The organism is Roseateles sp. (genome assembly GCF_044373315.1).
Taxonomy (GTDB): domain Bacteria; phylum Pseudomonadota; class Gammaproteobacteria; order Burkholderiales; family Burkholderiaceae_C; genus JACDQM01.
Genome location: NZ_JBILQK010000025.1, coordinates 1 through 46753, shown reverse-complemented (window position 1 = coordinate 46753; position 46753 = coordinate 1). Strand labels below are relative to the sequence as shown.

The 46753-nt window shown below is 62.8% G+C and carries 36 protein-coding genes, 1 tRNA gene and 1 pseudogene; 19 read left to right on the top strand and 19 right to left on the bottom strand.

What is annotated here, in order from left to right:
- Positions 1-31: 31 nt before the first annotated feature.
- The 9 genes from ACIQ67_RS08330 to radC form a co-directional block, all read right to left on the bottom strand.
- On the bottom strand, positions 32-781 hold the full coding sequence (locus ACIQ67_RS08330) for a tyrosine-type recombinase/integrase (protein WP_397533896.1): 750 nt from the start codon (positions 779-781) through the stop codon (positions 32-34).
- Positions 782-1145: 364 nt separating this feature from the next.
- Positions 1146-1868 carry a M48 family metallopeptidase gene (locus tag ACIQ67_RS08325; RefSeq protein ID WP_397533895.1) on the bottom strand — a complete coding sequence of 241 codons (723 nt, stop codon included), beginning with the start codon at positions 1866-1868 and terminating at the stop codon, positions 1146-1148.
- Complete coding sequence (locus tag ACIQ67_RS08320; protein ID WP_397533894.1) at positions 1858-5037, bottom strand: type I restriction endonuclease subunit R; 3180 nt, start codon at positions 5035-5037, stop codon at positions 1858-1860. The genes ACIQ67_RS08325 and ACIQ67_RS08320 overlap by 11 nt, the downstream gene beginning before the upstream one ends.
- A gap of 227 nt (positions 5038-5264) precedes the next feature.
- Positions 5265-5762, bottom strand: coding sequence for a hypothetical protein (locus tag ACIQ67_RS08315; RefSeq protein WP_397533893.1), 498 nt, complete (start codon positions 5760-5762; stop codon positions 5265-5267).
- Positions 5759-6874, bottom strand: coding sequence for an AAA family ATPase (locus tag ACIQ67_RS08310; protein WP_397533892.1), 1116 nt, complete (start codon positions 6872-6874; stop codon positions 5759-5761). Before ACIQ67_RS08310 ends, ACIQ67_RS08315 begins: the two co-directional genes overlap by 4 nt.
- A 17-nt stretch (positions 6875-6891) precedes the next feature.
- On the bottom strand, positions 6892-8067 hold the full coding sequence (locus tag ACIQ67_RS08305; protein ID WP_397533891.1) for a restriction endonuclease subunit S: 1176 nt from the start codon (positions 8065-8067) through the stop codon (positions 6892-6894).
- The gene (locus tag ACIQ67_RS08300; protein ID WP_397533890.1) at positions 8064-10475 is read right to left on the bottom strand and encodes a type I restriction-modification system subunit M; all 2412 of its coding nucleotides are present in this window, start codon (positions 10473-10475) and stop codon (positions 8064-8066) included. The genes ACIQ67_RS08305 and ACIQ67_RS08300 overlap by 4 nt, the downstream gene beginning before the upstream one ends.
- Positions 10476-10639: 164 nt before the next feature.
- Positions 10640-10972, bottom strand: coding sequence for a hypothetical protein (locus tag ACIQ67_RS08295; protein ID WP_397533889.1), 333 nt, complete (start codon positions 10970-10972; stop codon positions 10640-10642).
- Between the two features lie 114 nt (positions 10973-11086).
- Positions 11087-11623: a DNA repair protein RadC gene (radC, locus tag ACIQ67_RS08290; protein ID WP_397533888.1), complete on the bottom strand. Its 537-nt coding sequence runs from the start codon at positions 11621-11623 to the stop codon at positions 11087-11089.
- 629 nt (positions 11624-12252) lie between these two features.
- Between radC and ACIQ67_RS08285 the strand changes: the two genes are divergently transcribed.
- The 3 genes from ACIQ67_RS08285 to ACIQ67_RS08275 are packed head-to-tail and all read left to right on the top strand — an operon-like array spanning position 12253 to position 14986.
- The gene (locus ACIQ67_RS08285; RefSeq protein ID WP_397533887.1) at positions 12253-12885 is read left to right on the top strand and encodes a hypothetical protein; all 633 of its coding nucleotides are present in this window, start codon (positions 12253-12255) and stop codon (positions 12883-12885) included.
- Complete coding sequence (locus ACIQ67_RS08280; RefSeq protein ID WP_397533886.1) at positions 12885-14627, top strand: DNA polymerase; 1743 nt, start codon at positions 12885-12887, stop codon at positions 14625-14627. Before ACIQ67_RS08285 ends, ACIQ67_RS08280 begins: the two co-directional genes overlap by 1 nt.
- On the top strand, positions 14624-14986 hold the full coding sequence (locus ACIQ67_RS08275) for a hypothetical protein (RefSeq protein ID WP_397533885.1): 363 nt from the start codon (positions 14624-14626) through the stop codon (positions 14984-14986). The genes ACIQ67_RS08280 and ACIQ67_RS08275 overlap by 4 nt, the downstream gene beginning before the upstream one ends.
- A gap of 55 nt (positions 14987-15041) precedes the next feature.
- On the opposite strand, the gene ACIQ67_RS08270 is transcribed toward ACIQ67_RS08275, so the two are convergent.
- On the bottom strand, positions 15042-15254 hold the full coding sequence (locus ACIQ67_RS08270) for a hypothetical protein (protein WP_397533884.1): 213 nt from the start codon (positions 15252-15254) through the stop codon (positions 15042-15044).
- A gap of 33 nt (positions 15255-15287) precedes the next feature.
- The gene (locus ACIQ67_RS08265; protein ID WP_397533883.1) at positions 15288-15677 is read right to left on the bottom strand and encodes a DUF6573 family protein; all 390 of its coding nucleotides are present in this window, start codon (positions 15675-15677) and stop codon (positions 15288-15290) included.
- A gap of 895 nt (positions 15678-16572) precedes the next feature.
- Between ACIQ67_RS08265 and ACIQ67_RS08260 the strand changes: the two genes are divergently transcribed.
- Positions 16573-17358 (top strand): hypothetical protein, encoded by a 786-nt coding sequence (locus ACIQ67_RS08260; RefSeq protein ID WP_397533882.1) that lies wholly within the window; start codon positions 16573-16575, stop codon positions 17356-17358.
- Between the two features lie 99 nt (positions 17359-17457).
- Here the strand turns inward: ACIQ67_RS08260 and ACIQ67_RS08255 are convergent, their stop codons facing one another.
- From ACIQ67_RS08255 to ACIQ67_RS08240, 4 genes are all read right to left on the bottom strand, one after another.
- Complete coding sequence (locus tag ACIQ67_RS08255; protein ID WP_397533881.1) at positions 17458-19074, bottom strand: DUF6538 domain-containing protein; 1617 nt, start codon at positions 19072-19074, stop codon at positions 17458-17460.
- Positions 19075-19178: 104 nt separating this feature from the next.
- Positions 19179-19269, bottom strand: a tRNA-Ser gene (locus ACIQ67_RS08250).
- 89 nt (positions 19270-19358) lie between these two features.
- Positions 19359-20270, bottom strand: a complete 912-nt coding sequence (locus ACIQ67_RS08245; RefSeq protein WP_397533880.1) for an SPFH domain-containing protein — start codon at positions 20268-20270, stop codon at positions 19359-19361.
- Positions 20271-20302: 32 nt separating this feature from the next.
- The gene (locus tag ACIQ67_RS08240) at positions 20303-20716 is read right to left on the bottom strand and encodes an NfeD family protein (protein WP_397533879.1); all 414 of its coding nucleotides are present in this window, start codon (positions 20714-20716) and stop codon (positions 20303-20305) included.
- A 168-nt stretch (positions 20717-20884) separates the two neighbouring features.
- Between ACIQ67_RS08240 and ACIQ67_RS08235 the strand changes: the two genes are divergently transcribed.
- Positions 20885-23143: an Orn/Lys/Arg decarboxylase N-terminal domain-containing protein gene (locus ACIQ67_RS08235; protein WP_397533878.1), complete on the top strand. Its 2259-nt coding sequence runs from the start codon at positions 20885-20887 to the stop codon at positions 23141-23143.
- Positions 23144-23215: 72 nt separating this feature from the next.
- On the opposite strand, the gene fabI is transcribed toward ACIQ67_RS08235, so the two are convergent.
- Positions 23216-24001, bottom strand: coding sequence for an enoyl-ACP reductase FabI (fabI, locus tag ACIQ67_RS08230; RefSeq protein ID WP_397533877.1), 786 nt, complete (start codon positions 23999-24001; stop codon positions 23216-23218).
- Positions 24002-24242: 241 nt separating this feature from the next.
- Between fabI and rimP the strand changes: the two are divergent.
- The 14 genes and pseudogenes from rimP to ACIQ67_RS08160 form a co-directional block, all read left to right on the top strand.
- A pseudogene (gene rimP, locus ACIQ67_RS08225) lies at positions 24243-24713 on the top strand (ribosome maturation factor RimP); the annotation flags it as partial.
- Between the two features lie 143 nt (positions 24714-24856).
- A complete protein-coding gene (nusA, locus tag ACIQ67_RS08220) occupies positions 24857-26335 on the top strand; it encodes a transcription termination factor NusA (protein ID WP_397533876.1) in 1479 nt (492 codons plus the stop codon).
- Positions 26336-26389: 54 nt separating this feature from the next.
- On the top strand, positions 26390-29392 hold the full coding sequence (gene infB / locus ACIQ67_RS08215; RefSeq protein WP_397533875.1) for a translation initiation factor IF-2: 3003 nt from the start codon (positions 26390-26392) through the stop codon (positions 29390-29392).
- Between the two features lie 70 nt (positions 29393-29462).
- Positions 29463-29846: a 30S ribosome-binding factor RbfA gene (gene rbfA / locus ACIQ67_RS08210; protein WP_397533874.1), complete on the top strand. Its 384-nt coding sequence runs from the start codon at positions 29463-29465 to the stop codon at positions 29844-29846.
- Positions 29847-29857: 11 nt separating this feature from the next.
- On the top strand, positions 29858-30793 hold the full coding sequence (gene truB / locus ACIQ67_RS08205) for a tRNA pseudouridine(55) synthase TruB (protein WP_397533899.1): 936 nt from the start codon (positions 29858-29860) through the stop codon (positions 30791-30793).
- Positions 30794-30815: 22 nt separating this feature from the next.
- Entirely contained in the window at positions 30816-32642 is a 1827-nt protein-coding gene (gene typA, locus ACIQ67_RS08200) for a translational GTPase TypA (protein WP_397533873.1), read from the top strand.
- Positions 32643-32757: 115 nt separating this feature from the next.
- On the top strand, positions 32758-33672 hold the full coding sequence (locus tag ACIQ67_RS08195; protein ID WP_397533872.1) for a DMT family transporter: 915 nt from the start codon (positions 32758-32760) through the stop codon (positions 33670-33672).
- Between the two features lie 30 nt (positions 33673-33702).
- Positions 33703-34821 (top strand): enoyl-CoA hydratase/isomerase family protein, encoded by a 1119-nt coding sequence (locus tag ACIQ67_RS08190; RefSeq protein WP_397533871.1) that lies wholly within the window; start codon positions 33703-33705, stop codon positions 34819-34821.
- A 95-nt stretch (positions 34822-34916) separates the two neighbouring features.
- On the top strand, positions 34917-36593 hold the full coding sequence (locus ACIQ67_RS08185; RefSeq protein ID WP_397533870.1) for a formate--tetrahydrofolate ligase: 1677 nt from the start codon (positions 34917-34919) through the stop codon (positions 36591-36593).
- A 494-nt stretch (positions 36594-37087) separates the two neighbouring features.
- Positions 37088-39826: a putative bifunctional diguanylate cyclase/phosphodiesterase gene (locus tag ACIQ67_RS08180; protein WP_397533898.1), complete on the top strand. Its 2739-nt coding sequence runs from the start codon at positions 37088-37090 to the stop codon at positions 39824-39826.
- Between the two features lie 217 nt (positions 39827-40043).
- A complete protein-coding gene (locus ACIQ67_RS08175; RefSeq protein ID WP_397533869.1) occupies positions 40044-41714 on the top strand; it encodes a methyl-accepting chemotaxis protein in 1671 nt (556 codons plus the stop codon).
- Positions 41715-41841: 127 nt separating this feature from the next.
- Positions 41842-42846 (top strand): tRNA dihydrouridine(20/20a) synthase DusA, encoded by a 1005-nt coding sequence (dusA, locus tag ACIQ67_RS08170; RefSeq protein WP_397533897.1) that lies wholly within the window; start codon positions 41842-41844, stop codon positions 42844-42846.
- A 15-nt stretch (positions 42847-42861) separates the two neighbouring features.
- On the top strand, positions 42862-43446 hold the full coding sequence (locus ACIQ67_RS08165; protein WP_397533868.1) for a methylated-DNA--[protein]-cysteine S-methyltransferase: 585 nt from the start codon (positions 42862-42864) through the stop codon (positions 43444-43446).
- Positions 43447-43497: 51 nt separating this feature from the next.
- On the top strand, positions 43498-44631 hold the full coding sequence (locus tag ACIQ67_RS08160) for an aminotransferase class V-fold PLP-dependent enzyme (protein WP_397533867.1): 1134 nt from the start codon (positions 43498-43500) through the stop codon (positions 44629-44631).
- A gap of 27 nt (positions 44632-44658) precedes the next feature.
- Here the strand turns inward: ACIQ67_RS08160 and ACIQ67_RS08155 are convergent, their stop codons facing one another.
- The 3 genes from ACIQ67_RS08155 to ACIQ67_RS08145 form a co-directional block, all read right to left on the bottom strand.
- On the bottom strand, positions 44659-45657 hold the full coding sequence (locus tag ACIQ67_RS08155) for a recombination-associated protein RdgC (protein ID WP_397533866.1): 999 nt from the start codon (positions 45655-45657) through the stop codon (positions 44659-44661).
- Between the two features lie 78 nt (positions 45658-45735).
- Entirely contained in the window at positions 45736-46377 is a 642-nt protein-coding gene (locus ACIQ67_RS08150) for a DsbA family oxidoreductase (protein WP_397533865.1), read from the bottom strand.
- 49 nt (positions 46378-46426) lie between these two features.
- Positions 46427-46594 (bottom strand): hypothetical protein, encoded by a 168-nt coding sequence (locus ACIQ67_RS08145; RefSeq protein ID WP_397533864.1) that lies wholly within the window; start codon positions 46592-46594, stop codon positions 46427-46429.
- Between the last annotated feature and the right edge of the window lie 159 nt (positions 46595-46753).

Genomic DNA, 46753 nt, shown 5'->3' with positions numbered 1-46753 from the left:
CGACTGAAGGAGGCCGCCAACCGCCTGGCCCTCAACACCGAGCCTTCATAATCCGGTCGTCCTTGCCTGGTCCAGTTTGGGGTGGCCACAGGTGGGGGAGTTTGCACTGGCCATCGGGGTCTTGGACCTTGTCCGGCGATGAAAGCAGGTGCTGGAGGTTCGTCTTCCAGACCGCTGGGTTGTCGCCTCTGCAGTAGTTCTTCACCTTGGCCCAGCCCCAAACGGCTTCCATGCGAGAACGCACCCGAGTGGCGGTCTCGTTGATCTCGAGCCAGATCGGCTTCAGGACGGCGAGAACGTCATGCAGCGTGATCTCGTCCACCCATTTATTGCCGAGCAAGGGGTAGGTGTAGGTGGCGAGTGTGGTGCCCCATTGCGCTGCATGCTTTGCGTTGGTCAGCTCAGGGATCTTGACGTCCGCGACGTAGGTCTCGCAGCACCATTTCCAGGTTTTGCGCTCGGTCCGTGTGCCCTCCTGGGCGAGTAGGACGCTTCTCGTCGCGTTCCTGCTTTCGATCGGATCGACTCGCGCGTGTAGAAGTGCGCGACGTTCTGTCGCCAGCTTGCGCGCCGTGTCTAGATCGACCGAGTGCACCGGGCCTAGCCCCATTTCTCGGGAGCGGCCGTCAAGGCGGTAGCGAAACAGCCAACTCTTGGCGCCCCCTGTGGAGACCTGCAGGTACAGGTTGCCTCCATCGGCGTAGCGGCCTGGCCTTCTGGTGTTCTTGACGACCAGAGGACTCAGCCGATGCAGAACATGTGGTCCCTGCTTTCTGGCCATGGCGACTTCTCCAAAAAGTCTACCCACAAAACTTCGAGGATCTCGAAAAGTCTACCCACAAAGCTTACCCACAATTTGACCCACAAAAAAGTGCAGGTAGCAATGGGATTTCGCGAGACGCCCTGGGAGCTCCTCATGAGGCGGCGGTGGCCTCTTTCCCTATGAAACGGACGAAAAAAAGCCGTCTCTTGGACGGCTTTGGACTTCCGGGGAAGTTTGTATTGGCGGAGAGGGCGGGAGACTGTGGTTGAAGAAAAATGTCTATAAAAATCAACCGCCTACAAAAACGGCATAGAGTGGCAGTGTACCACTCGGGTGTCCCGATAGGAACGCCTGTTTGGCATTCGAAACGCCCCCCGACGCGTCACCACTCCTCGTGCGCAAGATGCTGCAGGTTCAGCATCTCGCGGTACTGCCGCCAGCTGGGCAAGTGCTGATCCAGCAGCCTGGTGAAGCGCTCGGTGTGGTTGCGTTCCAGCAGGTGGGCCAACTCGTGGGCCACGATGTACTCCACGCACTGCACCGGCTTCTTGGCCAGTTCCAGGTTGAACCATAGGCGCTTTGAGGCGGGGTTGCAGCTGCCCCACTTGGTCTTCATCTTCTTGATGCCCCAAGCGCTGGCCTGAACCCCCAGCGTGCACTGCCATTGGTCCACCATAGGGAAGACCAGCTCCTGGAGCTGCTGGCGGTACCAGCGCAGCAAGACTGCCTCTCGTTGCTCGGTCGTGCGGCCCGGGTTGACGAACAGATCCAGGCTGGCGATCCCGCGCAGGGCCACGCACTGTTTGCCCGGCTGCTCATGCACCCGCAGGCGGCAGCGCCGTCCAAACACGTAATGGCTCTCGCCGTTGACCATCTCCCGGGCTGACTGTCTTGGCTGCTCGGCAAACTTGGCGCGCTGGCGGCGTATCCAGCCCAGCTTGTCGATGACGGCCAGGCGTATGGCGTCATTGCTGACCACCAGGGGCGCAGCCACGCGGACCCTGCCATTGGGCGGGTAGACCCCCAGGTGCAGGTTCTTGATGTCCTTGCGCTCGATCTGAACCCGGATGCCGCTGACCGTCAGGTGGCTGGCTTCAGTAGTCATGCTGATGCTTGGCCAGGTCGAGAATGCGCGTGGCCTCGGCTTCCAGCGTGTAGCCCACGCCGGGGTCTTGGATGCCGGTGAAGCCCTGTGCCGCCTTGGCCGCCAAAGCGGGCTCCAACACCGCCTTGATGGCGTTGCGCACCCGTTTGGTCTTCATGGCGTTGTCCCGCCAGCCGTCCATACGGCTGCCCATGATGGCGCCGTCCACGGTCAGCGCCAGGCTCTCGTCCTGCCACAGGTTGTTGAACAGGGTCCGCTGGGCGCCTGTCTTCAGCGATGCGGGGTACGCCCCCTTAGCGCCGCCCGGCTGCGTGGCGGCCTTGGTCAGTTCGGCGATCTGCTCCAGGTACTCCTTGTAGTTCAGCACGCCCTTGCGCCGCTGCTCAATCAACGCGTCCAGCAGCTTGGACATCTTGTCGTAGTAGGCCGGGTCCACCGGCGACTCATTGATGATGAGCTTGCGGACGTTGTTCTCGATGGTCTCGGCTACCGCCTCTTCGTTTTTCTTGATGCGGTCGGGCAAGGCGTCCACGGCGTCGGGGCCGCGCTCGACGATGAGCTGGATTAGGCTCAGGTCGTCAAAGGTCGAAATCTTCTCGCTCTCGTCGGCCCGGATGTAGGTGTCAATCAGGTGCCGCATCGCAGGCTCGTAGGCCTTGAGGTCGATGTAGTCGCCGCTGGAGAGCTTGATTTCGTCCCGTACCTTGGTGAAGTGGTCCACATCGGCCTTGATGCGCGCGATCTCGGCCGCTGTGTAGCCAGCCTCGTCCAGTTCGCTGGCGATGGCAGCAAACGCCCGGATCAGGGTGGCCACATGCTTGTACAGCTGCAGTCGCTTGGCTTCGTTCGCCTTGAGCTGCTCCGCGTTGCCAGCGTCCTGGCAGCAGAAGTAGTGCCGGTAGGCGGCCGAGTCGCGAGGTGCGGCCACTGGCTCGCGCAGCGCACGCACCCGCTCCAGGGCGTCTTCCAGGTCTTCGCGGGCCTTCTCCAGCCGGTTCTCCAGCAGGCCGGCCACATCTTCCTTGTCAAAGCCGTCCAGGGCGCCGCTGGTGTAGTCCTCCACCGCGCCTTCCAGGCTCTTGAACAGGTCCTTGTAGTCGATGATGTAGCCGTATTCCTTGTCGTCGCCATCCAGCCGGTTCACCCGGCAGATGGCCTGGAAAAGGCCGTGGTCCCGCATCTGCTTGTCGATGTAGAGGTAGGTGGCCGAAGGTGCGTCGAACCCCGTCAGCAGCTTGTCCACCACGATCAGCAGCTTCACCTGCCCGGGCTCGTCGATGAACTTCTTCTTCACCTCCTGCTCGAACTTCTCCGCCTTGCCGATGGCCTTGTCCAGCGGCTCGTTGAACCAGTCCGCCAGCATCTGGCCGTAAATCTGGTATTTGGTGAGGTTGTCGGTGTCGCCGCTGCCTGTGGTCTCGCCCTTGCTGTCGGCCACGTTGGGCGCGTAGCTGGTCACGATCGCGCACTTGCCCTTGAGTTCGGTCTTGGCAAACAGCTCGTAGAACTTGCAGGCCTCGTAGATGCTGCCTGCCACCAGCATGGCGTTGCCGTGCCCGTCCATCAGGCGCGGCTTGGTGTTCATGTCCAGCAGCACGTCTGCCACGATCTGCTCCAGCCGCGACTGGCTGGACAGCACCCGCTGCATGGTGCCCCACTTCTGTTTGAGCTGGGCCTTGGCGATGTCGTTCAGGCCCTTGGTCTTGGCGTCGAACCAGTGGTCAATCTTGGCCTGCGAGGTGATGGACTGGTCGATGTCGCGCGCTTCGTAGCGCAGGTCCAACACCACGCCTTCGCGCACCGCCTGGTCGAACTTGTAGGTGTGGATGTAGCGGCCAAACACTTCGATGCTCTTGGCCTTGTCCGCCTTGAGCAGCGGCGTGCCCGTGAAGCCGACGAACACCGCGTTGGGCAGCAGCGCCTTCATGGCCTTGTGCAGGTCGCCCGACTGGGTGCGGTGGCACTCGTCCACAAACACATGCACATCGCCCTTAGCCTGGAAGTCGGGCGGCAGGTTCTGCAGCGACTCGATGAAGGCCTTGGTGCCCTCAGCGTCGTCCTTGTCGGCCGAGCCCGTTCGGCCGAACTTGTGGACCAGCGAACACAGCAAGGATTCCTCCGTGCCGTTGAGCTTGTCGATCAGGTCAGCACCGCTCTTGGAGCGATAGATCTGCTCGTGCACGCCCTTGAACACCTTCTCGATCTGCTCGTCCAGCTCGGTGCGGTCGGTGATGATGAGCACGCGGGCGCCTGGGCGGTTTTCCCGGATCCACTTGGCCAGCCAGACCATGGTCAGGCTCTTGCCGCTGCCCTGGGTGTGCCAGATGATGCCGCCCTCACGGCGGCGGATGAAGTCCTGCGCCGCCTTCACCCCGAAATACTGGTTCTGCCGGCACACCTTCTTGGTGCCTGCATCGAACACGATGAAGTCGTGCACCAGCTCCAGAAAACGGCGCTTGTCGCACACCTGCAGCAGGTGCCTGTCCAGCAGGTTCGGCTCTTGGGCGTGAGGACCGTCCAGCTCGACCCACTGCAGCCAGTACTTCTCGGGCGTTTCGGTGGTGGCGTAGCGCAGGCCCTCGGTGTCATTGCCCGCCATCACCCACTGCATGGTCGTGAAAAACGGCTGGATGAATGCCTTCTTCTGGTTGTCCAAGTTCTGGCGGATGCCCTCGGACACCGACACAGTGGACCGCTTGAGCTCCAGCACGCCCAGCGCGATGCCGTTCACATACAGCACGACATCGGGCCGCTTGGTGCTGGCCTTGGCCGCATTGGCCAGGTCGGCGCCTTTGACTGTCACTTCCTCCGCCACGCCAAAGTGGTTGGCCTCGGGGTGTTGCCAGTCGATAAGCCAGACCGTGACGTGGTTTTCTCCTGCACCCGGCTGCACCTTGATGCCGTAGCGCAGCATCTCGTACACCGCCTTGTTGCGGTCGTACAGGTTTTTGCTGGCGTCGCCCGCCGCCTTGGTCAACTCGTGCAGAGCCCGGCTGATCAGGATGTCGGCCACGTCACGGCCCTTTAGCCAGGCCGTCAGGCGCGCCGTGTCGATGTTGGCGTTGTCCTGGTCGATCCAGTTGCCCAAGTAGGTATAGCCCAGCCGCTGCTGGAGCAGCGCCACAACGCGCGCCTGCGTGGCTTTTTCAATCTGGCCGACGGTGCTCATTGTTCTTGATCTCTGACAGTCGATTTAGAAGTGCGTTCACGCTAAAGTGAATCCACTGAAATGATGGACACACTCGCATGTGTAAAGCCGCACTGATTGCCCCAAAAAGACCAGCCAAGCTGGCTTTAATACGTGCTGTGGCAAGTTCCACTGCATTTGAAACCGGCCAGAGCGTCTCTGAGCTGAAGAAGAAGCTCAAAATGCCTCCCAGCACCGCTTTGCCCATATCAAACTGGCAGCTTGAATAAGAACGGCTTCACGTTGTGGATCAGTCGTTGCAGTTCAGTGTGGTTGTGTATGAGCATCTCGTGCCCCCATAAACCCTCATCACCATGTGCACAGGCCTGAGCAAGCTGTTGGCCCACTTTTTCCAGTGATACTCCACAAGCCTTTCGGAGGGGTTCTGGCTCATTCAGCGTGCCCAGCAAGTACACCCGGTCACGCACGTCGGCAGGGATAGCCGCCTGAAAACTCTGCGACCGGTCAGCAACTTCGCCGTCAAAGTCGATGAGCAACACCAAATGCCGCTTGGGATACTTGCGCAGCAAAGCAACCTCCGAGAATGTCAAATCGTCCCGGGCTTTGGTCCAACCACCAGCAATCGGCAGTGGTTGAATGGCTCGTTCATTAAGCGATGGGTCCAGCACGAACCCGTTGACCATTTGCCGGTTGGCATCGTCTTCGGGCAGCACTACAACATGGGGTTGATAGACGTTTACGCTCATGGCTCCAGCTCTCCGCAAATCAGAGCCTGAATCACATCGGATTGAACTCCCAGTTCCGCCAGCGGGCGGATCAGTGTGGGCTCCAAGTGGGATTTCCTTCCCAGCACCCAAGTGTTGTCATTCGAGAAGCGTCGGACGGCCTCCTCATTGTGGGAGGTCATCCACAGCTGTCCTCCGCCCTGTTGGAATCCACGGCGCAATGCCATAACAAAGTGACTGACTTCACTGAGTGATAGGTAGTTGTCCGGCTCATCCCAAAACGCAAACAAGGGACCGTAGCACTGGTTTGCAGCCAACACCACGCCGCATAGAAAGAAACACTTTTCTCCGTCAGACAGTGCGTCGAAATCGAGCTCATGTTGTGCATTGCCAGCCTTGAAGCGCACCAGCATAGCCTTAGATTCCTTGCCTGCACGCTCAAACCGGAAGTCGGACAAGTCAGGCATGACCTGTTGCAGATACTGGCTTAGTGGTGCGTAAGCCGCTGGGTAATGGGCCAAAAGTCCCGCCAGCCAATCGGCCAAGTTGCTTGCGTCCTCCAAGGGCTCCAGCGTTTCCCCTACAGTTTCGCCCTTCATCAAGCGAGGCATGGGAGCCAGCAACACCATGCGGGCCAGCCATTCGCGGAAGGTGCTTAGTGCATTGGCCGTAGACGGGTCTTGAATGACAGGCAAAGCGACTAAGTGCCAGTCGATGTTGAATCGAGCCTCGGGTTGACTGGCATTTTGGCGGCGCAAGGTTACCAAGGCCAGTTCGCGCGAATAAATGGGTTCACCATCTAATATCAGAGACTCTTCAACCACCCGCAGCTCCTTGAAGCGATCAGGCAAGTCCAGCGCCAAGTTGTACTTGAAAGCTTGCCCGCCTAGTGTGCACTCGAGCTCCAGACGCATTGGAACATCGGTGCGATCACGCGTGAAGTCGCTGCCCTTGAGCAGGTGTCCGACCCGGTTGCTGCCTCTGCCGATGGCTTGCACCACCTTGAGCGCCTGCATAACTGTGGACTTACCGGCGCCGTTTTTCCCGATCAGCAGCACTGAGGCGGCATCGCCTGGCTTGAACTCGAAGTTTTCAAGACAACGAAAGTTGTTAACGTAAAGACGTTGGAGCATATGAATATCCTTCTGGATCAGCGCAGCCGGATACGTCCGGTCAGCAGTTCTTGCATCATGCCTTGTTTGATAGCACGGGTTTTGTCGCGACGGTCTTCAAGGGCGGCGAGTTCGGCATCCATTTCGGACAGAACGGTGGCGATGGCGGTTTGTTCTTCCACGGTAGGCAAGCTGAGCCGAAAATTTTGAACCATGCCTTTGTTTAGGTTTGCCTGTGTTCCCTGTTGGCCAAGATTTTTGACGGTCGCCTTCAACGAAGTGAGGTAATAGAACAGAAACTCTCCATGTAGTTTGTCTCTTGGTCGAATACCCAGGATGGCTTGACTAGTGCAGAGTGGGATGCCTGCGATGCTGCACTCCCCGAGGGATGCATACATCGCATAGAGAACGGTCCCAGCTGGAAACATTTGAGCAGCGGAGTTGGCGAATCCCAGTTCCGTAAGATTCCGTTCTGTAAATTCGATGACCTTGCCCCCCTTGGTCATATCCGAGATGGACACCCAAGGAATATCGCCATCATAGTAAGCAGCGACTGAAGACAAGGGTGTTCCACCACTTCCCATGTCTGCCACATCCCCTAGCCGTTTCACCTCCCACTCCCCAGAAAACCCTGGCAAGCGGGTCTGGCCAGTCAGCAGTTGCTGCATTGCAGCCTGTTTGAGGTCACGCTTCTTGGCGATCAATTGGTCGAGCTTGGCCAGGACGGCATCCACACTCGATAGTGTGTCAGCGATAGTTCGTTGTTCTAGTTCGTTGCCAGGCACTGACAAACGTAAAGCCAAAACTTTTGAAACCGATAGCCCTGGTTGCGCCGACGATTCGGTATATCGATTTAGACGCATCCTCCCCAGAGCATATGTTAGGAAGGTAATGTCGATGCCGGCTTTGGGGGTTACGACAACAGCATGCTCCGAAGCATAAAACTTTCCTTGGGCCGAATTTACATTTCCACAAAGCGCACCCTGTCGTCCAATCAGTGCAAATCGCCCATCATGCGTATATCGAGAGGTGTAACCTCGAAGACCATTCCCTCCATAACAAGGGTAGGCTGAAAAATCGTCAATTCTTTCGGCAGTGATTCCTTCTCCGCTTTTCATTGTGCATACGGCGTTTAAATTTACGGCGAGCCAGTCCTCAGGAATCATCCCCAACTCAGTTCGCTTGTACCCCGGTTTGATCTGATCTCCGCTCATACCGCAAACCCCATCTTCTTCAGATGCTCGTTCACCTGGGTTTGCAGGGTATCCACTTCCCGCGCTAATAGCGGCAGCGGAATGGCGTAACGGTCAGCCAGCTGCTTGATCCGCCCGGTTAGGTTCTGGCTCACACGATCCAGTTCGCCCTGCACGCGCTGGGTCAGGTTGGCCAGCCACTTGTCCAACACCACCAGAACTTGGACCTCGGGCTGAGTCATGCGGGCGTACAGCGCAGCCACCTTGGCGTCCATTTCGCGCTGAGCTTCTTTTATCCGCTTGCTGGCAGCCGCTTCCTGGTCGGCCAGGGCAGCGTACTGCTGCAAAACTTGCTTTTCTTCTGCAGCGGTGGGGTCGGCCTTGACCGCTTTGAGGCGGTCTTTCACGCCTTTGGCGGTGATCTTTCCCTTGTCGTTTCTGGCTTCGGTTAACAGCCCATCGTCCCCGCCATGTTCTTCTTCCAGTTCCTCTAGCTGGCGGGTGATGGCATCGCGTTCGGCTTCCAGGCGATCCATCTCGGCTTGGTCAGCCGCAAAGCAGCGGGCTACCACCAGCTCTGTAGGGATGAGGTCGGTGTTGGGCTGACCTTTGAGGGCACCATCGGGCCGCAGGGCCTGCCAGCCATCGGTGGCGACCATCCATGCGTCGTCCTGCATGGTTTCGGCCCAGTAGTCCATCAGGTGCTGGTAGACGCCGTACGGGTCGATAAGGGTGGACACCTGTTCGCTGTTGCGGAAGGTGTCCAGCAGGCTTTCGGACAGAGCTTCGATCAGCAGCTTGGGCCGGTCGCCCAGCTGAATGCCGGTCAGGCGCTCGGTGTTGGCGGCTTTCCAGCCGTCGAACAGCGCGGTCACGCTCTGGTTGAAGGCGGTGAACTCCGGGTGGTTGAAGATGGTGGGCTTGATCTGGCTGGGTTCCACGCGCAGCTGGCAGTAGCAGGGTCGCTCGGCATCGGCAAACAGGGCTTGTCGCACACCGGGGAAGACTTTCCAGTAGGCGCTGAGGCCGTCGATGTCGCGCAGGGGGATGCCGCCCTTGAGGTGGGCCTCGATGTCTTGCAGGTCTTCGGGCTCGGTGCTGTCGATGTAGCGCGGCAGGTTGAGGTTGTGGTCGTTGCCCTCAATCTCGGCCACGGGCACCAGACGAGCGTATTTGGGTACTTCCAGCTGGCGGGTGAAGGTGTCCACAATCTTGTGGATGTCCTGCTCGCGCAGGCGGTTCTTGTTACCGTCCTTCACGAAGCCCTTGCTCGCATCCATCATGAAGATACCCTTGCGGCCAGCGGCGCCTTCCTTGTCCAGCACGATGATGCAAGCCGGGATGCCGGTGCCGTAGAACAGGTTGGCAGGCAGGCCAATGATGGCTTTGATGACTCCCTGCTGAACCAGCCGCGTGCGGATGCCGCTTTCGGCCCCCCCCCGGAACAGCACGCCGTGGGGCAGGATGACGGCGGCCTTGCCCGTGCTCTTGAGGCTCTTGAGCATGTGCAGCAGGAAGGCGTAGTCACCATTCTTCTCGGGCGGGGTGCCGTACTCGAAACGGCCAAACTGGTCGTTGGCCGGGTCCAGGCCATTGGTCCAAGCCTTGGTGGAAAACGGCGGGTTGGCGACGATGAAGTCGAACACCTTGAGGCCGCCGTCCTGGTTGAGGAAGTGCGGGCGCGAGAGGGTGTTGTCCTGCCAGATCTCCGCCGTGGGGCAGTCGTGCAGCACCATGTTCATGCGGGCCAGGGCGCTCGTGGCGTTGTCCACTTCCTGGCCGTAGATGGCCAGGTCCAGCCCGGTGCGGGTCTTGGCCTCGTCGTGCGCCTTGAGCAGCAGCGAACCCGAGCCGCAGGTGGGGTCGTAGATGCTTTGGGTGGCGTACTGGGCTTCGCCCAGGCCGATGACCTGGGCCATGATGCGCGAGACCTCGGCCGGGGTGTAGAACTGGCCCTTGCTCTTGCCACTCTCGGTGGCAAAGTGGCGCATCAGGTACTCGTAGGCATCGCCCAGCAGGTCGTCGCCCTCGGCACGGTTGCGGCCGAAATCCAGGCCCTCGAAGATGGACACCAGCCGGGTAAGGCGGTCCACCATGTCCTTGCCCTTGCCCAGCTTCTCTTCGTCGTTGAAGTCAGCGACGTTGATGGCGCCCTTGAGGTTGTCGTTGGCGTCGGCCAGGCGACCGATGATTTTGTTCAGCCTGTCGCCAATCTCCTTGTCGCCCTTGGCGGCCACCATGTCGGCAAAGCTGCCGCCGGCCGGGACATCAATCAGGGCGTCTGGGTTGCCGGCGTACTTGTCGGACACGTACTTGACGAACAGCAGGACCAGCACGTAGTCCTTGTACTGGCTGGCGTCCATGCCGCCACGCAGCTCGTCGCAGGATTTCCAGAGGGATGAGTAGAGTTCGGATTTCTTGAGGGCCATGGGTCTGGTTGGGTGAGCAGTAGCGGCTGACCTTGCATCGCCGGGTGCTGGTCAGTTTATCCAACGGCATGGCCCGCCTGATGGCGCCGGCCCGCAGATCCCCAAAGTGGATGAAGGCCTCCCTAGGGAGGCCTTCATCGATGGCGTGAATGCGGTCGAGGTGCTTACTTCACCACATAGGCTTTGTGTTCGTCGGCCGTGTCGTACCAGTCCAGGTCGTAGTCGGGGGTGACCTCTTGTCCATCGTCGTCAAACACCCGGCTCTCGAAGCACCAAAGATGCTTAATGGGCACAACCGAGTGAACAGCGCCCAGCGCCGCCACAGCGGCAACGCTGGGCTCAAGGCCACTAGGCACACACACTTTGTAGCACCCCATCGCCTCGCGGTCTTCGTAGTAGAGGTCGCAGAAGTCTGCTTCGGTCGAGATGACCACGTAGAAGAGCTCGTGCTCCTCGATTTCAGCTTCCGGGCGGGTGGTGTTCGTTTGGTCGGTCATGGTGAAAACATCAAGTCATGGCGAAGTTGCCATTTCAGGGTAGGCAGGTGTTTTAAATTCGCTTCCCGGCGGCGGCCGTGCCCAAATCGGGAAGCGGGCCCGCAGGCCCTTGATTCAAACAAGGCCGCGCTCGGCCATGGACTGAATTGAGTGCGCCGTGACGATCAGGTGGTCGAGGACCCTGACGTCCACCAGTGCCGTCGCCGCCTTGAGGGTCTGCGTCAGGGCTTCGTCCGCCCGTGACGGTTCCGGCGTCCCTGAGGGGTGGTTGTGCACGAGCAGCAGAGCGCTGCTGTTGCGGACCATCGCATCGCGCACCACTTCGCGCGGGTAGACCGACGTTTGACTTACCGTTCCCCGGAACATCTCGACGTAGTCGATGACCCGATTCTGGGAGTCAAGATGCACCACCGCGAACACCTCGTGCTGCAGTTGCCCGAGCCGGGTGCGCAGGAATTCTTTGACCGCTGCGGGCGACGACATCACGTCGCTGCCGCGCACCTGTGAGGCCAGCAGCCGCTGCGCCGCCAGCAGGACTTCGTCTGCCTCAGCTGGGCGGTACTGGCCAGCATGATCTCGGACGAGGAAGCCACCCGCGCCAGCGGGGGCAGACAGAAGGGAGTCGAGGGACGAGAACAGGTCGTGTTGCATGAAGAGCTCCGATAGCGGGCGGGATTGCCCGGGACCGGAACCCGCACATCGCAGCGCAAGTCGTCACAGGTTCGAAGACGGCCGCAAGGCCGCAAGTGCCAATAGGCACGCAGACCTTGACGGCGAGAACGGTGTGCAAGGCTGAAGGGACCAGTAAGCCAGCCCCACACACATGCCAGAGTGAAAGGGGCAAGCGCAGCGCGCAGGCTGTGGACGCGTCCACGGCCGGAGGCGTGAGGGATTGAAGCCTGATGGCCGCGACTCGCACGAGGCGCGGGGCGCAGCCCGCAAAGCCCGGCGGCGGTAGCCGGCACGCCCTGGACTCCCTGTGTCTTTTTCTGAGACTTCTTAATTAGATGGAGCGGGTGCAGCGTGCCCCCACACCCTGGTGCGTGGGCACACGACAGGTGCAAACCCTTCCGAGTTGTTGTCGGCGCCACGGAGATCGTGAGCGGCTGAATGTAAAGACTTTGTAAAGACGACCGGAGGGATAAAAAGATCGGGGGTGACGGTTCTAGACGAAGAACCAGAGGCGTGCAGACGCACACATCAACAGTCCCGCGCCGATGGGTTCACCCCAGTGACGCCGTTCACTGGTTCTTTGTCTCTTCCTTTCGATTGGAACCCTCATGGCTCAAAAACCTGCCAAAACTGAAGCCTCCCTCCCTGACCTGACCGCTGTGGCCTTGGCTGCCTCGACGGCTGCCTCGGACTCGTCGCTCGACTTGACCACCCTGCGCCTGCCGCAGAACTTCGGCACTGTCTCTGGCGTCCGCAAGGTCGTCAACACCGTCCCGGTCCGCAAGCCGGGCAACCAGACCTTCGTCCGCGTCCACCCCGGCGCCGAATGGACCTTGGCTGCGCTCATCCTTCAGCTCAAGGAAGACGGCGAGTGCTACTTCGTGATGCCGACCCTTGCGGCCGACCTCGCCCAGGAGGTCCGCGCCAAACAGCTGTACACCTACGTCGGTCGCGACGGCAACGTCGCCCTGTGGCCCGTGAACCTGCCCGGCGACGATGGCCGCCTGGACCAGTGGTCGCAGTCCGCCCACTCTGCCGCCGACATGGCGAAGAACAGCTGGGTGCGCCTGGTCGCAAACCGCCACGTGGGTGCCTACGACGTGTACGAGGCGCCCAACGTGTCCGATGAGCCGGTTTGGCCCGACCTGACCTTCCGCGAGGTGCTGAACCTGGCGTTCAAGGACCGCCTCATCACGTCGCTGGACCACCCCATCGTGAAGCGCCTGCGCGGGGAAATTTGATGCGTATCGACGACTACACCGAGGTGTGGGTCGTCGATTTTGAGTTTCGGGCTGCTCCTGGTGAGCGGCCCGATCCTGTTTGCCTCGTAGCTCACGAGGTGAACAGCGGTCGTGAAATCCGCCTCTGGGAGGATGAACTCAAAACCGGGCCATGCCCATATCCAACCGACCCCGACAGCCTTGTCGTGGCTTACTACGCCTCCGCCGAAATGGGGTGCCATTTGGCGCTTGACTGGCCCCTGCCAGCGAACGTGCTCGACCTGTACGCCGAGTTCCGCGTCGAGACGAACGGTAAGACGCTTCCCGTCAGCAATGGCCTGCTAGGCGCCCTCGAATACTACGGACACAGCGGCATCAGCGCCCTCGAAAAGGACGCCATGCGCGACCTGATTCTGCGCGGTGGCGCGTACAGCGAAGCCGAGCGCCAAGCCATCCTGGACTACTGCGCTTCCGACGTGACAGCCACCCGCCAGCTGCTCGGCGCCACGCAGGGGTTCATCTTCGAACACCCCCGCCTAGGCCAGGCGTTGCTGCGTGGCCGGTACACCAAGGCCGTGGCGCACATCGAGTTCGATGGCGTCCCGGTGGACGGCGTGCTGCTGGGCAGGTTGCGCCGGCACTGGAGCAGCTTGCAGGACAGGCTGATTGCCCGAGTGGATGACCAGTACCACGTCTACGAAGGACGGACATTCAAGCAGGCAAGGTTCGCCGACTACATCCAGACCCACGGTATCGCCTGGCCGACGCTGGCGTCAGGCCGGTTGGCCCTGGACGACGACACGTTCAGCGAGCAGTGCAAGTCGCATCCGCAACTACGCCCCCTGAAGGACCTGCGCCAGGCGCTTGGTCAGCTGCGTCTGAGCGAGCTGGCCGTCGGGCTGGACAACCGCAACCGGGCCATGATGTCGATGTTCCGGGCTAGGACGGGCCGTAACCAACCCTCGAACTCCAAGTTTGTCTTCGGCTTATCAGCGTGGCTGCGCGGCCTCATCCGACCTGCGCCGGGCAACGGCTTGGCCTACGTGGACTGGAGCCAGCAGGAGTTCGGTATCGCCGCCGCCCTGTCCGGCGACGAGAAGATGCAGGCGGCGTACCTGTCGGGCGACCCGTACCTCGCATTCGCGAAGCAGGCTGGAGCTGTCCCATCTGATGCGACGAAAGCAACCCACGGCCCGCAGCGCGACCAGTTCAAAGCCTGTGTCCTCGCAGTGCAATACGGGATGCAAGAAGAAAGCCTGGCGCGCCGTATACAGCAGCCGCCCGTCTTCGCCAGAGAGCTGCTCAGGATGCACCGTCGGACCTATGCGCGCTTTTGGGCGTGGTCCGATGGCGTGCTCGACCACGCCCTGACCCAGCGCAAGCTGTGGACCGTGTTCGGGTGGATGCTGCATGTCGATGATCGGCCGAACGGCCGGTCACTCAGGAACTTTCCCATGCAAGCAAACGGCGCTGAAATGCTGCGCCTGGCCTGCTGCCTCGCTACCGAGGCCGACATTAAGGTCGTCGCACCTGTCCACGACGCTGTTCTGATTGAAGCGCCGATGGACCGGCTCGAAGCCGACACCGAACGGATGCAGGCGCTGATGCGTCAGGCCAGCGCCCAGCTGCTGGACGGCTTCGAGCTGCGCTCAGACGCGAAGCTGATTCGCGCCCCGGAGCGCTTCTGCGACGAGCGCGGCACCGTCATGTGGGAAACGGTTCAGGACTTGCTGCGTGAGCTGGACGGGGAGACCGCTCAATGACGCTGCAAGCCACAAACGTCGCGGAGCGCCGCCACGCGTGGTCCGCCGCTGCAGGCGGTTACACGCCGGCACCGGAGAGGTCGGCAGGCTTCATCAAGGGGCCACTGCCGCTGGGCTGGATGCAGAAGGCAGCGCAGATGCCCGGCAAAACCCTACAGGTCGGCCTCACGCTCTGGTATCTGTCTGGACTGCAGAAGTCCAAGACCGTCAAGCTCGCAAGCAAGCCGCTGGCGGCAATGGGCGTGTCTCGCGATGCCAAGTACGAGGCGCTGGAACGCCTGCGGTCGGCCGGGCTGATTGCCGTTGAGCAGCAACCGGGCAGCGCGCCGACCGTCACCCTGTTGGTGGACGACGACTGAGACGCATGATGGAAGAAGAAGGAGGGGCCTCAGCCCCTCTTTTTTCGTCTGTACGTCACATGTGATCGTGCCCGTCGAAGCCGCCACCGAAGTCCATCGATCCGCCGCTTTGATGGATGTCTTGCCCGAAAAGACTGCCTCCAACGTCGATGCCGCCGATGCTGTTGTCGATCATTGGCAGGCCCGTGCTCGGGTTGATCACCGGGGCGCTGTGATCATGGTGCGGAGAGCTTGAAAAGCAGTCGCACAGCCAGGTCCAGAGGTTCATGGGTACTTCCTTCTTCAGGGTTGATGGTGAGGTTCAGTCTTGCCCGGGCAACAGAACCGTGATCACGGGCTCCAGGTCGTCGCCCGGGCCGATGTGCAGTTGCAGCGTTGTGAGCCGAGGTCGGCAGCCGCGCCCACCGCGCGGCACGCGGTAGAGCTGAAAGCTGACCCGGTCGCCTTTGGCCCGCCGCGCCGCGACGAATGCCATCCACAGTACGTCCCAAAGCCTGCCCGGTTCGTCCTGCAGGGCCTGTCGCTTGCTGTCTTCCGCTGTCCATGTCACGCAGTCGTTCCAGACTTCAGCCGTCAGTGCCACTGGGACCTTGAACCCCGCTTCGCGGGCCACGTTCGTGACGTCGATGAGCATGCCTTCCGTTATCGCGTCGGCACGGGTGTATCTGTGAATGATCGGCAATCGGTGCATGTCTGGTTCTCCTGGTTGGTTGGATGGTCGGCACGGTGGCCTTGGTAAGCCGGATTCCAAGATTCCGAGCCTGTGCGTCCGGCTCCTTGAGCCTTCGCGCATGCCCGGAACCACGGGGTAAGCCGTCTTTCCTGAGTTCGTCGCCTGCAAACGTGCACAGCTGGGTTTCCGGGGTTGGCCATCGGTGAATACAAAGCCGCAGCCCATGGGGACCGGGTGCCGTTTCAGCAGGGGCGTGCCGGTGGCTCTTCCCCGGGCACTCGGCTACGGTTGCCAGCAGGGCGACAAGGCCGGAACGACGCTGCGTCCACCTTCCGGAGTGGTGCGCAGCGCAGTCGGCGCGGTCTGGCGGCAGCCAGTCCGCGCGGGAGTCCGGGGGCCGCGTGGCTACGAAGTCGCACACGTGGGGCGAGGCGTTCAGCCGAAGCCCGGGAGCGCACGCCCGGCCCACCGGGCAAGCGAGCGACGGGGGAGCCGCAAAGCAGTGGCCGACAGGTCGAAGACCGGCGTCGAGCCACAGGCATCCCCCAGGATGCCGGTGCTGCAGTGGGGGGCGAAGCCCCGCGCCCCAAGCCGCAGGCGCGGGAAACCGGGAGGCGTCAGGCAACGCACTGACCGAAGTCGGCGCAGCGTCCAGCGAAGCCGGGCGTCCCGGTTTCCCGCGCGTGGAAGTGCCCGCTGAGCGGGGACTGGAAGGCGTGGGGCGCCGGTATTCCTGGGGCACGGGGTGGCGTCCAGACACCCCGAGAGAGCGACCGATCGTCCAGATCGGGAAAAGTGAACGGTGCCTGGTTGCCGCAGGACAACCTGTTCGCCTCGCCCGTTCGCCCCTGGTGGCTCAGCAGGTCGAACAGGCGGTTCATCGCTAGACGAAGAAACCCAAAGGAGATTCTTCGTGAAAAACAGCGATGGGCGGCGGGTAGCCGCCGATAACGAGGTCCGCATCTTGCGGGCGCTTCACCGTTTCGGGTGGTTGCGCACACGCGACCTAGCTGTGCTGGTGTGGAGCACATGGGCTCGGCACCCGAAGGGCGAACTCAGCTTCGCCCAGGTTGAACCGACTGCAAGTCAACTGCGGATGGCACAACGAACACTGCGCCGGTTGCTGGAGCAGCGCATGGTCCTTCGTGCGACCGCGCCAGACGGAGCCCAAATTTACGCCGTGGCAGAGCCAGGCGCTCGGCGGCTGCAGGATGTCGGGCTGCCCGCCGCATCCGGAAAGGACCTTGTGCGTTCGTTTAGCGCGAGCTACTACAGACATCGCTGCATCGCGAATGCCATCGCCGTAGCCAGCATCGTTCAGGGTTACAGAGTTTCGACCGAGCGCGAGATCTCGCGCGGTGCGTGGGCGGGCGGTGAGAGCGGGCTGGCGGGCAAGAAGCCGGATGTCCTCCTGCGCTCAGGTAGCGCATGGACGTGGGTGGAGGTGGAGCGTAGCCGCCGCAACGCCAAGGACTACGCGGCCTTGCTCAACTGGTTGGACTGGGCCCGTTCGCGGCTTGGTCGGGAGCTGGCAGTTGGTGCCGTGCTTGAGCAGGTGGTTTTCGTGTGCACCGAAGCATTCGAACGGCGGCTGCGCGCCGACCTGGCCGGCCGCGGCTGGAACGCCCAAGACGCCCAAAGGCTGATTGCGTATAAAACTGGTGCCTATTCTTTTCAGAACATCAGTTTTGGCAATTGAGGTGACACGGACCTGGCTGGCACCGGTCGAGACCCCTGATTCACCACCCAAAAAATCCGGGTGGAAACCCGACGGACGCTGCCAGCCCCGTCGGGTTTTTTACTTGGGCCACTTCGCGTAGCTCAATGGGGCGGGCACTCCTTCGAAGTGGAAGGCAGCCATGGCTGCAAACAGCGGCTCCAGCGGGTATTCGTCGTTGCCGTACGAACGCGCCTCGCTGGCGCTTGTGTGCCCGGTGAGCGCATCGTGCACGTCTTCCGAGATTCCCAGCTCACGACAGCGGTGCTTGAACAGGTGCCTGAACGAGTGGAACACCTTGCGCCGGTCCAGGATCTTCAGCTCGTCGCGCAGGAACTTCCCGAACTCCTTGCCAAAGCCAGAGCTGCGCCGCTGGTACTTGTCGGGGGTCAGCGTCGGAAAGAGATACCCGTCCTGGTCAGGGAGAGACTCAGCATAGGCGAGAAGGCCTGCATCTAGCAGTCTTTGGTGGACCGGCACCCGTCGCCTTGAGCTTTCGTTCTTCACTGCGCTGTCTTCACCTTCGTCCGTGATGTGGAAGAAGTACCCAAGGGCTGCGTGGCGGCGGATTTCCTTCACACGCAGCTGCGCGATCTCTTCGATCCGCGCGCCGGTATACAGGCCGATCAGCGGCAGCCAGAACTCTGCGGGACCAAACTTGCGGCCCGCTACCGCACCACGCTGAAACACCGCGGCGCCGAAGATGGTGCCCAGCTCATCCGAGGTAAAACCAGCGCGAGGCTTCTTGGTTGTCTTGGGCATGGCGACCAATACGCCCGCCGTCGGGTCAGACGGTAGAAGTTCATCATGTACCGCGACCCGAAAGATGGTCCGCAGGATCGAGATCTTCTTGTCTACGGTCTTGCTGGTCTGCTTCTCGGCCAGTAAGTGGTCGCGGAAGTCGATGACCTGCCGCTTACCTACCTCTGCTGGCTGTATGCCCCTTGTAAATGTCTCGAACGCTTTGAGGATGCGTTGAAACTCGTCCGATGTCTTGGCCCGGCGGACGGTCGCGTTGCGCCATTTCTCGAAGAGCTGATCCCAGGTGAGCTGCGCCAGAACAGGTCGTGCTGTGGGTCTGGGCAGAAGACTGGATGACGGAGCAAGTACCTCGGGTTCGACCAGCTCACCCTCATCGCGAAGCGCAATGCTCTGGATCGTTTTGGTGTATCCCTGCAAGAAAGCCAGCGACAGTCTGCGGTAGTCCCGGTCGGGGAGACGCAGCTCATAACCCTGGGACCTAAGGAATACCTTCAGCAGTCCTTCGATGAGTGACGTGTCACCCGTGCGGTTGGCCTGTCGCAGCGCTGCAAGCTGCTGCTCTAGATGCTCCTGTCGCAGTTCATAGTCCACCTCACCGAACGGACTGGTGCGCAAGTCGGTGTCGCAATCGAGGGAGTCGCGCAGGAAGGATGCTTTCAGCTTGGCGATGAACTCGTCGTCGATGCTGGTGATGACAGTGAGCGGCGCCGTGTGCTGGACGGCTGACTTCCTGCGTTCGTCGAACTCGCGATCCAGGCGCAGGGACTCGATCTGGACACGCTGCCACGCCACTTGACGGTCGCGAGTGCGAAGAGAGAACTTGATTTCAGCGCCCGGGTAGCAGGCGATCAGATCGACGGGGACTTTGGCCCTGAAGTAGTAGGTGTCGCCGCGCTTGTGCAGGCGGGGATGTCGGTACATCTCGTCGTCTTTCATGGAAGACAGTCTAGCGCCGGTGTACCAGGCCGGTGTACCACTCAGAAACGAAAAAGCCCTTGAATCAAAACTATCCGTTTGGATTCAAGGGCTTACGTCATTTCTGGCGGAGAGGGCGGGATTCGAACCCGCGGTGGGCTATTAACCCACACACGCTTTCCAGGCGTGCGACTTAAACCGCTCATCCACCTCTCCGAAGCCCGCCATCATAACGCAGTTTTCCTTCCGAAATCGTTTCTGCCAGATGGTTTCGGTTTCGCACACGCCATTCGCGTACCAGCCGCTCACGAGGCCTTGCTGCCCTTCATCAATGCCATGGCGGTGCCGATCAGTCCGCTGACTTCACTCATGTTGCCCGGCACGATCATCGTGTTGTTCTTTTGGGCCAATTGGGCATAAGCGTCAACGGCCTTCTCGGCCACTTTCAGCTGCACTGCCGATTGGCCACCGGGTTGCTCGATTGACGCCGCAATCTTGCGGATGGCGTCTGCCGTGGCATCCGCCACGGCCGTGATCGCTGCAGCTTCGCCCATGGCCTTGTTGATCTCAGCCTGCTTCTCACCTTCCGAGCGGGCAATGGCCGCCTCGCGCTCGCCGGTCGCGATATTGATCTGCTCCTGGCGGCGGCCTTCAGAGGCAGCGATCAGCGCGCGCTTCTCCCGTTCGGCGGTGATCTGCGCCTGCATCGAGTGCAAGATTGCAGGCGGCGGGGTCAGGTCCTTGATCTCATAGCGCAGCACCTTGACGCCCCAGTTCAATGCCGCTTCATCCAAGGCTTGGACGACCGAGCTGTTGATCACATCACGCTCTTCGAAGGTGCGATCCAGCTCCATCCGGCCAATCACGCTGCGCAGTGTCGTCTGTGCCAGTTGGGTGATTGCGATGATGTAGTTGCTTGAGCCGTAGCTGGCGCGCATCGCATCAGTCACCTGGAAGTACAGGATGCCGTCGACTGTTAGCTGCGTGTTGTCCTTGGTGATGCAAACCTGGCTAGGCACGTCCAGCGGGATCTCTTTGAGGGAGTGCTTGTACGCCAGGCGGTCGACGAAGGGCACGAGGAAGTTCAGCCCTGGAGTCAGCGTGGCGTGGAACTTGCCCAGCCGTTCGACGACCCAGGCGTTCTGCTGCGGAACAACCTTGATGGAACGGACGATGAAGATGGCTGCGATGACCAGCAGCACGAGTGCGATTTCCATGATTCCTCCCTGGTTTCAATCTGTTGCGACGATCAATGGCCCAGCAAGAGGCAGCTGCCTTCGATGGCCTTGATGACATGTTGCCCTGCACCCGGCTCACCGGTCCCGATGTAGCGCGCATGCCACTCGGCCCCGCGGTAGCGCACCAGGGTCGAGCCGTCGGGCTTCCATTGCTCGACCTGCACGGATTGCCCGATATCGAGGTTGGCATCAGCGTTTCTTGATGCTGGTTTGGTTTGCGGTCGGCGCTGGTGCCAAGCGATGACGGCCGCGCCTCCGACAAGTGCGGCGGTGACGATCTGCGCATTGCTGCCCAGGCCCAGATGTGCCGCAATGGCCGCGGCCGCGGCTCCGATGGCCAGCATCAGCAGGTAGAACGTGCCGGTGAGCAGCTCGACAGCTACCAGGACACCGCAGGCTACCCACCAAAACGTTGTTGCGTTCATGTCCATGTCACCTCCCTGAGCGCATGATGCGGCGCAGTGTAGCCTTGCTGTTTGCCGTTGCCATCGTCCTGTTTGTACGACAGGAACGTGTAGTGGCTTCGGTCTGCCTGGAGCTTGGCCCTACACTTCGCGCCTTCCTGTTTTTCGTCCCGCCTCCGGAGGCACCAGATGCTGCGTTTTCGCTTTCCCATCGTCATCATCGACGAGGACTACCGCTCCGAAAATACTTCGGGTTTGGGTATTCGCGCCTTGGCGGACGCGATCCAGAAGGAAGGTTTCGAAGTGCTGGGCGCCACCAGCTATGGCGACCTGAGCCAGTTTGCCCAGCAGCAGAGCCGGGCCAGTGCCTTCATTCTGTCGATCGACGACGAGGAATTCACACCAGGTCCCGAGCTTGATCCGGCGGTGCTGAACCTACGCAAGTTCATCGAGGAAATCCGGTTCAAGAACGCCGATATCCCCATCTATGTCTATGGCGAGACGCGCACCTCGCAACACTTGCCGAATGACGTGCTCCGTGAGTTGCATGGCTTCATTCACATGTTCGAGGACACGCCTGAGTTCGTGGCGCGTCACATCATCCGCGAAGCCAAGAGCTACCTGGATGGCTTGGCGCCGCCGTTCTTCAAGGCGCTGATGGACTATGCGCAGGACGGCTCGTATTCCTGGCACTGCCCTGGGCATTCTGGTGGCGTGGCCTTTCTGAAGAGCCCTGTGGGCCAGATGTTCCACCAGTTCTTCGGTGAGAACATGCTGCGGGCGGACGTCTGCAACGCCGTTGAGGAACTCGGCCAACTTTTGGACCATACCGGCCCCGTGGCCGCGTCCGAGAAGAATGCCGCTCGCATCTTCAACGCGGACCATTGCTTCTTCGTCACCAATGGCACCAGCACCTCAAACAAGATGGTGTGGCACCACACGGTGGCGCCCGGCGATGTCGTGGTTGTGGATCGCAACTGCCACAAGAGCATCCTGCACAGCATCATCATGACGGGTGCGGTGCCGGTGTTCATGACCCCCACACGCAACCACTACGGCATCATCGGCCCGATCCCGGAAAGCGAGTTCTCACCTGAGAGCATTCGCAAGAAGATCGCCAAGAACCCCTTGCTCAAGGGCGTGGATGTCAAGAAGGTCAAGCCGCGCATCATGACGCTGACGCAGAGTACCTACGACGGCGTGCTCTACAACACCGAGACCATTAAGGCCAAGCTCGACGGCTGGATCGACACCTTGCACTTCGACGAGGCGTGGTTGCCCCATGCGGCCTTCCACAACTTCTACGGTTCCTACCATGCCATGGGCAAGAACCGCGTGCGCCCCAAGACGGCGATGGTCTATGCAACACAGTCCACCCACAAGCTGCTGGCCGGACTCTCGCAAGCCTCGCAGGTGCTGGTGCAGGACTCACAGAACGTGAAGCTGGACAAGCATCTGTTCAATGAGGCCTATCTGATGCACACGTCCACCAGCCCGCAATACTCGATCATCGCCAGCTGCGATGTGGCTGCGGCCATGATGGAACCCCCAGGCGGCACCGCGCTGGTGGAGGAAAGCATCAGCGAGGCCTTGGACTTCCGCCGCGCAATGCGTAAGGTCGACGAGGAGTACGGCCAGGACTGGTGGTTCAAGGTCTGGGGACCGGACAAGCTGGTGGAAGAGGGCTATGGCAAGCCCAGCGATTGGATGCTCAAGGCCAATGCCAAGTGGCACGGTTTTGGCAATATCGCCGCCGGTTTCAATATGCTGGACCCGATCAAGTCCACCATCATCACCCCCGGTCTGGACATGAGCGGCAAGTTTGCCAAGACAGGCATCCCGGCCAGCATCGTCACCAAGTTCCTGGCCGAGCATGGCGTGGTGGTGGAGAAGACGGGGCTGTATTCCTTCTTCATCCTCTTCACCATCGGCATCACCAAGGGGCGTTGGAACACACTGCTGACGGCGCTGCAACAGTTCAAGGATGACTACGACAAGAACGCGCCCTTGTGGCGCATCCTGCCCGAGTTCTGCGCGGCCCAGCCGCGCTACGAGCGCATGGGGCTGCGTGACTTGTGCCAGAGCGTCCATGAGGCTTATGCCAAGGGTGACATCGCTCGGCTCACCACCGAGGTGTACCTGTCGGATCTCGAGCCGGCCATGACGCCCAGTGATGCCTACGCACACATCGCTCACCGCAAGACCCAGCGGGTCGAGATCGATGCGCTTGAAGGGCGTGTCACTACTGCGCTGCTGACACCCTACCCACCAGGCATCCCGCTGTTGATTCCGGGTGAGCGGTTCAACAAGCGCATCGTCGATTACCTGAAGTTCACGCGTGAGTTCAATGCGGCTTTCCCTGGCTTTGCCACGGACGTGCATGGTCTGGTCGAGGAGAAGGGTGAGGACGGGCGCTCGCGGTACTACGTCGACTGCGTGGCTGCTTGATGGGGCTTGCGGCCTCCAAATGAGAAACGGGGCTTCAAGCCCCGTTTCTGTTTTGTGAAGGTGCCTGTTGAATCAGGCTTCTTCGTCGGTCAGTGCGACGTGACTGAAGCCACCGTCCACGTACATGATCTCGGCGCTCACACCGGCCGCAAGATCAGATAGCAGGAATGCTGCAGCGTTGCCAACATCGTCGATCGTGATGTTGCGGCGAATCGGTGTATTCGCCGCAAAGTGTGTCAGCAGCTTGCCGAAATCCTTGATGCCTGAGGCTGCCAGCGTCTTGATCGGGCCGGCTGAGATGCCGTTCACGCGCACGTTCCGGGCGCCCAAGTTGTACGCCAGGTAGCGCACGCTGGCTTCGAGGGAAGCCTTGGCCAGACCCATGGTGTTGTAGTTGGGGACATAGCGCTCTGCGCCCAGGTAGGACAGGGTCAGCAAGGAGGCGCCGGCGCGCAGACGCGGTGCAGCAGCCTTGGCCATGGCCGGAAAACTGTAGGCCGAGATGTCGTGCGCAATGCGGAAGTTCTCGCGGGTCAGTCCGTCGAGGAAATTCCCGGCGATTGCCTCGCGCGGTGCAAAACCGATGGAGTGTACGAAACCGTCGAACTCCGGCCAAACTTCGCCGAGCTTGCTGAAGAGTGCCTCGATCTGGGCGTCATCAGCCACATCGCAGTCGTACACAAGGTTGGAGTCGAATTCAGCTGCAAACTCAGTGATCCGTTCCTTGAAGCGCTCGCCCACATAGCTGAACGCCAGTTCAGCGCCTTCGCGATGGCAGGCGCGGGCAATGCCGTAGGCGATCGAGCGGTTGGACAGCACGCCCGTGATCAGAAGTCGCTTGCCGGCGAGAAACCCCATAATTGCTCCTAGTTATTGAATGATGGATTTTCGCATGGACAGGGCGCCTGGCAAGGCGGAAGCTTGCGGGCATGGTGCTTGCATAGTACAATCCCGGCTTCGCTGAGAGGCTGAAGCTGACGTGGAGTTCCTTCCATCGGAGGCGGTTGCATAGCGACGAAGGTGGGCGGATTCATCCAGCCCATTTTTTTTGCTTGATCGGTTTATTGTTTCGCCCTGAGAAAGCCAGAGATATTCACGCATGAGTTGGCAAGCCGCTGTTGAGAAAACCGTGACCGGGCTCGGTTACGACCTGGTGGACTGCGAGCGCAGCGCCGGCGGATTGCTGCGCGTGTACATCGACAGGCTGTCTGAGCAGGCGCTGGCTGGCGAGCTCATCACAGTGGAAGACTGCGAGCGCGTGACGCGTCAGCTGCAGTACGTTCTCGAAGTCGAGAACTGCGACTACCAGCGGCTGGAGGTGTCTTCGCCGGGTATTGACCGCCCGCTGAAGAAGCTTGCCGACTACCAGCGTTTTGTTGGCAGCGAGGTGGAAGTGACCCTCCGGGTGGCCTTCCAGGGGCGCAAGAAGTACCGAGGACTGCTGTCGGCTGAGGGTGAGGGCTGGCGTGTCGTCTTCAATGACGGAAAGACAGACCAAGCACTGGATTTCAACCTTGAAGAAGTGCGGGATGCCAAGTTGGTGCCCCAGATCAGCTTCAAGGGGCGTAGTGCCAAGACTGAGGAGTCTGGCGCTGAAAAGGCTGGCAAGCCTGCTAAGGCGAAGAAAAAGCAGAGCAATGCCAAGGCCCGGCAACCGCTGGAAGCGGAGTCGGCGGCCGACAAGGATGACAAGGTTGACGGAGGTCTCGATCAATGAACCGCGAACTGTTGATGCTGGTGGATGCGATTTCGCGCGAGAAGAGCGTGGAGCGCGATGTCGTTTTCGGAGCGGTGGAAGCGGCGCTGGCCTCGGCCACCAAGAAGCTCTATGGCGGTGAGGTTGACATCCGCGTCACCATCGATCGTGACTCCGGTGAGTACGAAACCTTCCGTCGTTGGCACGTGGTGCCCAACGAGGCCGGCCTGCAGAACGCAGACGCCGAGATTCTCTTGTTCGAGGCTCAGGAGCAGATCGCCGACATCGAAGTGGAAGACCACATCGAAGAGCCGGTCGAGTCGCTGCCTATCGGTCGCATCGGCGCCCAGGCGGCCAAGCAGGTCATCCTGCAGAAGATCCGTGACGCCGAGCGCGAGCAGCTGCTGAACGATTTCCTGTCGCGCGGCGAAAAGGTCTTCATCGGGACGGTCAAGCGCCTGGACAAGGGTGACATCATTGCCGAGTCCGGCCGTATCGAAGCGCGTCTCAAGCGCAGCGAGATGATCCCCAAGGAAAACCTGCGCACCGGTGACCGCGTGCGTGCCGTGATCTTGGGTGTGGATCCGACCTTGCGTGGTCCTCAGATCATGCTGTCGCGCTCCAGCCCTGAGTTCATGAAGGAACTGTTTGCTCAGGAAGTTCCTGAGATTGAACAAGGCCTGCTGGAGATCAAGAGTTGCGCCCGCGACTCGGGCAGCCGCGCCAAGATTGCCGTGCTGTCGCATGACAAACGCGTTGACCCGATCGGCACCTGCGTCGGAGTGCGCGGCTCGCGCGTCAACGGCGTGACCAATGAGCTTGCCGGCGAGCGTGTGGACATCGTGCTGTGGTCGGAGGATCCGGCCCAGTTCGTGATCGGCGCCTTGGCGCCGGCCAACGTCCAGTCCATCGTGGTCGACGAAGAGCGTCATGCCATGGACGTTGTGGTCGACGAGGAAAATCTCGCCATCGCCATCGGCCGTGGCGGGCAGAATGTGCGGCTCGCTTCCGAGCTGACAGGCTGGCGCATCAACATCATGTCGGCTGAAGAATCGGCCGCCAAGCAGGAGCAGGAATCGGAATCGGTGCGAAAGCTCTTCGTCGAGAAACTCGACGTCGATGCCGAAGTCGCCGATATCCTGATCGCCGAGGGGTTCACCAGCCTGGAAGAAGTGGCCTATGTGCCGATGCAGGAAATGCTGGAAATCGAGGCCTTCGACGAGGACACGGTCAACGAGTTGCGCACCCGTGCAAAGGACGCGCTGCTGACCATGGAAATTGCCCGGGAAGAGAAGGTCGAGGAAGTGTCCCAAGACCTGCGTGATCTGGAAGGCATGTCGCCTGAACTGATCGCCAAGCTCGCCGACGGCGATATCCACACACGCGACGACCTGGCCGATCTGGCCGTCGACGAACTCGTTGAGCTGGCCGGTATGGGCGAGGCTGAGGCCCGCACCATGATCATGAAGGCTCGCGAACATTGGTTCACCGCCTAAGGCTCGAAGGCCCGGCCGCACCAGCATAGAACGCAAAAGTTAAGGATTTCCACAATGGCTGTGACTACCGTCGCCCAGTTCGCTGCAGAGCTTCAAAGGCCTGCGAGCACGCTGCTTGAGCAGCTGCAAGCTGCGGGCGTCAAGAAGGCGTCTGCTGATGACGCGCTCAACGAAGCCGACAAGGAGCGTCTGCTTGATTACCTGCGTACCTCGCATGGCACCGCAGGCGCTGATCGCAAGAAGATCACGCTGACGCGCAAGTCGACCAGCGAGATCAAGCAGGCCGACGCCAGCGGCAAGGCTCGCACCATCCAGGTTGAAGTGCGCAAGAAGCGCACCTTCGTCAAGCGCGACGATGTGCCGGGTGGTGTCGACGAGGCCAGCGCAGCCGCTGCCGAGGAAGCCGAACTGCAGCGCCGCGAAGAGGAGGCCCAGGCTCAAGCCGAGGCGCTGCGCCGCCAAGAAGAGGAGCTCGCAGCCCGCATGCGTGAGCGCGAGGCCGCCGAGCGCGCTGCCCGTGAAGCTGAAGAGCTGCGTCGGCAGGAGAAAGCTGCTGCCGAAGCCCGTGCAGCCGAAGAAGCTGCCGCCAAGGCCGTGGCTGATGCAGAGGCTGCGAAGAAGGCCGCTGCGGCCGCGAAGGCCAACGCCAAAGACGCTGCTGCTGATGCTGCAGCCGCCATCAACAAGGCGATGAGCAAGGGTAAATCTGCTCCAGTGGCACCCGCAGCCGCCGCTCCAGCAGCTGCAGTCGAGCCAGCGCCCGCCCCGGCTCCTGCCCCGGTGCCTGCACCTGCACCTGCACCTGTTGAACCGCCCAAGCCTGCGCTGCGGGTGATCAAGGCGGTGGACGTTGGCGCCGAAGAGAAGCAAAAGCAAGTCGATCTCGAGCGTCGCCGTAAGGCCGCCGAGGCCGAAGCTGCTGCCATTCGCGCGATGATGAACGCGCCCAAGAAGGTGATGGTGGCCAAGAAGGAAGAGCCCAAGCCGGCTGAACCTGCCAAGGAAATCAAGGGCACCATCCACAAGAAGCCGGGCACCCCTGGTGCAGCTACGCCTGCAGCGGGTGCCGGCGCCAAGCCGGGTGACAAGAAGTCGGTCAAGTCCGAGAAGTTGTCTTCCAGCTGGGCCGATGACGCCGCCAAGAAGCGGGGCCTGAAGACCATTGGCGCGACCGCGCCGTCTGGCGCTCGTCCTGCGGGCTGGCGTGCTCCGAAGGGTGGTGCCGGCGGCCGTCGTGGTGATCGCAATGATCGTGGCGGTGCTCCCTCCAACTTCGTGGCGCCTTCTGAGCCCGTGGTTCAGGAAGTGCACGTGCCCGAGACCATCTCGGTTGCGGATCTGGCACACAAGATGTCGGTCAAGGCGTCCGAGGTCATCAAGCAGTTGATGAAGCTGGGTCAGATGGTCACCATCAACCAGCAATTGGACCAGGAGACCGCGATGATCGTGGTCGAGGAAATGGGCCACAAGGCCTTTGCCGCCAAGCTGGACGATCCTGATGCCTTCCTGGAAGAGGAAGGCGTGGCAGCCGAGCAGGAGCACGAGCTCCTGGCTCGCGCGCCGGTGGTCACAGTCATGGGTCACGTCGACCACGGCAAGACCTCGCTGTTGGACTACATCCGCCGTGCCCGCGTGGCAGCCGGTGAAGCCGGAGGCATTACGCAGCACATCGGTGCGTATCACGTCGATACCCCGCGCGGCATGATCACCTTCTTGGATACCCCGGGTCACGCGGCCTTCACGGCCATGCGTGCTCGTGGCGCCAAGGCCACCGACATCGTCATCCTGGTGGTGGCGGCGGACGACGGCGTGATGCCCCAGACCAAGGAAGCGATCCACCATGCCAAGGCGGCGGGTGTGCCCATCGTGGTGGCGATGACCAAGATCGACAAGCCTGACTCCAACGCCGAACGCGTCAAGAGCGAGCTGGTCGGCGAGCAGGTCGTGCCTGAAGAGTTTGGTGGTGATTCGCCGTTCGTGGGCGTATCGTCCAAGACGGGCCAAGGCATCGACGCACTGCTTGAGCAGGTGCTGCTGCAGGCTGAGGTTCTGGAGCTGAAGGCGGCCAAGGACTCCATGGCCAAGGGCCTGGTGATCGAAGCCAAGCTGGACAAGGGCCGCGGCCCGGTGGCCACCATCCTGGTGCAGAGCGGTACGCTCAAGCGCGGCGATGTGGTGCTGGCCGGATCGACCTATGGCCGCGTTCGCGCCATGCTGGACGAAGACGGCAAGCCTTGCACCGAAGCCGGCCCGTCGATCCCGGTGGAAATCCAGGGTCTGACCGAAGTGCCGCAGGCCGGTGATGAATTCATGGTGCTGGCCGACGAGCGCCGCGCCCGTGAAATCGCCACCTTCCGTTCGGGCAAATACCGCGACGTCAAGCTGGCCAAGCAACAGGCTGCCAAGCTGGAGAACATGTTCAGCGAAATGGGTTCGGGCGATGTCCAGACTCTGCCGCTGATCATCAAGGCCGACGTTCAGGGTTCGCAGGAAGCGCTGGCCGCATCGCTGCTCAAGCTCTCTACGCCTGAAGTCAAGGTGCAGGTGGTGCACGCCGCCGTGGGTGGCATCAGCGAGTCGGACGTCAACCTGGCGATCGCCTCCAAGGCCATCATCATCGGCTTCAACACCCGGGCTGACGCCAATGCGCGTAAGCTGGCCGAGGGCAATGGCGTTGACCTGCGCTACTACAACATCATCTACGACGCCGTCGATGAGGTGAAGTCGGCGATGGGCGGCATGCTGGCTCCCGAGCAGCGCGAAGAGGCGCTGGGCACGGCCGAGATCCGCGTGGTCTTTGTCGCTTCCAAGATCGGTACCGTCGCCGGTTCGATGGTCACTTCCGGCCTGGTCCGTCGTGGCGCCAAGTTCCGCTTGCTGCGCGAGAACATCGTCATCTACACCGGCGAAGTCGACTCGGTGCGCCGCGAGAAGGACGACGTCAAGGAAGTCAAGGAAGGCTTCGAGTGCGGTATCAAGCTCAAGAACTACAACGACATCAAGGAAGGTGATCAGCTGGAGTTCTTCGAGATCAAGGAAGTCGCCCGAACGCTGTAACAGCGGAGTTGGCCTCAACCAGCAACCCCGCCCTCCGACGAGTGGCGGGGTTTGTGTTTAGGAGCAGTCCATGCGTCACAAAAGAGCCATCCCCAACCGCGGTTTCCGCGTCGCCGATCAGATTCAGCGCGATCTGTCGGAGTTGATCCGCGAACTCAAGGATCCACGCATCGGCATGGCCACGGTGAATGCCGTCGAGGTCACGCCGGACTACGCCCATGCCAAAGTGTTCTTCTCGGTGCTGGTGGGTGATCCCGCCGAGACCGCCGAAGCGCTGAACGAGGCTGCCGGCTTCCTGCGCAATGGCCTGTTCAAGCGCCTGCAGATCCATACCGTGCCGACATTGCATTTCCACTTCGACCGCAGCATCGAGCGCGCGGCCGAGATGAGCGCGCTGATCTCCAAGGCCAATGCCAGCCGGGCATTGGACGACGACGAGAGCCGCGAGGACTGAGTCACACCGTGATGGAAGCCAAGCCCCAGCGTGTCAAGCAAGTGCGCCGTGCTTTGCACGGCGTGCTGCTGCTGGACAAGCCGCTGGGCCTGTCCAGCAACAACGCATTGCAGAAAGCCAAGTGGCTGCTGCGTGCCGAGAAGGCGGGCCACACCGGCACGCTGGATCCGCTCGCCACCGGACTGCTGCCGCTGTGCTTCGGCGCGGCCACCAAGTTCAGCCAGGTCAGCCTGGACGCTGACAAGGTCTACGAGGCCACGCTGCGGCTGGGCGAGCGCACCAGCACCGGCGATGCCGAGGGCGATGTGCTGCAGACACGTGCCGTGGCCGTTGACCGCTCGATGATCGAGGCCGCTTGCGCGCAGTTTCTCGGCGAGATCGAGCAAGTCCCGCCCATGCACTCTGCACTCAAGCATGAGGGCAGGGCGCTCTATGAGTACGCCCGCGAAGGTGTTGAAATCGAGCGCAAGCCGCGCCGTGTCACGATTCACTCGATTGACATCCTCGACTGGCAGCATGAGAAGCTGCGCATTGCGGTGCGCTGCTCGAAGGGCACCTACATCCGCACGCTGGCCGAGGACATCGGCGAGCGTTTGGGCTGTGGCGCCCACTTGTCGGGCTTGCGCCGCACAGCCAGTGGCCCCCTGAGTGTGGACGACGCCATCAGCCTGGACGCGTTGGCTGCAATGACCGAGGCTGAGCGCGAGGCCATGCTGCGCCCACCTGACAGCCTGCTGGCGGACTGGCCGGCGCTGAGCCTGCCGGCCGACGAAGCGGCGCGTTTCCTCACGGGACTGCGCCGCCGCGTAAAGTCCGCCGATGCGCCGCAGGTCCGGGTTTACGGCCCCGACCGCGCCCTGCTGGGCAGTGCGCACGTCACCAACGGCGAGCTGATCGCCGATCGATTACTGAGCCCGCAGGAAGTGCAAGGCCTGCAAGCTGCCTGAACAGATTTTTAGAAAGCGTCGTATGACTACCCAGATCCGCAACATCGCAATCATTGCCCACGTCGACCACGGCAAAACCACCATGGTGGACCAGCTGCTGCGCCAGAGCGGCACCTTCGCCGACCACGAGAAGATCGTCGACACCGTGATGGACAACAACGCCATCGAACGCGAGCGCGGCATCACCATCCTGGCCAAGAACTGCGCGGTGTCCTGGGAAGGCACGCACATCAATATCGTCGACACCCCCGGACACGCGGACTTCGGCGGTGAGGTGGAGCGCGCACTGTCGATGGTCGACGGCGTGGTGCTGCTGATCGACGCGCAGGAAGGCCCGATGCCCCAGACCCGCTTCGTCACCAAGAAGGCGCTGGCCCTGGGCCTGAAGCCCATCGTCGTGGTCAACAAGGTCGACAAGCCAGGCGCAAAGCCTGATGCCGTCATCAACGCCGCCTTCGACCTGTTCGACAAGCTGGGCGCCACCGATGAGCAGCTGGATTTCCCGGTCGTGTACGCCTCGGGCATCAACGGGTGGACCTCGCTGGAAGAAGGCGCGCCGGGCGAGCAGTGGGGCCCCGATATGTCGGCCCTATTCAATACCGTGCTCAAGCATGTGCCAGCCCAGTCGGGTGACCCTGCCGCGCCGCTGCAGCTGCAGATCTCGGCGCTGGACTTCTCCACCTTCGTCGGCCGCATCGGCGTGGGCCGCATCAGCCAGGGCACCATCAAGCCCGGCATGCAGGTGGCCGTGATGGAAGGCCCGGACGGCAAGGCTGTCAACGGCCGCATCAACCAGGTGCTGACGTTCCACGGGCTGGACCGCGTGCAGGTCACCGACGCCGGCCCCGGCGAGATCGTGCTGATCAACGGCATTGAAGACATCGGTATCGGCGTGACCGTGACCGACCCCCTGAACCCGGCACCGCTGCCGATGCTGAAGGTCGACGAGCCGACACTGACGATGAACTTCTGCGTCAACACCAGCCCGCTGGCCGGCCGCGAAGGCAAGTACGTCACCAGCCGTCAGATCTGGGACCGCCTGCAGAAAGAACTGCAGCACAACGTCGCGCTGCGCGTGAAGGAAACCGACGAAGACGGCATCTTCGAAGTCTGCGGCCGCGGCGAACTGCACCTGACCATCCTGCTGGAAAACATGCGCCGTGAAGGTTATGAGCTGGCCGTGTCCAAGCCGCGCGTGATGTTCAAGGACGTGGGCGGCGACAAGCACGAGCCGATGGAACTGGTGACCGCCGACGTCGAAGAATTGCACCAGGGCGGCGTGATGCAGGCGCTGGGCCTGCGCAAGGGCGAGATGATCAATATGGAGCCGGACGGCCACGGCCGTGTGCGCCTGGAATACCGCATCCCGGCTCGCGGCCTGATCGGTTTCTCGAACGAGTTCATGAACCTGACCCGTGGTTCCGGCCTGATCTCGTCGATCTTCGACGGCTACGAAGCCCACAAGGGCGAAATCGGCGGCCGCAAGAACGGCGTGTTGATCTCGATGGACGACGGCGAAATCTTCACCTACGCACTGGGCAAGCTGGACGATCGCGGCCGCATGTTCGTCAAGCCGAATGACCCGGTCTATGAAGGCATGATCGTCGGCATCCACAGCCGCGACAACGATCTGGTCGTTAACGCCACCCGTACCAAGCAGCTGACCAACTTCCGCGTCTCGGGCAAGGAAGATGCGATCAAGATCACCCCGCCGATCGAGCTGACGCTGGAATACGGCGTGGACTTCATCGACGACGACGAACTGGTCGAAATCACGCCCAAGAGCGTGCGTCTGCGCAAGCGCCATCTGTCCGAGCACGATCGCAAGCGCGCGGCGCGCGGCGGCTGAACGCCGCCTGGCGCCGCACGCAGCGCGCCAGACTTGGGCTCCCCCTAACCCCCTCCGAGAGGGGGCTCCAGTTTGAATGACGCCCGCGTCCCCTCCTGGGGGCGCTCTTCCATCGATGAGTCATCGCAGAGCCGTTCTTCTGATGATCGTGGTCACGCTGCTGTGGAGCACGGCGGGCGTGGTGTCGCGGCACCTGGAGGCGGCGCGCGGGTTTGAAGTCACGTTCTGGCGCAGCGCCTTCAATGCGCTGGGTCTGGTGGTGGCGCTGTCGCTGATCCGCGGCCGTGGGCTATGGGCTCAACTCTTGCGTGCCGGACGCGATGTGTGGATTTCGGGCCTGTGCTGGGCGGTGATGTTCACCGCCTTCATGCTGGCACTGACGCTGACCAGCGTCGCGAATGTGTTGGTCACCATGTCGCTCGGCCCGCTGCTGACTGCGCTGTTCGCGCGCCTGTTTCTGCAGCACCGGCTGCCGGCGCGCACCTGGGCTGCCATCCTGCTGGGCAGCGCCGGCATCGCGTGGATGTTCGGCCATGAGATGCAGGCCGGCTTGAGCGGCTTGGCGGGCATGGCCGTTGCGCTCGGCGTGCCGCTGGCGGCCGCAACCAACTGGACTTTGCTGCAACACAGCCACGCCAAGGCGCAAGCCGCTGCGGCCGAGGAGGGCGCGGGCGACGACATGCTGCCCGCCGTGCTGCTGGGCGCCTTGATCTCCGCAGCGCTCACCTTGCCCTTGGCCTGGCCACTTCAAGCCTCATTGCACGACATCTCGCTGCTGGCGGGCCTGGGCGTGTTTCAACTGGCCTTGCCCTGTCTGCTCGCCGTGTCTCTGACCCGCGTGCTGGCGGCACCCGAGATCGCACTGCTGGGCCTGCTCGAAGTCGTCTTCGGTGTGCTGTGGGCCTGGCTTGGTGCTGGGGAAGCCCCGTCTACCGCGACGCTCGTGGGCGGTGCTATGGTGATCCTCGCCTTGTTGGGCAATGAGTTGCTGGGTATGGGAGGCCGCCGCGCGGCCGCGCCGACCCGCTGAAAACAGAGCAAGAACGAAACTGGAGTTGGCATGTCCGCCGCATTGATTCCCGCGCTGCAATCCGAGGGCCAGATCCTGGCTGAAGTCAACGGCTGCCTGGGCCTGATCACGCTGAACCGCGCCAATGCGCTGAACGCCTTGTCGCTGGCCATGATCCGCGACATCACCGCGTTGCTGAAGCACTGGGCCGCGACGCCCGCGATCCAGGCCGTGGTGCTGCTCGGTGCCGGCCGTGAAGGCAAGCCGGCCGCCTTCTGTGCCGGTGGCGACATCCGCTTCTTCCACCAGGCGGCGCTGGCCAATGACACCGCGCTGGAGGACTTCTTCACCGAGGAATACGCGCTCAACCACCTGATCCACAGCTACCCCAAGCCCTATATCGCCTTGATGGACGGCGTGGTGATGGGGGGAGGCATGGGCATCAGCCAGGGCGCCAAGCTGCGCGTACTGACCGAGCATTCCAAGCTCGCCATGCCCGAGACCAATATCGGCCTGTTCCCGGATGTGGGCGGCGGCTGGTTCCTGTCGCAGTGCCCGGGACGTGTTGGCGAATGGCTGGCGCTGACTGGCCAGGTCATCGCCGCAGGCGATGCCATCGAGCTGGGCCTGGGCGATGTGTTCGTGCCCAGCAAGGAACTGCCGGCCATCATCGAGGCCTTCCGCCATGGCCAACAGCCGAACGCCGAGCATGTCGTGGCCGAGGTGATGGAGCGCGCCGAACTGGCACCGTCGCCCGATCATCTGGAATTGCGCAGCCGCATCGACGCCCATTTTGCCAAGCACAGCGTGGCCGAGATCATGGCCTCGCTTGCCGCCGCCGATGATGAATGGTCGCGCCACACGTACAAGATGCTCAGCCAGCGCTCACCGCTGATGATGGCTGTAACGCTGGAACAGCTGCGCCGCGCCCGTTCGATGAGTCTGGCGGATGACCTGCGCATGGAGCGCGACATGGTGCACCGCTGCTTCCACCTGCGTCCGGGAGCAGCGAGCGAAACGGTCGAGGGCATCCGCGCCCTGGCCGTGGACAAGGACCATGCGCCGAGCTGGAACCCGGCACGCATCGAGGATGTAACGCCTGCGATGGTGCAGGCCTTCTTCGCCAGCCCCTGGCCGGCTGACCAACATCCGCTGCGCGCACTGGCCTGACAAGACCCGGCCCCGCCCATAATCGCGGCAGCGCCCCCACCGGGGCCTGCCGCGTTTTTCGTTGATTGCCTTGTCCTGATCCAGGGGAACAGCAGATGCCTACCGACATCGAGATTGCCCAGGCTGCGGTGCTGCAGCCCATCATCCCGTTCGCACAAGAGCAGCTGGGCCTGCCTGCTGAAAGCCTGGTCCCCTACGGCCACTACAAGGCCAAGCTCTCGCTCAGCCATATTGCGAGCCTGCGCGAGCGACCCGATGGCCATTTGGTGCTGGTGACGGCGATCAGCCCCACGCCGCCAGGCGAGGGCAAGACCACCACCACCGTCGGCCTGGGCGATGCGCTGCAACGCATCGGCAAGAAGGCTGTGATCTGCCTGCGTGAGCCGTCGCTCGGCCCCAGCTTCGGCATGAAGGGCGGCGCCGCTGGTGGTGGACGGGCCCAGGTCGTGCCGATGGAAGATATCAATCTGCACTTCACCGGCGACTTCCACGCCATTGCGTTGGCGCACAACCTGCTGGCGGCCTTGATCGACAACCACATCCACCATGGCAATGCGCTGGGCTTGGACCTGCGCCGCATCGTCTGGAAGCGGGTGGTCGACATGAACGACCGTGCGCTTCGCCACATTACGGTCGGCCTCGGCGGGCCGGCGAACGGCTTCCCGCGCGAAGATGGCTTTGACATCGTGGTGGCCTCCGAGGTGATGGCCATCCTGTGCCTGGCCAGCGACCTGATGGATCTAAAAGCCAGGCTGGCGCGCATCATCGTCGGCTACACGCTGGACAAGCGCCCGGTCACGGCGCACGACTTGCAGGCCGAGGGTGCGATGGCAGCGCTGCTGCGCGACGCGCTGGCGCCCAATCTTGTGCAGACCCTGGACGGCACGCCGGCCTTGGTGCACGGCGGACCCTTTGCCAATATCGCACATGGCTGCAATTCGGCGATCGCCACGCGCGCCGCCCTGAAGCTGGCCGACTACGTGGTCACCGAGGCGGGTTTCGGCGCCGATCTGGGGGCCGAGAAGTTCGTCGACATCAAATGCCGCAAGACCGGACTGAAGCCGGGCTGCGCGGTGCTGGTGGCCACCGTGCGTGCGCTGCGCTACCACGGCGGCGACGATGCGGGCCAGGCCCATGCCGGCGGATTGGGAAGCCTGGAGCGAGGCCTGGCCAATCTGCAGCGCCATGCGCAGAACCTGCGCCAGCACCTGGGCCTTCCGGTGGTGGTGGCGATCAACCGCTTCGCAGCCGACAGCGCTGAGGAGATCGAGCTGATCGCGCGTCATTGCGAGCATGACAGCCTGCCCTGCGTGTTGGCCACACATTGGGCCGACGGCGGCGCTGGCGCCACCGAGCTGGCCCATGCGGTGATGCGGGCCTGCGAATCCGGCCTGGCACGACCGACGCTGCTTTATCCCGATGAGCTGCCGCTGGTCGACAAGATCCGCAGCGTGGCGCAGAAGATCTACCGCGCCGCGGACGTGGCCTTCGAGCCCGCCGCGCTGGCGCTGCTGCACGAGTGGCAGGCGGCGGGTTGGGGCCATCTGCCGGTGTGCATCGCCAAGACGCCCTACAGCTTCAGCGCCGACCCCAAGGCACGCGGTGCCGTCGAGGGGCATGTGCTGCGCGTGCGCGAGGTTCGCCTGGCCGCGGGTGCCGAGTTCGTGGTGGCGATCTGCGGCGACATCATGACCATGCCCGGCCTGCCCAAGCGGCCGGCCGCCGAGCGTATCGATGTCGATGAGCAAGGGCGGATCAGCGGGCTGTTCTGATCTGCAGTGGGCAGTGCTGCAAGGCACGACCAGCACGCTGGATGCGCGCTCAGACCAGCCGGCTCTGCGCTGGCCTGTCCGCTGGCGCATACCTTCAAGTGGCTGCCAATTCCGGCTCCGCAGCCACGGGGCCCAGCGGCACCCCGAACCTTCCGGGCAGTGCTCAGCGCGATAGGCACAGCGGCCCTCAATCATTGCTTCAGTCGGCTGTTAAGCGGTGTTAACCCCGCCTCTTCAGCCGCGTGGGCGCTCAAGCGCCGTTGCACAATGAAGCGGCTTAAGCCGCGCTCCGCTGCCACAGGCAAGCAGCCGGCTTGACCCCCCTGTGCGGGCAAGCTGCCCGTCGCACGCTGTTCCGAGAGAAAGCTGTCCAGATGTTCGGATCTCGGTGTTTTCGCGGGCTGACTTTGTGCGTCTGTTTGGTTTGGGTTTCCCTGAGCTCGGCCCAGTCAACGCTGCCCCCCCGGGCCGCTGAGGCGCCGGGCGTGCTGGTGATGCTGTCAACCGGCTTCGGGCAGGCGGGTATCGATAGCTATGTCAAGGGCTTCTATGAGGTGCTGCGCGAGAACGGCGTGCGCTTCAACCGCATCCATATCGAGTACCTGGATCTGGTGAAGAACCCGGGCGAGTCCTACCGGCACGAACTCAGCGAGTTGCTGCTGCACAAGTACAGCGACAAGCCGCTGCGCGCCATCGTGACGATGCAGCCGGTGGCCTTGGAATTCTTGCTCAAGGAGGGCAGCAGGCTCGCACCTGAGGCGCCGGCGCTGGTGGCGCAGGCGCGTCTGCCCAAGGATGCAGCCGCCAGCGGGCGCAGCTTCCATTTGCAGACGCCCAGGCTGGCTTTCGCCGGTACGCTGGAGCGCGCGCTGGAATTGTTTCCGCGCACACGCATCGTCTATGTGCTGTCCGGCAGCAGCACCGTCGAGCAGGAGCGCCTGCAGGATGCCCGACGCCAGTTCCAGCCCTGGATGGAGAGCCTGGAGTTCAGGTTTCTCGATGGCAAGGCATTCGAGGAAATCGAACAGGAACTGGCGCAGGCCCCTGCCGATGCCGTGGTCATCGCGCCGGGTGTGAATCGGGACGGCCGCGGCCAGGTCATGGTGCCGGTGGACAGCATCGTGCGAGTTGCCAAGACCGCCAAGGCCCCGGTGTTCCCGGTCTATGCCGGCTCGATGGGTCAAGGGCCGATCGGCGGCATGGTGTCGGTGCTGGAGGACGAGGGGCGCTCGATGGCGCAATCCGTGCTGGCCTTGCTGGCCGCCGCGTCCGCTGACAGCGCTGGATTCACGGTGCAGACCTCCAACCCCGTGTCCATGTTCGACTGGCGGCAGATCGAGCGCTGGGGTGGGGACTGGAGCCGCCTGCCGGCCGACACGGTCTATCTGCATCGGCCGCCCAGCCTGTGGGGGCAGTACCGCGGCTATGTGATCGGTGCCGTGGTGGCACTCGGGGCCCTGTCCGCGCTGACCCTGGCCCTGGCCATGCAAAGTCGCCGGCGCCTGCGGGCCGAGATCGACGCGCGCAGCAGCCAGTCGCGCTATCAACTGCTGGCCGACAATATGTCGGACGTGCTGTGGGTGCTCAATATGGACCGCGGCGCGCTGGAATACCTCAGCCCCTCGGCCCAGACGCTACTGGGTCACACGCCCGAGTTTCTCCTCAGCGCATCGCTGAAGGCGGTGATGGAGGCGCAGACCTTTGAGCGTTTCGATGCAAATGGCCGGGCGCGCGCCCAGAAGCAGCGCGAGCGCCCTGATGAGCCGCGTCGCTACATCGATGTGCTGGAGTTGATCCGTCAGGACGGACAGCGGGTCTGGACCGAATCGGTGACGCACTATGTGCATAACGCCGCTGGCGAGCTGGTGATGATGGGCGTCACGCGCGACATCAGCCAGCGAATGCAGGCGCAGGCCGAGATCAACCGCCTGGCCTTTTATGACGGTCTGACGCAGCTGCCCAATCGCAAACTTCTGCAAGATCGCGCCCAGCAGGCGATGGCCGTCAGTGCGCGCAGCCAGCGCCATGGGGCGCTGCTCTTCATCGACCTGGATCACTTCAAGATCCTCAACGACACGCGTGGCCACGAGATTGGCGACCAGTTGCTGCAGCAGGTGGCGGGCCGCCTGACGCTATGCGTGCGGGCCGGTGATACGGTGGCCCGGCTGGGCGGCGATGAATTCGTCGTGCTGCTCGAAGAATTGAACGAGGAATCCTCGCGCGCTGCCGCGGAAGCCAAGGTGGTGGGCGACAAGGTACTCGCCGCACTGGAGCCCGTGTTCACGCTGAACGGGGTGGAGCACGCCATCACCGCCAGCATCGGGGTGACGCTGTTCGTCGGCGTCGCGGACAGTTATGACGAACTGCTCAAGCGCGCCGACCTGGCCATGTATCGCGCCAAGTCGGCCGGTCGCAACGGCTTGTGTTTCTACGATCCGGAAATGCAATCCATCGTGCAGGCGCGCGCGGCGCTGGAACTGGATCTGCGCCGTGCCTTGCAGCAGGGCGAATTTGTGCTGCATTACCAGCCCCAGGTGCTTGCGGATGGCCGCATCGTCGGCGCTGAAGCCTTGGTGCGCTGGACGCGGCCAGGCCATGGACTGGTCTCGCCCGCTGACTTCATTCCCGTAGCGGAGGAGAGCGGTCTTATCAAACCGCTCGGTCTGTGGGTATTGCAGACGGCCTGCCGCCAGCTGGTGGCCTTGTCGGGACATGCGGCCACACGCGGACTCACCCTGGCGGTCCACGTCAGCCCGCGCCAGTTCCGGCACAGCGACTTTGTGGCCAGCGTGATGGCAGCGCTGGCCCAGAGCGGCGCGAACCCGGCCTTGCTCAAGCTTGAGCTGACGGAGAACCTCTTGCTGGAAGACGTCGAAGCCACCATCGCGCGCATGCACGAGCTGCGTGCCCTGGGGGTGGGCTTCTCGCTGGACGACTTTGGCACCGGCTACTCCTCGCTGGCCTATCTGAAGCGCCTGCCGCTGGACGAGCTGAAGATCGACCGTTCCTTCGTACGCGACGTGCTGACCGATGCCAACGATGCCTCCATCGCCCGCACTGTGTTGGCGCTGGGACACAGCCTTGGCCTGAGTGTGATTGCCGAAGGCGTCGAGACCGAAGGCCAGCGCAATTTTCTGGCCGAGCAGGGCTGCGAAGGCTTCCAGGGCTATCTGTTCGGCAAGCCGGTGCCGGCAGAGGCCTTTGAGCGTCTGGTCCAGGCGGCTTGCGCTTAGGCGTCGGCTGCTTACGCAGGCGTGCTTCCTGCCCCGCAGCCGGTCAGTCGACGAGTGATTGAAAGACCCACGACGCTGTTCCAGTCAGGACGAACGCGGTCGAATGACCTTGGTGCTAGCGTCTAAAGTTATGGCCTAGAGTGCCGAAGTCCTTCAAGTGGCTGCGTTCTAGGGGCCGCGTGCCGCATGTTGCTTCGTCCGAGCAGGGAGTCTTCTGATGAAATCCATCAAGCAGCTTTTTCTGACCGCACTGGTCATCACCGGTTTGATCAACGCCTTGCTGGTGTTTTCCTTGTGGCGCGTGGGTGTTGCTGCCGATGCGCTCACACAGGCGCAGCAGGCGCGCTACGTGTCCGCCAGCTTGGCTGATGAGTTGCGCCAGAGCTCGGACGACCTGACCCGACTGGCCCGCACCTATGTGATGACGGGTGACCCCATGTGGGAGCAGCAGTACTTCGAGGTCCTTGACATCCGCAACGGCAAGAAACCCCGTCCGGACGGCTATGAAAAGATCTATTGGGACTTCCGTGCGGCTGGCGTGGTGCCCCCGGCGGGCTCTGGCAAGGGCAGGGCCGAGCCCTTGCTGGAGAGCATGAAACAGGCGGGCTTCACCGAGGCCGAGTTTGCCAAGCTCAAGGAGGCCGCTGCTAACTCGGATGGTCTGGTCAAGACCGAGACCGTGGCCATGAATCTCGTCAAAGGCCTCTACGAAGACGGCCAGGGCGGATTCACCAAGAAGGGCGAGCCCGATCTCCTCAAAGCCCAGGCCATGATGCACGACAAGACTTATCACGCGTACAAGTCAAATATCATGAAGCCGGTGGATGAGTTCCTGCGCATGCTGGATCAGCGCACCGAGCTTGCGGTGCAGCAGGCAGCGGCGGCCAAGGACCGCTGGTACTTGCTCACCTTGCTTCTTGCGGTGGCCTTGCTGGGTTCAGCGCTGGGCTCGCTGGGGTACGCACAGGCATGGATAGCACGCCGGCTTGGTGCTGAGCCGCATGAGGTCGTGGCGGTTGTTGAGGCGGTGGCCGCAGGCGATCTGGCTCCGAGGATTGAAAACCGCAGCAAGGATGCAGGCAGCGTCATGGGCGTGCTTGAGCGGATGCTGGAGCGCTTCTCGAGGGCCGTTGCTGCGGTGCGCACCGGGGCAGACGGCGTGGCCAATGCCAGCGCCGAAATCGCGATGGGTAACAACGACCTGAGCGTGCGCACCGAGCAGCAAGCCAACTCGTTGCAGGAGACGGCCGCTTCCATGGAACGTCTGGGCTCGACGGTGCGGCAGAACGCTGACAACGCTCAGCAAGCCAACCACTTGGCACTCAATGCCAGTCAGGTGGCATTGCATGGCGGCGAGGTGGTGGCCCAGGTCGTGGACACCATGAAGGGCATCAACGACAGCTCGCGCCGCATCGCCGACATCATCAGCGTGATCGATGGCATTGCGTTCCAGACCAATATCCTGGCGCTCAATGCCGCGGTTGAGGCCGCAAGAGCCGGCGAACAGGGGCGCGGCTTTGCCGTGGTGGCCAGCGAGGTGCGCAGCCTGGCGCAACGTAGCGCCGAGGCCGCGAAGGAAATCAAGAACCTGATCAACGATAGCGTCAGCCGCGTCGAGCGCGGCACCTCGCTGGTGGATCAGGCAGGTTCCACGATGGGCGAGATTGTCAACGCCATCCGCCGTGTGACCGACATCATGGGCGAGATCAGCAGTGCCAGCCATCAGCAGAGTGCGGGGGTCAGCCAGGTCGGTGATGCGGTGACACAGATGGATCAATCCACCCAACAGAATGCCGCCCTGGTTGAAGAAAGTGCGGCGGCCGCCGAAAGCCTGAAGCTGCAGGCGGGCAAGCTGGTCGAGGCCGTGGCCGTCTTCAAACTGGGCTGAGCCGCGAGCACCTTACGGCCCTGGCTATCCGGGCGGTCTCACCGAGTTTGGGGTCGCGTTGATCGCCTCTGGGATAATCGAGCGGGTGCAAACCCCCTTCAATCCCTGGCGCCTGTCGGTCGCGCCCATGCTCGACTGGACCGACCGGCATTGCCGTTTCTTTCATCGCCTGCTGAGCCGCCGCACCCGCCTCTATACCGAGATGGTCACCACCGGCGCGCTGCTGCATGGCGACCAGGGCCGCCATCTGGACTTCAACACCGAAGAGCATCCGGTGGCGCTGCAGCTGGGCGGCAGCGAGCCGGCCGATCTTGCCGCCTGTGCCAAGCTGGCCGAGCGCTGGGGCTATGACGAAGTCAACCTGAACTGCGGCTGCCCCAGCGAGCGGGTGCAGCGCGGCGCCTTTGGCGCCTGCCTGATGGCAGAGCCCAAGCTGGTGGCCGAAGGTATGAAGGCGATGAAGGACGCCGTCAGCATACCCGTCACGATCAAGCACCGTATCGGCATCGACAAGGTCGAAAGCTACGAGTTCGTACGTGACTTCGTTGGCACGATTGCCGAGGCCGGCTGCGAGGTGTTCATCGTCCATGCGCGCAATGCCTGGCTGCAGGGCCTGTCGCCCAAGGACAACCGCGAGATTCCGCCACTGCGCTACGAGCTGGTGCACCGGCTCAAGCGCGAGTTTCCGCACCTGACCCTCGTCATCAACGGCGGCCTCAAGAGCGACGATGAGATCGCCGAACAGCTGCAGCATGTGGATGGCGTGATGGTGGGCCGCCAGGCCTACCACGAGCCTTGGCAGATGGCCGACTGGGATCAACGCTTCTTCGGCGCTGCCGGCCCGGCCAGCAGCCGCGAGCAGGTGGAAGCCGAATGGCTGCGCTATCTGCAGGCGCAGGTCGAAAAGGGTCGGCCCTGGTCTCAGGCGATGCGACATGCGCTGGGCCTATGGAACGGCGAGGCCGGCGCGCGACGCTGGCGCCAGGTCTGGTCCGACCACAAGCTCAAGGAGCTGCTGCCGGCTGAGGTGGCGGCAATGGCCAGCAGCGCGCGCAGCGGCATCGCCGCGCATGTGGCCGAGCATCAGGCTCACCATGCGGCCGTGCATGCCCCGGCCGTTTCGGCGGACTGAGCTCCAGCGCCTGCCATGAGCAACACAGCGCCATTGCCGCTGCTGGGCCTGCTGTGCTTCGACACTGCACTGGGCCGCTGCGCCTTGGTGTGGAGCAGCGAGGGCATCGTCGGTGCGCAACTGCCCGAGGAGAACGCACGGGCCACGCGCGACCGCATGCGCCAGCGCTTTTCGACGGCACAAGAGAAGCTGATGCCGCCTCCCTTTGTGCAGCAGGCGGTGCAGGGCATACAGCGCCTGCTGGCTGGCGAGAGCGCGGACCACCGCGAGCTGCTGGCCGTGCCGCTGGACGAGACGGCGCTGCCCACCTTCAATCGCTGCGTGCTGGCGCTGACGCGCCAGATCCCCGTCGGGCAGACGCGCAGCTACGGCGATATCGCCCGCGCACTGGGTCAGCCAGGTGCCGCGCGAGCGGTAGGCCGCGCCGAGGCGGGCAACCCCTTCGCGCCTATCGTGCCCTGCCACCGCGTCACCGGCGCGGCCGGGCAGGGCGTGGGTTTCTCGGCGCATGGCGGACTGCATACCAAGCAGCGCCTGCAGCTGATCGAGGCGCGTGCGGCCGGCCAGGCCACGGCGGTGCAGCAATCTCTGTTCGACTGATGCGCCGGTGCTAAGCTGGCCCGCTGATCAAATCCCAGCGAGAGGAATGCCATGCCCGGCCTGCTGCCCACCATCGATCCCGATGGCTTGCTCGAATACTCGGTCGTGTTCACCGATCGCGCGCTGAACCATATGTCGCAGCGCTTCCAGGGCGTGATGCGCGAACTGTCGGCCACGCTGAAGAGCGTCTACCGAGCGCACACGGCCATCGTCGTGCCCGGGAGCGGCAGCTTCGGCATGGAGTCGGTGGCACGCCAGTTCGCGGCCGGGCAGCAGGTGCTGGTGATCCGCAACGGCTGGTTCAGCTACCGCTGGACGCAGATCTTCGAGATGGGCGGCATCCCAGCAGCCCACACCGTTCTCAAAGCCCGCCAAACCGATCCGGGTGTGCAGGCGCCGTTCGCGCCCGCGCCTGTGGACGAGGTGGTGGCCACGATCCGCGCCGAGCGTCCGGCCGTGGTGTTCGCGCCGCATGTGGAAACTGCGGCCGGCCTGATGCTGCCCGACAGCTATCTGCGTGCTGTGAGTGATGCGGTGCATGAGGTCGGCGGACTGTTCGTGCTGGACTGCATCGCCTCGGGTGCGATGTGGGTGGACATGGCGGCCACCGGCGTCGACGTGCTGATCAGTGCGCCGCAAAAGGGCTGGAGCGGTTCGCCCTGCTGCGCCTTCGTGATGCTCAGCGAGCGCGCCCATGCGCGGCTTCAGGAGACTACGTCCAGCAGCTTCGCTATGGACCTGAAGAAGTGGCAGCAGATCATGGCTGCCTATGAAGCGGGTGGTCATGCCTATCACGCCACCATGCCGACCGACGCACTGGCGGCCTGCCGCGATGCGATGCTGGAGACGCGTGACTACGGCTTTGAAAAACTGCGCGCCGAGCAGCTGGAGCTAGGCCGCCAGGTGCGCTCGCTGCTGGTGGGGCTGGGCCTGCCCAGTGTCGCCGCGCCGGGCTTCGAGGCGCCGGGTGTTGTCGTCAGCTACACCCATGACGCTGGTCTGCACACCGGCAAGGCCTTCCTCGCCGAAGGTCTGCAGACCGCCGCCGGCGTGCCGCTGCAGTGCGACGAGGGCCCGGAGTTCAGGACCTTCCGCATCGGCCTGTTCGGCCTAGACAAGCTGCGCAACCCGCAGCGCAGCGTGGCCACGCTGGAGCGGGCGCTGCGCAAGATTCTGGCGGGCTGAGACCGGCCAGGCGCCGCGGCGCGGCGCTTATTCCCAGGGTGCCGGTTCGGCGCCGGCTTGTGTGGCAGGCTGGTCAAGATTCAGCACATCCTTGTCTGGCGCCACCAGTTCCGACACCGGCATTGAGCCCAGGAAGTCGTGCTCGCCGCCCAGGCCCTCGATCAGCGCCGGGATCAGCTGGCTCAGTTCGCCAGTGGCGATTGCTGCATCCGCGTCGAAGGCCTCGTCCTTGTCGCCCTTGTCACGGCCTTCGAAGACCACATCCAGGAAACTGATCTTCTTCAACTGCAGCGTGTCGGTCAGCAGGAAGGAGACGCGGTCCTGGTAGGTCATCGCCAGGCGGGTGGGGCGCTTGCCGCTGGTGAGGTGCTGGCGCACCTCGTCGATGTCCAGCGCGTGGCGGGCATAGCGCACCACCGACTTCATCTCGTCCTCGCTCTTGAGCTCGCACTCGCGGTCGATGGTGAAGCCGGCCGGTGGTACGCCGTCCATCAGCCAGGCCGCCATGCAGGCAGCCGGCGTCTCGGCGCTCTGCACCAGATGCAGGGCCAGGCCATCCAGGGTCTTGATAAGCAGGCTCACCACTTCCTCGGCGCGCGAGGAGCTTGACGCGTCGATCATCAGCAGGCGCTCGGCCGGCGCGATCCAGATGCGGATGCTGCTGCGCTTCTTGAAGCACAGCGGCAGCAGCTCGTGCGTGGCTTGTTCCTTAAGGTCCTTCAGCGCCTTCTTGCCCGGCTTGCGGCCGGTCTGTTCTTCGATCTGCGCGGCGATCTCATCTACCCGCTCCTTGACCACGGAGCCTGGCAGCACGCGCTGCTCGATCTGCAGGCGCAGATGCAGATGGCCGTCGATCACCTCGATCAGCGGCGCGTGTTCGATCCCGCGTGGCGGCACCCAGCCTAGCGACAGCGCCTCGGTGGCGCCACAGGTCAGGAATTGCCCTTTGGCCAGAGCGGCTTCAACTTCGTCCTGGGTGGGCTGCCAGCCCGGACCCACGCGGTAAATCGTCAGGTTCTTGAACATCTCGAATGCGTGCGGTGTCACCAACAAAAGAAAAGACCGCCCCGGAATGCGGGGCGGCGCTGTTGGAGAGATTGTCGCTCAGGCCGGCGTGGCGGCGATCTGGCGCAGGGCCTGCTCGAACACCTCGGGCGGCTGCCCGCCGGAGATCAGATGACGGTCGTTGATGATGACCGCTGGCACCGAGCTGATGCCTTGCGATTGATAGAAAGCTTCGGCCTCGCGCACCTCGGCGGTAAAGGCGTCACTGGCCAGCACGGCCTCGGCTGCGCTGCGATCCAGCCCGACGGATTCAGCCGAAGCCAGAAGCACCTCATGTGCGCCAGGATTGCGCCCCTCGGTGAAATAGGCAGTGAACAGCGCCAGCTTCAGATCACGCTGCAAGCTGCCGCCCAGAGTGTGCGCCCAGTGCAGCAGGCGATGCGCGTCGAAGGTGTTGTAGATGCGGCTCCGCGCGCCCATCGTGAAGGTGAAGCCCAGCGCCTCGCCACGCTGGCGGATGGCTTCGCGCGTGTTGGCCAGTTGCTCGGGCCCTGCTCCGTACTTCTGCGCCAGGTGCTCATTGATCTCCTGGCCTTCGGGCACCATCTGCGGGTTCAGCTCGAAGGGCTGGAAGTTCAGCTCGACCTGCAACTCGGGCAGGTGGCTGAGCGCCTGTTCAAGGGACTTGAGCCCGATGGCGCACCAGGGGCAGGAGACGTCGGAGACGAAATCAATCTTCATGGAGGGGACTGTAGCCGGCCTCTCCGCGCCTTGTGCAGGCCCAGGGCATTCAAGCCGTGCGAAGCCCCTGGCCTGACAGCCAGTCCAGCCCGGGCTGAAGCTCTCGGTGGTGGCAATAGGTGGCGAGGCGCCCGGCCCGCTCGGCCAGCTCCTTGACCATGGCTTCATGGAAATGGCTGGGCAGGATGTCGGTGACCGCCGTCAGCCCATGTCGCACCGTGTCTTCGAAGAATTGCCACCAAAGGGCTATGAATCGCCCCGGGTTTCGAGGAGGCTCCGATTCTGGAGAATGGAGCCATGAAGAAGTCCCCGAAGTTTTCGCCTGAGGTGCGCGAGCGTGCCGTACGCATGGTGCTGGAGCACCGCGGTGAGCATC

Excerpts from the sequence above, each read along its gene's own strand:
- ACIQ67_RS08330 (WP_397533896.1), bottom strand. The coding sequence starts at position 781 with ATGGCCAGAAAGCAGGGACCACATGTTCTGCATCGGCTGAGTCCTCTG.
- ACIQ67_RS08325 (WP_397533895.1), bottom strand. The coding sequence starts at position 1,868 with ATGACTACTGAAGCCAGCCACCTGACGGTCAGCGGCATCCGGGTTCAG.
- ACIQ67_RS08320 (WP_397533894.1), bottom strand. The coding sequence starts at position 5,037 with ATGAGCACCGTCGGCCAGATTGAAAAAGCCACGCAGGCGCGCGTTGTG.
- ACIQ67_RS08315 (WP_397533893.1), bottom strand. The coding sequence starts at position 5,762 with ATGAGCGTAAACGTCTATCAACCCCATGTTGTAGTGCTGCCCGAAGAC.
- ACIQ67_RS08310 (WP_397533892.1), bottom strand. The coding sequence starts at position 6,874 with ATGCTCCAACGTCTTTACGTTAACAACTTTCGTTGTCTTGAAAACTTC.
- ACIQ67_RS08305 (WP_397533891.1), bottom strand. The coding sequence starts at position 8,067 with ATGAGCGGAGATCAGATCAAACCGGGGTACAAGCGAACTGAGTTGGGG.
- ACIQ67_RS08300 (WP_397533890.1), bottom strand. The coding sequence starts at position 10,475 with ATGGCCCTCAAGAAATCCGAACTCTACTCATCCCTCTGGAAATCCTGC.
- ACIQ67_RS08295 (WP_397533889.1), bottom strand. The coding sequence starts at position 10,972 with ATGACCGACCAAACGAACACCACCCGCCCGGAAGCTGAAATCGAGGAG.
- radC (WP_397533888.1), bottom strand. The coding sequence starts at position 11,623 with ATGCAACACGACCTGTTCTCGTCCCTCGACTCCCTTCTGTCTGCCCCC.
- ACIQ67_RS08285 (WP_397533887.1), top strand. The coding sequence starts at position 12,253 with ATGGCTCAAAAACCTGCCAAAACTGAAGCCTCCCTCCCTGACCTGACC.
- ACIQ67_RS08280 (WP_397533886.1), top strand. The coding sequence starts at position 12,885 with ATGCGTATCGACGACTACACCGAGGTGTGGGTCGTCGATTTTGAGTTT.
- ACIQ67_RS08275 (WP_397533885.1), top strand. The coding sequence starts at position 14,624 with ATGACGCTGCAAGCCACAAACGTCGCGGAGCGCCGCCACGCGTGGTCC.
- ACIQ67_RS08270 (WP_397533884.1), bottom strand. The coding sequence starts at position 15,254 with ATGAACCTCTGGACCTGGCTGTGCGACTGCTTTTCAAGCTCTCCGCAC.
- ACIQ67_RS08265 (WP_397533883.1), bottom strand. The coding sequence starts at position 15,677 with ATGCACCGATTGCCGATCATTCACAGATACACCCGTGCCGACGCGATA.
- ACIQ67_RS08255 (WP_397533881.1), bottom strand. The coding sequence starts at position 19,074 with ATGAAAGACGACGAGATGTACCGACATCCCCGCCTGCACAAGCGCGGC.
- ACIQ67_RS08245 (WP_397533880.1), bottom strand. The coding sequence starts at position 20,270 with ATGGAAATCGCACTCGTGCTGCTGGTCATCGCAGCCATCTTCATCGTC.
- ACIQ67_RS08240 (WP_397533879.1), bottom strand. The coding sequence starts at position 20,716 with ATGAACGCAACAACGTTTTGGTGGGTAGCCTGCGGTGTCCTGGTAGCT.
- ACIQ67_RS08235 (WP_397533878.1), top strand. The coding sequence starts at position 20,885 with ATGCTGCGTTTTCGCTTTCCCATCGTCATCATCGACGAGGACTACCGC.
- fabI (WP_397533877.1), bottom strand. The coding sequence starts at position 24,001 with ATGGGGTTTCTCGCCGGCAAGCGACTTCTGATCACGGGCGTGCTGTCC.
- nusA (WP_397533876.1), top strand. The coding sequence starts at position 24,857 with ATGAACCGCGAACTGTTGATGCTGGTGGATGCGATTTCGCGCGAGAAG.
- infB (WP_397533875.1), top strand. The coding sequence starts at position 26,390 with ATGGCTGTGACTACCGTCGCCCAGTTCGCTGCAGAGCTTCAAAGGCCT.
- rbfA (WP_397533874.1), top strand. The coding sequence starts at position 29,463 with ATGCGTCACAAAAGAGCCATCCCCAACCGCGGTTTCCGCGTCGCCGAT.
- truB (WP_397533899.1), top strand. The coding sequence starts at position 29,858 with ATGGAAGCCAAGCCCCAGCGTGTCAAGCAAGTGCGCCGTGCTTTGCAC.
- typA (WP_397533873.1), top strand. The coding sequence starts at position 30,816 with ATGACTACCCAGATCCGCAACATCGCAATCATTGCCCACGTCGACCAC.
- ACIQ67_RS08195 (WP_397533872.1), top strand. The coding sequence starts at position 32,758 with ATGAGTCATCGCAGAGCCGTTCTTCTGATGATCGTGGTCACGCTGCTG.
- ACIQ67_RS08190 (WP_397533871.1), top strand. The coding sequence starts at position 33,703 with ATGTCCGCCGCATTGATTCCCGCGCTGCAATCCGAGGGCCAGATCCTG.
- ACIQ67_RS08185 (WP_397533870.1), top strand. The coding sequence starts at position 34,917 with ATGCCTACCGACATCGAGATTGCCCAGGCTGCGGTGCTGCAGCCCATC.
- ACIQ67_RS08180 (WP_397533898.1), top strand. The coding sequence starts at position 37,088 with ATGCTGTCAACCGGCTTCGGGCAGGCGGGTATCGATAGCTATGTCAAG.
- ACIQ67_RS08175 (WP_397533869.1), top strand. The coding sequence starts at position 40,044 with ATGAAATCCATCAAGCAGCTTTTTCTGACCGCACTGGTCATCACCGGT.
- dusA (WP_397533897.1), top strand. The coding sequence starts at position 41,842 with ATGCTCGACTGGACCGACCGGCATTGCCGTTTCTTTCATCGCCTGCTG.
- ACIQ67_RS08165 (WP_397533868.1), top strand. The coding sequence starts at position 42,862 with ATGAGCAACACAGCGCCATTGCCGCTGCTGGGCCTGCTGTGCTTCGAC.
- ACIQ67_RS08160 (WP_397533867.1), top strand. The coding sequence starts at position 43,498 with ATGCCCGGCCTGCTGCCCACCATCGATCCCGATGGCTTGCTCGAATAC.
- ACIQ67_RS08155 (WP_397533866.1), bottom strand. The coding sequence starts at position 45,657 with ATGTTCAAGAACCTGACGATTTACCGCGTGGGTCCGGGCTGGCAGCCC.
- ACIQ67_RS08150 (WP_397533865.1), bottom strand. The coding sequence starts at position 46,377 with ATGAAGATTGATTTCGTCTCCGACGTCTCCTGCCCCTGGTGCGCCATC.